Origin of the sequence: Agrobacterium sp. CMT1 (assembly GCF_037203725.1) — a bacterium.
Classification (GTDB): domain Bacteria; phylum Pseudomonadota; class Alphaproteobacteria; order Rhizobiales; family Rhizobiaceae; genus Agrobacterium; species Agrobacterium pusense.
This window is the reverse complement of sequence record NZ_JBBCAR010000007.1, coordinates 687,294-744,538: the sequence shown is the minus strand read 5'-3', so window position 1 is coordinate 744,538 and position 57,245 is coordinate 687,294. Positions and strand designations below refer to the sequence as shown.

Annotated in this window: 52 protein-coding genes and 1 pseudogene (2 of these 53 cut by a window edge); 26 read left to right on the top strand and 27 right to left on the bottom strand. The window is 60.1% G+C overall.

The genetic code is table 11. The annotated features are described in order from the left end of the window. The 4 genes from iolD to WA845_RS11970 form a co-directional block, all read left to right on the top strand. A protein-coding gene (gene iolD / locus WA845_RS11985; protein WP_112557292.1) for a 3D-(3,5/4)-trihydroxycyclohexane-1,2-dione acylhydrolase (decyclizing) crosses the window boundary here: on the top strand, positions 1-772 show its final stretch. Its footprint begins 1,055 nt before the window's first position; 772 of the gene's 1,827 nt are visible here — the last part of the coding sequence; its start codon lies off the left edge, out of view; it ends in the stop codon at positions 770-772. Position 773: 1 nt separating this feature from the next. Next, positions 774-1,682, top strand: coding sequence for a myo-inosose-2 dehydratase (gene iolE / locus WA845_RS11980; protein ID WP_107327625.1), 909 nt, complete (start codon positions 774-776; stop codon positions 1,680-1,682). A gap of 200 nt (positions 1,683-1,882) precedes the next feature. Then, positions 1,883-2,695, top strand: coding sequence for a 5-deoxy-glucuronate isomerase (gene iolB, locus WA845_RS11975; RefSeq protein ID WP_112557294.1), 813 nt, complete (start codon positions 1,883-1,885; stop codon positions 2,693-2,695). 213 nt (positions 2,696-2,908) lie between these two features. Beyond that, complete coding sequence (locus tag WA845_RS11970; RefSeq protein WP_112557316.1) at positions 2,909-4,036, top strand: Gfo/Idh/MocA family oxidoreductase; 1,128 nt, start codon at positions 2,909-2,911, stop codon at positions 4,034-4,036. Between the two features lie 237 nt (positions 4,037-4,273). On the opposite strand, the gene WA845_RS11965 is transcribed toward WA845_RS11970, so the two are convergent. The 3 genes from WA845_RS11965 to WA845_RS11955 all read right to left on the bottom strand — a co-directional run bounded on the left by WA845_RS11965 (position 4,274) and on the right by WA845_RS11955 (position 7,300). Further along, on the bottom strand, positions 4,274-5,236 hold the full coding sequence (locus WA845_RS11965; RefSeq protein ID WP_112557296.1) for a 2-hydroxyacid dehydrogenase: 963 nt from the start codon (positions 5,234-5,236) through the stop codon (positions 4,274-4,276). A 397-nt stretch (positions 5,237-5,633) separates the two neighbouring features. Next, positions 5,634-6,656 (bottom strand): LacI family DNA-binding transcriptional regulator, encoded by a 1,023-nt coding sequence (locus WA845_RS11960; RefSeq protein ID WP_003505469.1) that lies wholly within the window; start codon positions 6,654-6,656, stop codon positions 5,634-5,636. A gap of 134 nt (positions 6,657-6,790) precedes the next feature. After that, positions 6,791-7,300, bottom strand: coding sequence for a MarR family winged helix-turn-helix transcriptional regulator (locus tag WA845_RS11955; RefSeq protein WP_004445162.1), 510 nt, complete (start codon positions 7,298-7,300; stop codon positions 6,791-6,793). A 79-nt stretch (positions 7,301-7,379) separates the two neighbouring features. On the opposite strand from WA845_RS11955, the gene WA845_RS11950 reads away from it, so the two are divergent. The 3 genes from WA845_RS11950 (at position 7,380) to WA845_RS11940 (ending at position 10,910) form a co-directional block, all read left to right on the top strand. Next, a complete protein-coding gene (locus tag WA845_RS11950) occupies positions 7,380-8,180 on the top strand; it encodes a creatininase family protein (protein ID WP_112557297.1) in 801 nt (266 codons plus the stop codon). Between the two features lie 113 nt (positions 8,181-8,293). Continuing rightward, positions 8,294-9,439, top strand: a complete 1,146-nt coding sequence (locus WA845_RS11945) for a GTP-binding protein (protein WP_112557299.1) — start codon at positions 8,294-8,296, stop codon at positions 9,437-9,439. A 478-nt stretch (positions 9,440-9,917) separates the two neighbouring features. Then, positions 9,918-10,910 (top strand): WD40 repeat domain-containing protein, encoded by a 993-nt coding sequence (locus WA845_RS11940; RefSeq protein WP_112557301.1) that lies wholly within the window; start codon positions 9,918-9,920, stop codon positions 10,908-10,910. A 221-nt stretch (positions 10,911-11,131) separates the two neighbouring features. Here the strand turns inward: WA845_RS11940 and WA845_RS11935 are convergent, their stop codons facing one another. The 3 genes from WA845_RS11935 to WA845_RS11925 form a co-directional block, all read right to left on the bottom strand. Beyond that, positions 11,132-12,313, bottom strand: coding sequence for an MFS transporter (locus WA845_RS11935; RefSeq protein ID WP_112557303.1), 1,182 nt, complete (start codon positions 12,311-12,313; stop codon positions 11,132-11,134). Between the two features lie 290 nt (positions 12,314-12,603). Then, positions 12,604-13,251 carry an outer membrane protein gene (locus tag WA845_RS11930; protein WP_112557305.1) on the bottom strand — a complete coding sequence of 216 codons (648 nt, stop codon included), beginning with the start codon at positions 13,249-13,251 and terminating at the stop codon, positions 12,604-12,606. 518 nt (positions 13,252-13,769) lie between these two features. Next, positions 13,770-14,057, bottom strand: coding sequence for a hypothetical protein (locus WA845_RS11925; protein WP_004433441.1), 288 nt, complete (start codon positions 14,055-14,057; stop codon positions 13,770-13,772). Between the two features lie 271 nt (positions 14,058-14,328). Between WA845_RS11925 and WA845_RS11920 the strand changes: the two genes are divergently transcribed. The 3 genes from WA845_RS11920 to WA845_RS11910 all read left to right on the top strand — a co-directional run bounded on the left by WA845_RS11920 (position 14,329) and on the right by WA845_RS11910 (position 17,298). Then, a complete protein-coding gene (locus WA845_RS11920; protein WP_337322337.1) occupies positions 14,329-15,507 on the top strand; it encodes a hypothetical protein in 1,179 nt (392 codons plus the stop codon). Between the two features lie 106 nt (positions 15,508-15,613). Further along, positions 15,614-16,255: a DUF1007 family protein gene (locus tag WA845_RS11915; RefSeq protein WP_077986921.1), complete on the top strand. Its 642-nt coding sequence runs from the start codon at positions 15,614-15,616 to the stop codon at positions 16,253-16,255. Continuing rightward, positions 16,249-17,298, top strand: a complete 1,050-nt coding sequence (locus tag WA845_RS11910) for a nickel/cobalt transporter (protein ID WP_034496771.1) — start codon at positions 16,249-16,251, stop codon at positions 17,296-17,298. The genes WA845_RS11915 and WA845_RS11910 overlap by 7 nt, the downstream gene beginning before the upstream one ends. Here WA845_RS11910 and WA845_RS11905 read toward each other — a convergent pair. From WA845_RS11905 to WA845_RS11890, 4 genes are all read right to left on the bottom strand, one after another. Further along, entirely contained in the window at positions 17,289-17,537 is a 249-nt protein-coding gene (locus WA845_RS11905; RefSeq protein ID WP_004445178.1) for a hypothetical protein, read from the bottom strand. The two genes, WA845_RS11910 and WA845_RS11905, sit on opposite strands and share 10 nt — an antisense overlap. After that, on the bottom strand, positions 17,524-18,216 hold the full coding sequence (locus WA845_RS11900; RefSeq protein WP_107339561.1) for a GNAT family N-acetyltransferase: 693 nt from the start codon (positions 18,214-18,216) through the stop codon (positions 17,524-17,526). Before WA845_RS11900 ends, WA845_RS11905 begins: the two co-directional genes overlap by 14 nt. Before the next feature lie 318 nt (positions 18,217-18,534). Continuing rightward, the gene (locus tag WA845_RS11895) at positions 18,535-19,230 is read right to left on the bottom strand and encodes a tellurite resistance TerB family protein (protein WP_004445183.1); all 696 of its coding nucleotides are present in this window, start codon (positions 19,228-19,230) and stop codon (positions 18,535-18,537) included. Between the two features lie 108 nt (positions 19,231-19,338). Continuing rightward, positions 19,339-19,977, bottom strand: coding sequence for a 2-dehydro-3-deoxy-phosphogluconate aldolase (locus tag WA845_RS11890; RefSeq protein WP_006700245.1), 639 nt, complete (start codon positions 19,975-19,977; stop codon positions 19,339-19,341). Between the two features lie 171 nt (positions 19,978-20,148). Here WA845_RS11890 and WA845_RS11885 point away from each other — a divergent pair, with 171 nt between their 5' ends. The 3 genes from WA845_RS11885 (at position 20,149) to trhO (ending at position 22,765) form a co-directional block, all read left to right on the top strand. Then, positions 20,149-20,637 carry a CYTH domain-containing protein gene (locus WA845_RS11885; protein WP_006700246.1) on the top strand — a complete coding sequence of 163 codons (489 nt, stop codon included), beginning with the start codon at positions 20,149-20,151 and terminating at the stop codon, positions 20,635-20,637. Next, positions 20,621-21,529, top strand: coding sequence for a CHAD domain-containing protein (locus WA845_RS11880; RefSeq protein ID WP_337322336.1), 909 nt, complete (start codon positions 20,621-20,623; stop codon positions 21,527-21,529). Before WA845_RS11885 ends, WA845_RS11880 begins: the two co-directional genes overlap by 17 nt. A 291-nt stretch (positions 21,530-21,820) precedes the next feature. Continuing rightward, positions 21,821-22,765 carry an oxygen-dependent tRNA uridine(34) hydroxylase TrhO gene (trhO, locus tag WA845_RS11875; RefSeq protein ID WP_004445192.1) on the top strand — a complete coding sequence of 315 codons (945 nt, stop codon included), beginning with the start codon at positions 21,821-21,823 and terminating at the stop codon, positions 22,763-22,765. A gap of 102 nt (positions 22,766-22,867) precedes the next feature. On the opposite strand, the gene WA845_RS11870 is transcribed toward trhO, so the two are convergent. The 12 genes and pseudogenes from WA845_RS11870 to WA845_RS11815 all read right to left on the bottom strand — a co-directional run bounded on the left by WA845_RS11870 (position 22,868) and on the right by WA845_RS11815 (position 39,243). After that, the gene (locus WA845_RS11870) at positions 22,868-25,111 is read right to left on the bottom strand and encodes a bifunctional diguanylate cyclase/phosphodiesterase (RefSeq protein WP_034496788.1); all 2,244 of its coding nucleotides are present in this window, start codon (positions 25,109-25,111) and stop codon (positions 22,868-22,870) included. Between the two features lie 196 nt (positions 25,112-25,307). Next, positions 25,308-26,087 (bottom strand): MetQ/NlpA family ABC transporter substrate-binding protein, encoded by a 780-nt coding sequence (locus WA845_RS11865; protein WP_006699526.1) that lies wholly within the window; start codon positions 26,085-26,087, stop codon positions 25,308-25,310. Positions 26,088-26,120: 33 nt separating this feature from the next. Then, entirely contained in the window at positions 26,121-26,789 is a 669-nt protein-coding gene (locus tag WA845_RS11860; protein ID WP_006699527.1) for a methionine ABC transporter permease, read from the bottom strand. Further along, complete coding sequence (locus WA845_RS11855; protein ID WP_060942288.1) at positions 26,779-27,819, bottom strand: methionine ABC transporter ATP-binding protein; 1,041 nt, start codon at positions 27,817-27,819, stop codon at positions 26,779-26,781. Before WA845_RS11855 ends, WA845_RS11860 begins: the two co-directional genes overlap by 11 nt. A gap of 367 nt (positions 27,820-28,186) precedes the next feature. Further along, positions 28,187-28,816, bottom strand: coding sequence for an NAD(P)H-dependent oxidoreductase (locus WA845_RS11850; protein ID WP_004445205.1), 630 nt, complete (start codon positions 28,814-28,816; stop codon positions 28,187-28,189). A gap of 366 nt (positions 28,817-29,182) precedes the next feature. Further along, positions 29,183-30,562, bottom strand: coding sequence for a GH1 family beta-glucosidase (locus tag WA845_RS11845; RefSeq protein WP_112553870.1), 1,380 nt, complete (start codon positions 30,560-30,562; stop codon positions 29,183-29,185). Between the two features lie 707 nt (positions 30,563-31,269). Further along, positions 31,270-32,580: a xylose isomerase gene (gene xylA, locus WA845_RS11840; RefSeq protein ID WP_004445208.1), complete on the bottom strand. Its 1,311-nt coding sequence runs from the start codon at positions 32,578-32,580 to the stop codon at positions 31,270-31,272. A gap of 241 nt (positions 32,581-32,821) precedes the next feature. Then, positions 32,822-34,276, bottom strand: coding sequence for a xylulokinase (gene xylB, locus WA845_RS11835; RefSeq protein WP_112553836.1), 1,455 nt, complete (start codon positions 34,274-34,276; stop codon positions 32,822-32,824). Between the two features lie 103 nt (positions 34,277-34,379). Next, positions 34,380-35,402, bottom strand: coding sequence for a LacI family DNA-binding transcriptional regulator (locus WA845_RS11830; protein WP_045531595.1), 1,023 nt, complete (start codon positions 35,400-35,402; stop codon positions 34,380-34,382). Between the two features lie 116 nt (positions 35,403-35,518). Further along, a pseudogene (locus tag WA845_RS11825) lies at positions 35,519-36,169 on the bottom strand (pyridoxamine 5'-phosphate oxidase family protein). Between the two features lie 244 nt (positions 36,170-36,413). Then, a complete protein-coding gene (locus WA845_RS11820) occupies positions 36,414-37,997 on the bottom strand; it encodes a DHA2 family efflux MFS transporter permease subunit (RefSeq protein ID WP_004445211.1) in 1,584 nt (527 codons plus the stop codon). A gap of 34 nt (positions 37,998-38,031) precedes the next feature. Beyond that, positions 38,032-39,243: an HlyD family secretion protein gene (locus WA845_RS11815; protein ID WP_004445212.1), complete on the bottom strand. Its 1,212-nt coding sequence runs from the start codon at positions 39,241-39,243 to the stop codon at positions 38,032-38,034. A 163-nt stretch (positions 39,244-39,406) separates the two neighbouring features. Here WA845_RS11815 and WA845_RS11810 point away from each other — a divergent pair, with 163 nt between their 5' ends. The 6 genes from WA845_RS11810 (at position 39,407) to lysS (ending at position 46,947) form a co-directional block, all read left to right on the top strand. Then, positions 39,407-40,093, top strand: a complete 687-nt coding sequence (locus WA845_RS11810; protein WP_004445213.1) for a TetR/AcrR family transcriptional regulator — start codon at positions 39,407-39,409, stop codon at positions 40,091-40,093. Between the two features lie 193 nt (positions 40,094-40,286). Next, on the top strand, positions 40,287-41,045 hold the full coding sequence (locus tag WA845_RS11805; protein ID WP_072493045.1) for a TerC family protein: 759 nt from the start codon (positions 40,287-40,289) through the stop codon (positions 41,043-41,045). A gap of 178 nt (positions 41,046-41,223) precedes the next feature. After that, positions 41,224-41,511, top strand: a complete 288-nt coding sequence (locus tag WA845_RS11800; RefSeq protein ID WP_112553834.1) for a GIY-YIG nuclease family protein — start codon at positions 41,224-41,226, stop codon at positions 41,509-41,511. A gap of 243 nt (positions 41,512-41,754) precedes the next feature. Beyond that, positions 41,755-43,527 (top strand): SLC13 family permease, encoded by a 1,773-nt coding sequence (locus tag WA845_RS11795; protein WP_112553832.1) that lies wholly within the window; start codon positions 41,755-41,757, stop codon positions 43,525-43,527. A 213-nt stretch (positions 43,528-43,740) separates the two neighbouring features. After that, positions 43,741-45,198: a glutamate--tRNA ligase gene (gltX, locus tag WA845_RS11790; RefSeq protein WP_022562751.1), complete on the top strand. Its 1,458-nt coding sequence runs from the start codon at positions 43,741-43,743 to the stop codon at positions 45,196-45,198. Positions 45,199-45,447: 249 nt separating this feature from the next. Beyond that, positions 45,448-46,947: a lysine--tRNA ligase gene (lysS, locus tag WA845_RS11785; RefSeq protein ID WP_004445220.1), complete on the top strand. Its 1,500-nt coding sequence runs from the start codon at positions 45,448-45,450 to the stop codon at positions 46,945-46,947. Between the two features lie 44 nt (positions 46,948-46,991). On the opposite strand, the gene WA845_RS11780 is transcribed toward lysS, so the two are convergent. After that, positions 46,992-47,696, bottom strand: coding sequence for a hypothetical protein (locus tag WA845_RS11780; protein WP_107339548.1), 705 nt, complete (start codon positions 47,694-47,696; stop codon positions 46,992-46,994). 47 nt (positions 47,697-47,743) lie between these two features. Continuing rightward, the gene (locus tag WA845_RS11775; RefSeq protein ID WP_337322335.1) at positions 47,744-48,670 is read right to left on the bottom strand and encodes a hypothetical protein; all 927 of its coding nucleotides are present in this window, start codon (positions 48,668-48,670) and stop codon (positions 47,744-47,746) included. 284 nt (positions 48,671-48,954) lie between these two features. On the opposite strand from WA845_RS11775, the gene WA845_RS11770 reads away from it, so the two are divergent. The 5 genes from WA845_RS11770 to WA845_RS11750 all read left to right on the top strand — a co-directional run bounded on the left by WA845_RS11770 (position 48,955) and on the right by WA845_RS11750 (position 52,724). Then, positions 48,955-49,845 carry a metal ABC transporter substrate-binding protein gene (locus WA845_RS11770; protein ID WP_112553828.1) on the top strand — a complete coding sequence of 297 codons (891 nt, stop codon included), beginning with the start codon at positions 48,955-48,957 and terminating at the stop codon, positions 49,843-49,845. Beyond that, positions 49,842-50,738: a manganese/iron ABC transporter ATP-binding protein gene (locus WA845_RS11765; RefSeq protein WP_162719135.1), complete on the top strand. Its 897-nt coding sequence runs from the start codon at positions 49,842-49,844 to the stop codon at positions 50,736-50,738. The genes WA845_RS11770 and WA845_RS11765 overlap by 4 nt, the downstream gene beginning before the upstream one ends. Continuing rightward, positions 50,731-51,591, top strand: a complete 861-nt coding sequence (locus tag WA845_RS11760; RefSeq protein WP_006699540.1) for a metal ABC transporter permease — start codon at positions 50,731-50,733, stop codon at positions 51,589-51,591. The genes WA845_RS11765 and WA845_RS11760 overlap by 8 nt, the downstream gene beginning before the upstream one ends. Then, a complete protein-coding gene (locus tag WA845_RS11755; RefSeq protein ID WP_112553824.1) occupies positions 51,588-52,442 on the top strand; it encodes a metal ABC transporter permease in 855 nt (284 codons plus the stop codon). Before WA845_RS11760 ends, WA845_RS11755 begins: the two co-directional genes overlap by 4 nt. Positions 52,443-52,550: 108 nt before the next feature. Continuing rightward, positions 52,551-52,724, top strand: coding sequence for a DUF1328 domain-containing protein (locus WA845_RS11750; protein WP_003499086.1), 174 nt, complete (start codon positions 52,551-52,553; stop codon positions 52,722-52,724). 56 nt (positions 52,725-52,780) lie between these two features. Here WA845_RS11750 and WA845_RS11745 read toward each other — a convergent pair whose 3' ends face one another. After that, positions 52,781-53,512 carry an SDR family oxidoreductase gene (locus WA845_RS11745; RefSeq protein WP_004445231.1) on the bottom strand — a complete coding sequence of 244 codons (732 nt, stop codon included), beginning with the start codon at positions 53,510-53,512 and terminating at the stop codon, positions 52,781-52,783. Between the two features lie 205 nt (positions 53,513-53,717). Between WA845_RS11745 and WA845_RS11740 the strand changes: the two genes are divergently transcribed. Further along, complete coding sequence (locus WA845_RS11740) at positions 53,718-54,485, top strand: IclR family transcriptional regulator (RefSeq protein WP_006699543.1); 768 nt, start codon at positions 53,718-53,720, stop codon at positions 54,483-54,485. A gap of 103 nt (positions 54,486-54,588) precedes the next feature. Here WA845_RS11740 and tal read toward each other — a convergent pair whose 3' ends face one another. Then, positions 54,589-55,554, bottom strand: coding sequence for a transaldolase (gene tal, locus WA845_RS11735; protein ID WP_004445235.1), 966 nt, complete (start codon positions 55,552-55,554; stop codon positions 54,589-54,591). Between the two features lie 205 nt (positions 55,555-55,759). Between tal and WA845_RS11730 the strand changes: the two genes are divergently transcribed. Continuing rightward, the gene (locus tag WA845_RS11730; protein ID WP_034497564.1) at positions 55,760-56,734 is read left to right on the top strand and encodes a sugar-binding transcriptional regulator; all 975 of its coding nucleotides are present in this window, start codon (positions 55,760-55,762) and stop codon (positions 56,732-56,734) included. A gap of 82 nt (positions 56,735-56,816) precedes the next feature. Here the strand turns inward: WA845_RS11730 and WA845_RS11725 are convergent, their stop codons facing one another. Then, positions 56,817-57,245 carry the end of a methylated-DNA--[protein]-cysteine S-methyltransferase gene (locus WA845_RS11725; RefSeq protein WP_034496818.1) on the bottom strand. Its footprint extends 444 nt past the window's final position, so the window shows 429 of its 873 coding nt (coding positions 445-873); its start codon lies beyond the right edge, outside the window — the gene reads right to left on this strand; its stop codon occupies positions 56,817-56,819.

Below are 57,245 nucleotides of genomic sequence, written 5' to 3'. Positions count from 1 at the left end.
AGCCCTCGGCGCTCACCGTTTTGCAGCACCGGATGCGGGCCTCAAGGCAGCATGGTTCGAAAAGGCCGATGCCGATACGGCGGCGCCGGGCGAAGAGCACGCAAACAGCCTGCCGACCGACATGCAGGTCATCGGTGCTGTCCAGCGCCAGTCGCGCGACAATACCGTCGTCATGTGCGCGGCCGGCACCATGCCGGGCGAGTTGCACCAGCTCTGGAAATCCAAGCTGCCGCTTTCCTATCACATGGAATACGGCTTCTCCTGCATGGGTTACGAGGTCGCCGGCGGTCTCGGCATCAAGATGGCGGAACCGGACCGGGACGTGATCGTCATGGTCGGCGATGGCTCTTACATGATGATGAATTCCGAGCTTGCGACATCGGTCGCCATGGGCGTGAAGATCACGCTCGTCATTACCGACAACAGGGGTTACGGCTGTATCAACCGCCTGCAGATGGAAACCGGCGGCGCGGAGTTCAACAACCTCTACGCCCATACCAACGTCAATCCGATCGCCATCGACTTCGTCGCCCATGCCGGCTCGATGGGGGCGGATGCACGCAAGGTTTCCACCATCGCTGAACTGGAAGAAGCCCTCGCGGCGGCCCGTGCATCCAGCCGCACGACCGTCATTGTCATCGATACCGACCCCTATCCGACCCCGCGAGCCGGTGGCCACTGGTGGGATGTCGCGGTGCCTGAAGTCTCAGACCGCGGCGAAATCGGCGCGGCCCGCGTCCGTTATGAAAACCATGTCAAGGAAAGACAGTAAGATGATCCGTTACGGCACCAACCCCATCGCCTGGTCCAATGACGACGACCGCACGCTGGGCGCCCATATCAGCCTTGAACAATGCCTTGATGAAACCGCCAAGATCGGCTTCGACGGCATCGAAAAGGGTCACAAATTCCCGACCGACCCGGAAGGCCTGAAGGGCGTGCTTTCGCCACGCGGCCTCTCCTTCGTCTCGGGCTGGCATTCGCTGAACCTTCTGACCGACGATATCGAATCCGAAAAGAAGGCGATGCAGCCGGCGCTTGACCTTCTGAAGGCCATGGGCTCGAAGGTCATCATCGTCTGCGAGACCTCCAACGCCATCCACGGCGCAGACGACACGGCGCTGGTCGACCGTCCGCGCCTTGCGGCCGAGGACTGGGCTAAATTCGGCGCGGGCGTGGAAGCGCTGGCCGCCTTTGCCGCAGAACAGGGCGTCACCCTCGTTTATCACCACCACATGGGCACGGTAGTCGAGAGCGAAGACGAGATCGACCTTCTGATGAAGCACACCGGTCCAAAGACCCATCTGCTGCTCGATACCGGCCATTGCCTGTTCGGCGGCGGCGACCCTGTTCGCGTTGCGCAGAAATATATGGGCCGCGTTGGCCATATCCATGCCAAGAACGTGCGCCCGGTCATTGCCGATCAGGTCCGCAATGAGCGGCTTTCCTTCCTCGAAGGCGTTCGCCGCGGCGTATTCACCGTACCCGGTGATAGCGAAGGCGGCGTGAATTTTCCGCCGGTGCTGAAGGTGGCGGCCGAGCATGGTTACAGCGGCTGGCTGGTGATTGAGGCCGAGCAGGATCCTGACGTTCGCAACCCGTTCGAATATCAGAGCCTTGGGCTGAAATCGCTGAAGGCGTTTGCGCGGGAAGTGGGGCTGGATAAGGCTGAGGCTGCTTGAGCTGAGCCAAGGAGACCTATCCCACCTACCCGTCATACCGGCCTTGAGCCGGTATCCAGCCAGCCCAAGTCATTGGGCTGAAAAGTCTTCACGCCGCGCAGACGCGCGTCAGCTGGATTCCGGCTCAAGGCCGGAATGACGGGTGGGCGCGAAACTACCGAACGACATGTTTGTGCTACACACGAAAAAGGAACGACACCATGACCTCACTTCTGCGCAAGCCGGTCGCGACAAGCGGCAAGGTGCACGATATCACGCCCCAAAGCGCGGATTGGGGTTATGTCGGTTTCGGCCTTTACCGACTGAAGCCGGGCGAGACGGCAGCGGAAAGCACCGGCGACACGGAAGTCATTCTCGTGCTGGTCGAAGGCAAGGCGACGATTTCCGCTGGCGGCAAGGATTTCGGTGAACTCGGTGACCGCATGAATGTGTTCGAGCGCAAGCCGCCGCATTGCGTTTATGTTCCGGTCGGTTCCGAATGGTCGCTGACGGCCACAACGGATTGCACCGTCGGCGTCTGCACTGCTCCCGGCGAAAAAGGCAGCCGCAAGGCGCAGCAGATCGGACCTGACGGCGTGCAGCTGACGGAACGCGGCAAGGGCGCCAACACGCGATACATCTTCCCCATCGCCATGGAAGAACGCGACGTCGCCGACAGCCTGCTGGTAACGGAAGTCTTCACACCCTCGGGCAACTGGTCTTCCTATCCGCCGCACCGGCATGACGAGGATAACTACCCCGACATGACCTATCTCGAAGAAACCTATTATCATCGCCTCAACCCGGCGCAGGGTTTCGGTTTTCAGCGCGTCTTCACCGAAGACGGTTCGCTTGATGAGACCATGGCGGTATCCGATGGGGATGTCGTGCTGGTGCCAAAGGGCCACCACCCCTGCGGCGCGCCCTATGGTTACGAGATGTATTATCTGAACGTGATGGCGGGGCCGATGCGCAAATGGCGCTTCAAGAACCACCCGGATCATGACTGGATTTTCAAGCGCGATAATCCGTAAGGCGCCAACTTCCCTCATTCCTGTGCTTGTCACAGGAATCCAGCCGACGCGCGTCTGCGCGGCGGGGAAAGCTTTCCCAGCCCAAGGACTTGGGCTGACTGGATCCCTGTGACAAGCACAGGGATGAGGGCGCTGGGACTTGGATTCATACGCCGCATTTTAAAGAACGCTCAATGCATTGATTCTATTACAAAATCTTCGGAGGAGAACACCATGACCGCTCTTGGCGTGGGCCTTATCGGCACCGGTTACATGGGCAAATGCCACGCGCTGGCGTGGAACAACGTCACGAGCGTCTTCGGCGATGTGGAACGCCCCCGCCTCGTGACGCTGGCGGAAGTCAACCCTGAGCTTGCCGCGAAGAAAGCCGCAGAGTTCGGTTTTGCCCGCTCGACAGGCAACTGGCGCGACCTGCTTTCCGATCCCGAGATAGATGTCATCTCCGTCACCACGCCCAACGCCTTCCACCCGGAAATGGCGATTGCCGCGCTTGAGGCCGGCAAGCATGTCTGGTGTGAAAAGCCGATGGCGCCCGCCTTTGCTGACGCGGTGAAGATGCGTGATGCCGCCCGCCGGTCCGGCAAGGCGGCGGCGATGGGTTACAACTACATCCAGAACCCCGTCATCCGCCACATCCGCCGCCTGATCGACGAAGGTGCGATCGGCAGGGTCTATCATGTACGTGCCGAAATGGACGAGGACTTCATGGCCGATGCCACCCAGCCCTTCTACTGGAAGAGCGAGGCGTCCTCCGGTTACGGCGCGCTGGACGATTTCGCCGTGCACCCCTTGTCACTGCTCTTCGCCCTGTTCGGCCACGCACAAAGCGCCATTACCGACATGGTCAAACCTTACGAGACCCGTCCGCTTGCCGGCGGCGGCGAACGCGCGGTTGAGACGCATGATCTCGCGAGCGTTCTCCTGAAACTTGAAAGCGGCATTTCCGCCGTGCTCATCGCCAACCGTTCCGCCTGGGGCCGCAAGGGGCGCATCGCCATCCAGATTTATGGCTCTACCGGCTCGATCCTGTTCGATCAGGAACGGATGAACGAGTTTCAGCTCTACACCACGGATGGACGCCCGGAAGAGCAAGGTTTCAGGACTATCCTCACCGCCCCTCACCACAAGCCCTACGACCGCTTCATCCCCGCCCCCGGCCACGGCCTCGGCTTCAATGACCTGAAGGTCATCGAATGCCGGGAGCTGATCGCGGCGATCGAAGGGAAAAAGGCGCATATCATCGACTTCGAGGAGGGGCTGAAGATCGAGCGCAGCATTCACGCCATGGCACGGTCTTTTACCGAAGGGCGATGGGTGACGGCGGAGGAAATTGCGGAGTAGGACGGCGTGCACGCACGAGGCCGACCGCCGTCGTCACAAACTTCTCTTCCGTCATGCCGGACTAGATCCGGCATCCAGCCACGGCGCGTCTGCGCCGTGAGAAACAAGTCTTTTGCGATCAAAGACTTTATCGCGCTGGACCCCGGATCAAGTCCGGGGTGACGGTGCGCGGGATTTGCGAGGGGGCAAAGCCATTCGCCCCACCAGAGGATATTGGTCAAGGCTTGCCAACAGGCCTCAACCCTTGACCGGCGTCTCCGGCACCGGCGTCAGCACCTTGCCATCCCGGAACCAGCCGAGAATATTGTCGGCCACCAGATCGGCCATCGCATTGCGCGTCGGGATGGACGCAGAAGCGACATGCGGCAACAGGGAAACGTTTGGCAGCGACAGGAAGGCCTCCGGCACTTTCGGTTCGGCATAAAACACGTCGAGACCGGCAGCACCCAGCGCACCGCTTTTGAGCGCCTCAAGAAGCGCGTCCTCATCGACGCTGGAGCCACGACCGACATTGATGAAAACGCCCTCAGGCCCGAGCGCGGTCAGGATGTCGGCATTGATCGCCTTGTGCGTCTCCGGCGTGCCCGGCACGATGCAGATCAGCGTATCGACGGCCTCAGCCATCTCCTTCAGCGAAGCGTAATAGGTGTAGGAGAGTTCGTCGCGCTTGCTACGGGTGTAATAGCCGATCTCCACCTTGAAAGGCTCCAGCCGCTTGGCGATTTCCTGGCCGATGCGGCCCATTCCGAACAGGCCAACCTTGCGGCCGCGCAGCGAAAACGGCGACAGCGCGAACGGGCCTTCGCCGACCCACTTGCCAGCCCGCAGCCAGGTTTCGGCCTGATAGAGACGCCGCACGGTATTGATCAACAGCGCAATCGTTGTATCGGCCACTTCGTCATTCAGCACATCAGGCGTGTTCGTCACCACGATGCCACGCGTGGCGGCGTGTTTGGCATCAACGCCATCGTAACCTACGCCGAAATTGGCGATGATCTCGAGCTTCGGCAGCGCGTCGATCCATTTGGCGTTGACGGCGCCGGAAACGGCAATGGCATTGATGCGCTCCGCCGCGCCGTCAGGCAGAACCGGCTCTGCGCCGGCGGGTGCCGTGACAATCTCGACCTTGCCTTCGAGGCGTTCGAGAACGCGCGGATTGATCTTGCCGGGAACGAGAACGACGGCCTTTTTGTCAGACATAAGCGGATATTCCTCCTGATAACATTCCAATAGCCGGAGAGGGTTGCGGGCAAACTATCCGCCATCCTGCTCCATCGGACCGCGATCTTTTCAAACAACGGCTGCCGTGAAAAGGCCAATAAGCGGAAGCTATGGGGGCAGAGCGACGTTTCATGCCGATTTTTTTAAGCGCCCGGCAGCATCATGCAGCCTTTGCTGCGGCACTTGCAAGGTTGTCATGCCGGAGTTGATCCGGCATCCAGCCAGCCCAAGTCATTGGGCTGAATGACTGTTTTTCACCGCATAGACACGCGGCGGCCGGGATTCCGGCTCAAGGCCGGAATGACGGAGGGAGGAAACACCGTAGACGGCGAGGAGCACGTAACCTCCCGTATCCAGGCCTGCGAGGGCGATACGCTCACACCCGCGGCCGCACCGGCCCGGTCGATTGCCGGATACGCATTTCCGGCTTGATGAGGTGAATGCCGTCAGGTTCATGGCTGCCCGCCAGCCTGTCCAGCAGTGCGCGGGCCGCCAGGCGCCCGACCTCGGCCTGGCCGTTGGAAACGGTGGTCAGCGCCGGGGTGGCGATGGCCGCTTCCTCCAGGTCGTCGTAGCCCGTTACCGAGATATCGACACCCGGCACCAGACCGGCGCGGGAAATACCGTTCATGAGACCGATGGCGACGAGATCGTTCCAGCACACGGCGGCGGTCGGCTTCTGCGGCAGCGACAGGAAATGCACCGCCGCCTCGAAACCACCCTGCTTGGAGCGCGGGCCGGGAATGCGCAGGTTCGGATCGACCTCGATGCCGGCCTTGCGCAGCGCATTGACGTAACCCTGATAACGGTCACGGCCCGTGGAAGTCTGGTCCGTGCCGCCAACCATGGCGATGGTGCGGTGGCCGAGGCTGATCAGATGGTTGGTGGCGAGCGAAATGCCATAGCTGTCATCGCCGCGATAGGTCGGCATATCAACGCCATCCATGGAACGGGCCACCAGAATGGCAGGCATGCCGTTCTCTTCGGCGAGCGTCATGTCCTCGATCGGCGTACCGATGGCCGGCGACATGATGATGCCGTCGGAGCCGAGCTGCAGCAGCGTCTCGATGAAGGTGCGCTGCTTTTCAACCGAATCATAATGGTTGGACAGGATGAAGGTCTGGCGGCTGCGGTCCAGCTCGCTTTCAATGGCCTTCAGGATTTCGCCATAGAAGGGGTTCATCACGTCATGGAACACGACACCAACAATGCCGGAGCGCGAGGTGCGCAGGCTGGCGGCGCGGCGGTTGTAGATGTAGCCCAGCGCCCGCGCCTGTTCCTTGATCTTGTCCCGCGTATCGGCGGCGACCAGCGGACTGTCGCGCAATGCAAGGGAAATGGTGGCGGTTGAAAGGCCGAGACTTTCGGCGATGGTAGACAGTTTGACCTTTTGGGCCACGGCATTCCTCCCCAAACGCGTGTCAATGACGGATGGCTCCGTTTAAATCGCAATTAAACAATTTAAACAAAATCCGCAACCCGTTTAAGGAATAACCGCAAAACAGATGGTTCTTTTAAAAATTTCAGCAAAAATTATTGAAGATTGGCGTCTATGGCTTTCAAGAGTTTAACAATGTTGCGAATATCCTTGGCCGAAAGGCCTTCGACAGCTTTCGCGCCACAATTGGCGATGGAAACGTTGATGTGCTCGACGCTTTTCAGGCCCGCTTCGGTCAGCTTCACCAGCGTCACACGGCCGTCCCCGTCGTCACCGCTGCGTTCCACGAAACCCTGGGCTTCCATGCGGCCAATGGTGCGCGTCATGGTCGGCGCCTTGACACCCAGCTTCTGGGCGATTTGCCCCGGCGTCAGGCTGCCTTCCTGCGCCAGCGCCAGGATGACGCCGTCCTGTCCGGCATAAAGCCCGCTTTCGGCGAGGCTGTGGCTGAGCGCGGTACGCATGGAGCGGGCGGCTTGGGTTATCGATTGCGCCAACTCCTCCGGGTTGAAGTTTTCATCCCTCTTTTTGGCGTCCTTGACCTTCTTGCCGCCCTTATCCTTCTTGGCGCTTTTGTCCTTGTTCCCGGATTTGTCCTTGCTCATACGCGAGTGCCTTTTACCCTGTGGCGGAACCGATATATGTTGCTGGAAATCCTTACCGAATGCTCGCGCGGACTGCCAGATGCCAAACTCATACACGCATTATCACGACGAAAACGTAACAGACCCTCATCTTCACGCAACAGGCGCAATTTCCGTGCTGCCGCTCGGCGCGCATGAACAGCATGGCCCCCACCTGCCCTTCGAGACCGATACTCTGATTGCTGAAGGCATCGTCGCCCGCCTTGCCGCCGCCTTGCCCGGTCATCTGCCCGTCTCCTTCCTGCCAGCGGAGCCGGTCGGATATTCCATCGAACACATGAATGTGCCGGGCACGAAGACGCTGCGATACGATGAGGCCATCGAGCGCTGGCTCGGCATCGCCGAGTTGGAACATAAAAGAGGGGTGCGCAAATTCGTGATGCTGAACGCCCATGGCGGCAATTCACCACTGATGACCATCGTCGCCACCGAGGCCCGCGCCCGTTTCGGCATGCTGGCGGTCGCCACGAGCTGGACCCGTTTCGGTGTGCCGGAAGATATCGTGAAGCCGGAGGACAAGGCGGTTGATATTCACGGCGGCGATATCGAGACATCCGTCATGCTGGCACTTCACCCCGAATGCGTGGCAATGGAAAAGGCCGCGAATTTCCCCTCCCGCCAGAGCGATTTCGCCAGCCGCTTCAAACACCTGCGCGCCTATGGCCCACACGCATTCGGCTGGCTGATGAGCGACCTCAACCCTGATGGCGTTGCCGGAAACGCCGCCGCCGCGACAGCGGAAAAGGGCGAAAGGCTGATTTCCCACGCCGTAAAAGGCCTTGTCGAACTGCTTGAAGATATCCACGCTTTTGACATAACGTTATTTCATAACAAAATTTGAGTGAGATGGCCGGATTCGGCCAAAATCTCTTTGAACTGCCGGAGCGTCGCGCCTATATGGACGACGACACATCTTCCTGAGGCCATCGGGCCTCTCTCCACGCGGGGTTTTCCATGACCGAAACAGCAACAGCCAAGCCCATTCCAGTCACCGTCCTGACGGGTTATCTCGGCGCCGGCAAGACGACGCTTCTCAACCGCATTCTCTCCGAGAACCACGGCAAGAAATACGCTGTCATCGTCAATGAATTCGGCGAGATCGGCATCGACAACGATCTGATCGTCGAATCCGACGAGGAAATCTACGAAATGAACAATGGCTGCGTGTGCTGCACGGTGCGTGGTGACCTCATCCGCGTCGTGGAAGGTCTGATGCGCCGCCCCGGCCGCTTCGACGGTATCATCGTTGAGACGACGGGCCTTGCCGATCCGGTGCCCGTCGCCCAGACTTTCTTCATGGATGACGACGTGCGCGCCAAGACCGAGCTTGATGCGGTCGTCGCCCTCGTTGATGCCAAGCACCTGCCACTGCGCCTGAAGGACAGCCGCGAGGCCGAAGACCAGATCGCATTTGCCGATGTCGTTGTCGTCAACAAGACCGATCTCGTTTCGCCGGAGGAAGTTGCCCGCATCGAGGATATCGTGCGCGCCATTAATCCTTCCGCCCGCATCTACAAGACCACCCGTTCCGGCGTCGATCTCGCCCGGGTTCTCGATCAGGGCGCCTTCAACCTGGAACGCGCGCTGGAAAACGACCCGCATTTCCTAGAGCACGGCCATGACGACCACGTCTGCGGCCCTGATTGCGATCATCATCATCACGATCACGATCACGACCATCATCATCATGACCATGACCACGGGCATCATCATCATGACCATGACCACGGGCATCATCACCACGATCATGACCATGGCCACGATCATCACCACCATGGCGCGGTCTCGCCGATCCATGACGTGACGGTCCAGTCAGTTTCGCTGCGCGGCGGCGAGATGAACCCCGAACGGTTCTTCCCGTGGATCCAGAAGGTCACCCAGACCGACGGCCCGAACATTCTGCGCCTCAAGGGCATCATTGCCTTCAAGGGCGATGCCGAGCGTTACGTGGTGCAGGGCGTGCACATGATCATCGAGGGCGATCACCAGCGTCCGTGGAAGGAAGATGAAAAGCGCGAAAGCCGCCTCGTCTTCATCGGCCGCGAGCTGGACCGCGAGAAGCTGGAAAAGAGTTTTAACGCCTGCCTCGCCACGGCTTGATCCTTATCCCTCCGTCACCCCGGTCCTGAGCCGGGGTACGGCTGCGTTCGTCATCCGCCCGACGCGCGTTCTTCGACACCGTACACGGCAGTTGAAATCATTGACGCTCCGGTGCTCCGGGCCCCCTCTGTCCTGCCGGACATCTCCCCCTCAAGGGGGGAGATCGGCAAGACGCTATCTCGCCACTTCATTCTCAAACATTGAGAGGGGCGGGATCTCGCCGCAGGTCGATCTCCCCCCTTGAGGGGGAGATGTCCGGCAGGACAGAGGGGGGTGAGCCCGGAGCGCCGGAATCTCAATCATTTTCAACCGCTGTGCAGGGATGATTCCCCTACCGCAAAGAATTCTATCTCCTTGATTTCGCGAATCGTCCGAACGTAAAAGCGGTTCCGCTTTTGCCGGAAATGCTCTAGAACCATGCCAGCCGGCGGGAATGACGCCCCGCCAATCAGACACAGATACGAAAGACCAATACCCCATGCCGACTGTTGCCCCGCTTGATATCGAAGGCCACGTGGTCTCGACCCATTTTCTCGGCGACATTCCCCTGTTTGCCACCGCCGCCGGCACCATTCACCGGCTCGATGGCGGCGAGAAGGTGACTGAGGCGCATGACGGGCTCTTGACCTGCATTCGTGACCCCTACAGCGCCACGCTGCTTTCCGGCGGCGAAGACGGGCGTGTGCTGCGCATCGGCCATGATGGCAGCCTCAGCGAAATTGCCAACGTGCCGCGCAAATGGGTGGGCGTCGTTGCCGGCGGGCCACAGAAGGCGGTTGCTTATGGTGTCGGCAAATCCAGCTTCGTGCGGCTGCCGGACGGTACGGTCAAGGAATTCAAGGAAGAGCGCACGGTGGAGGCGATCGCGTTTGCGCCCAAGGGCCTGCGCATTGCCGTTGCCCGTTATAACGGCGTGACATTGCATTGGGTCGCCACAGCAGGCGACCCGGTCGATCTCGAATGGAAGGGCGCGCATACCGGCATCACCTTCTCGCCCGACGGCAAGTTCCTCGTCACCACCATGCAGGAAAATGCCCTGCACGGCTGGAAGATGGAAGCCACCAAGGGCGGCATGGAGGCCCGCCATATGCGCATGACGGGTTATCCCGCCAAGGTCAAATCCGTTTCCTGGTCGGCAAAGGGCAAATGGCTCGCCTCATCGGGCGCACCGGCCGCCATCGTCTGGCCCTTCTCCGGCAAGGATGGTCCGATGGGCAAGGCCCCGGAGGAACTCGGCACCCGCGCCAACATCATGGTCACCAATGTCGCCTTCCACCCCGTGGAAGATGTGCTCGCCATCGGGTTCATCGACGGCATGATCCTCGGCGTGCGCCTCGCGGACGGCAAGGAAGCCCTGCTGCGTCGTCCCGGCAAGGGTGCGATCACATCCATGGACTGGAGCGCCACCGGCAAGCTGCTCGCCTTCGCTTCAGAAGCGGGTGATTGCGGGATTATCGACATTTCGGCTTGAGGGCTGGCCGCCCGCGAGGCGGCCGCTTATCCCACGGCCAATCTCGCGCCCTCATCCTGTGCTTGTCACAGGAATCCAGCCAGCCCAAGTCCCTGGGCTGAAAGGAGCCTCCCGTCGCGCAGACGCGCGTCGACCGGAATCCTGTGACAGGCACAGGAACGAGGGTCGTCCGCAATGTCGCCGCCAAGCCTTTGTGCAGGATTGCTGCCCCCGGCAATACGCTACTCTCCCACCTGCCGCCGCGTGAGGAACAAGAGCAGCAAAGCCGCGCCCGCACCGACCGAGGCGAGCCGGATCGAGGCCCCGAAGCTGGCATATTGCGATACGAACCCCATTAGCGGCACCGCAAACAGCGCAGCGAGAAAAATCGAGTTCATATAGAGCGCCGTTGCCCGCGCCGTGCGTCCACGGGCAAAGCCCTGCACGAAGGTCAGACAGGTGCCGGCGAAAAGGCCGTAATAGGCACCCTCCATCGCAGCCCCCACCAGCATTGCGGGCAGGGTCGTGACCGAAGCGATGATGTTGAAGGCGATTATCGCCGTTATCGCCGCGCCGCTCAGCAGCAGCCGCGCGCTGATCCGGCGCATGATGCGCGGCGCAAGAAGAATAAGCAGAACTTCCATGGCGCATTTGACGCTGAGCGACAGGCCCGGCGCATAGTCCGGCAACCCCACTTCACGCACCAGAAACACCGGCAATGCCGAAGCGCAGAGCGCATGGGCGAAAGACATGCAGAAACTGGCCGCGGCGGCGAGAAGCAGCGGCATATTGCGCCGTGTGTCGCCCTCGCCCTGCGGCCGCCGTTCCATCGGGCTTGTCTGGTTCAACGGCACGACGACGAGCGCAAGACCGCCCCAGATGACGGCCATCAGCATGGCATTCACGAATACCGCCTTCGCGCCCGCAAGGTCGAAGATCAGATAGGCGGCGGCGGGGACCAGCATCCATGCCAGCGACACCATCGTCCGCAGGAAGGCATTATAGGCGGCCGTGTCCAGCCCCTTCACCCGGCCATGATACCGGCCGTAACTGAAAATGAGCGTGCTTGCGGCGTTGGAAAGCCCAATGCCGGTCGCCGTTACGGCCACCAGCAGCGCCATATGCCCAAAGCTTGCCGCCGCGGCCGCGACAAGAGCGCCGCACACCGAAAGCAACAAAAGCGGCCTCACCCGCATTCCGGCATCAACGCGCTCACCATAAACACGGCTTGCGACAATCGAAGCCAGCGCCGCCGTCACACTGTAAAATCCGACGGTGGCCGGCGGATGACCAAGCACCTGAATGATGTAGAAGCCGATAAATGGCACAACGGCGGCATTGGTGCTGCCGGCAATGAAGACCAGCAACGCGATCATATAGGCCTGGCGATCAAAAGCGCCCGGCAAAGTGCTTTTTTGTTGCATGGGAATCGTCTGAAGGCTGGCAAGCGGGGGTGGCACCCACCATCACATCAAAACGCTCCGCTGTTCAAGCCTGCACGCAACACTGGATGCCGTTTCGTCGCTGGAAGAAGACGAGACCTCTTCTCTCCACTCAGGATTTCTATCGCCTACGGGCTGGACCTGCTTCAGCGGAAAGCAAGTGTCGTTCGATTAAGGGCCCTGCCCGGGGATGTTCTCGCCACCGGGCAGGTTATGGATTGATACTGCTTGACTGTCGCCCGATGCGTTCCGCCGGTACGAATAACCGCCAATCAGAACTTCACGCCGAGACCGACGTTAACGACGTGGTCGCTGAGCTTTCCATCGGCAGAGAGGTTCTGGATAGTGTAGGTCTTCTTGCCGAAATCGTTGTAGCGATATTCGAGACGGCCGAATATGTTGTCGGTGAAGGCGTAATCGATACCCGCACCAATCGTCCAGCCATTCAGCGTCTCGCTCGTGTTGCCGAAAGGCGTCTTGATCTTGCTGTTTGTGGCGGTGTAACCGCCGGCGGTGTAGATCAGGGTGCGGTCGACGGCATAGCCGGCGCGCAGACGTGCCGAGCCGTTCAAGCCCGAGGAAACCTTGCTGAGCTCGATCGTCTTTTTGCCCCAGGCGTAACCGAGGTCGCCCTCGACACCGAGAACGACTGACGGCGCCACTTCTGCATTGTAACCGGCAAAGCCCGCGAAGCGACCGCCATCAAAACTATGCTTTTCGGTGTCACCGTCTTCCGTGGCTTTCAAACGGTTCCAGCCATAGCCACCGGAAACACCGGCGTAAAAACCATCCCAGGAAAAGGCAGGCGCAGCGTCGCTGACAGCAGGCGCCGCCGGAATGTCGCTAACGGCATCAGCAGCAATGGCTGCGCCGGAAAGAACGCCAAGTGCGGCGAAGACGAGAAATGATTGTTTCAACATAAATTGCTCCTTCAAAACTGCCCTACCCGCCACGAAGCGGGCCTCGAACATACCCGCCGCCGAAATCACGGTCACGACGACGGGTCGGGGACACGTTCTAATTGAAGCATCCAAACGTTAAAAGCAAGTAACAATGACGCCAAAGCGAGAGAATAATAAAGTATATTGTACATTTTTACATTATTATTTCATGTTTTATTTTAAGTAAAATTAGACAGTCTAAATATAAATATGCCGAATGCACGCATCTTTCTGAGGCACTTCAAGGATCGGCGAGCGCGACGACGCAGCTGGATCATCCTCCAAAAAAAGGGAGCCCGAGGGCCCCCTTTCAGTCATGCGATGCGCCGTTTGTTCTTGCCGGAAATGCCATGCGTCAAACACACGCAACTCGAGGTGCATCGCCGGCTTACGCGCTTCGCGCATCGTCTGCGTCGAAAATCCCTGATGATCTTCGAGCTGTCCCGTCAGAGCGGGATGGCGAAAGACAATGGTTTCGCCATCCCTTTCTTCATTCCTTAGTGCCGGCGCTTCTTGCCGCCGTCATTCTTGTTGTCGATGACATCGACGGACGTCTTGTTGCCATTCAGCACGCCGTTCAGGATGCCGGTCTTGTTGCCATTCAAAATCCCGTTATTGGACAGGATGCCACTGACACCGAGATCGATGCTCGGCGAAACCACGACAAGGGCGCCGCCCTTGTTGCTGTTGCCGGACAGGATGCCACCCAGAAGACCGCCCGCATTGGCCTGACCAACGGAAGCGACAGTAAGAATAGCGGCTACACAAGCGAACTTTGCAATCATTTCTCTCTCCTCTTTTGTTTGATCACGCCATCTGGCGTAACTGAACTGTATATTTAGAGGATTCTAATTCAAGCAAAGGCTAATATTACAATAAACGATTAACACTAATACTGGCGATTTTAATCAAATACTACATATCTCGCCTCCGCCCTTTCGCTCCTTTTCCTAACAGTATCGGCAGGCACCTTTGGCGGAGACAGTAAAACCGGGCAGGAAACTTTATTAACCATCCAAATATAAGATATTGCTTAATTAGCGACCGGAGATGCAAATGCGGCTGGGGGGATATATCGCGCTTGTTCTCGGGCTTGCCTGCGCCTGCCGCGGGTGGGCGGGAGAAAAGGCCGATGAGCACACTATCACCTACAAATCCGGCATCTCCTATGACAGCAATTATTTCGCCGACACCAATCGCTTGAGCGCCATTTCGCTGCGCGCCGGCTTCGGGCTCACGGGCAAGATCGCGCTTGAAGGGGCGGAACTGCGTTACTCGCTCGAGCAGGAAGAGGTTCGCCTTCCCCGTTACCGTTTTGCCAATGAGCATAACACCATCGCGTCGCTGGGTGTGACCAGACGCTTTTCCGAAAAGCTGGAATGGGCTCTTGAGTTGCGCGGCACCCGCAGCGATGCCGGCGATATTTTCCTGCACCTGCCGGAAGAAAATATCGGATACAGGCAGCTGGATCACAAGCTTGAAGCCTCCTCCCAGCTTGGCATCGTCGCCCTTGGCGGCAAGAACAAGCTGACGGCCAGCCTTGCCAGCCTGATGAAAGGCGAGGCGCGTTTCCGCCCGGCCTATTTCATCCCCACGCGTCTGGAGGCCAATGAGGCGCTCCTGTCGCTGAAGGCGGAACATGAACGGCCACTCGCCGGCGGTGAGGCTGGCATCACGATCGCCTATGACCGCATTCTCGTGCCGGAAGGGCAGCAGGAAAAATATGAGCGGTTTCCGGCCCAAACGCTGCGCGGCTCGCTTGCTTACGGCTACAGGTTCTCGAACCGTCTCGCGGTGCTTGCCGAAGCTGGGCTGACCTCCATTTCCGGAGACGAGATCAGCGACAAGGTGAAACGCACCCGGCCCTATCTCCGGGCGGAAGCCGAGCTGAAGGCCACGGACAGCATCGCCTTCGGCGTGGGCTTCTCGCAGGATTACGCCCTGTTCGATCCCGACGACCCGATCGCCGAATTTCACCGTCGCTGGCAGTTCGTCGTGAAAAGCAGGCTGGCCGAGAAGGTCGGCCTGGACCTCGCGCTGCAGCAGGTCCACAAGGACTGGATCTATTACAATTACGATACCAGCGAGCGCCGGCTGGTCGCCACCCTCTCTTTCGATACCGGCAAGAACAGCAAGCTGGAGGTGGAGTTCAACCGCCTGCTGCATGACGAGCGCGATACCGACCTTGCCTATGATGGCTCGAGCGTCACCTCGCGTTTCAGCGGCACCTTCTGAACTCCGTCTCAACCTTCGCGAAGGTTCGGACGCATCGGGTCGAAATTCGGTCCCAATTTCTGCTAGAGTCAGACCTTCCAGATTCGACGGCAGGACAGACCGGATAATGTACAGACGATTTTTGCTTCTCGCGGCCGGCCTCGCCTGCATCCCCGTCGCCGCCTCCTCCCATCCGCATATCTTTGCCGAAGCCCGGATGGAAATCGTCGAGGGACCGAACCGGACCATCCAGGAAGTGCGCAACATCTGGCGTTTCGACGAGATGTTCTCAGCAAGCGTTGTGATGGATTACGACAAGAACAGCGATCTGAAACTCGACAAGGACGAGCTGGCCGAAATCGGCAATACCGTGCTGGAATCGCTGGCCGAATATTCCTACTACACCTTCATCACCGCTGACGGGAAACCGGTGGAGTTCGGTAAACCCGACGCCATTCATGTGGATTACAAGGACCAGCAGATTCTGATGTTCTTTTCCGTGAAACCGCTCAAACCTCTGGCGGTGAAGGGCAGGCTCAGCTTTGGCGCGTGGGATCCGACGATGTATACGGCGATCGATTTCGCCAAGGACGGCGATATCGCCACCGAGGGCAAGGATTTGAAGGCCTGCAAGCAGCATGTGGTGCGCCCTGATCCGGACGAGGTGATCTCCCAGAACCAGAATACGCTCACCGATGCCTTTTTCAACGATCCCACCGGTACAGACATGACCAAGCTCTTTGCCACGCGGCTGGAGGTCACATGCTGAGCCGCCGGGTCGGCCTGCTTGCCGTCGTCATCGGCTTCATTGCCGTGGCCGGCGCGGCCCATGCGCAATCGCCGCTCGGCATAGGCTCGGCCGAACCGTCCTTTTCCGTCGGCGGGCCTTTCGCCCCGTTGATGCAGTGGATCAACGTGCACCAGCAGATGTTCTACCGGGCGCTGACCGGCGCGCTGAAGGCGATGCGCGAGGACAGCTGGGCGCTCGGTTCGCTGATCGGCCTCTCCTTTGCTTATGGCGTGTTCCATGCGGCCGGCCCCGGCCACGGCAAGGCGGTCATCTCCTCCTACATGATCGCCAATGAAACGCAGCTGAGACGTGGCATCGTCATCTCCTTCGTCTCGGCGCTCATTCAGGGCGCTGTCGCGATCGGCCTTGTCGGCGCGGCCTGGCTGGTGCTGCGCGGCACCTCAATTACCATGACGAAAGCGACACAGGCGATGGAAATCGCCAGTTTCGCCATGGTCGCCCTGTTCGGCGCATGGCTCCTGGTGCGAAAACTCTGGTCGCTGCGAATCCGGCGCGAGCCGGCCACCGTTTTCGCTGTGGCGGGTGAGGCACCGGCGGCAAGAACCACCGGCATGGGCACGGGGCTGCGGTTTCAGGGCAAACCGGTTTTTGCCGATCACGCCCATGACGGCTTGGGCGATCTCTGCACCGCCTGCGGCAAATCCCATGCGCCCGATCCGATGCTGCTGAGGGCAAAGAACTTCAGTCTTCACGAGGCATGGTCAGCCATCATCGCTGTGGGGCTCAGGCCCTGCTCGGGCGCGATCATCGTCATGAGCTTCGCGCTTTTGAACGGGCTTTATCTTGGCGGTGTGCTCTCCGTCCTTGCGATGTCGCTCGGCACCGCCATCACGGTCTCGGTCCTCGCCATCATGGCCGTCTCCGCCAAGGGTCTGGCCGTGCGTTTCGCCGGCCCCGGCAGCCGCAGGGCGGCCGGTATCAGCCACGCGATCGAAATCGCCGGTGCGCTCTTCGTCTTGCTGATGGGCCTGATGCTGCTCGGCGCGTCGCTTCAGTTCTGATCGTTATGGCGTCGCTGGTAACGCGCCCGCAGCCAAAACAGCAGGAAAAAACAGAGCACCGCCACCGTGCCGAAGGCGGCCGCCAGCCAGGGCGAATAATCGCCGAGCCACAACATGATTTTAGGCATGATGAAGAATATCAGCCCGAAGCCGAGGATGATGAGCACCGCGGCAATGGCAGGCGACCAATCCTTTCTGGCGGTTGGCGTCTCGGGCTTTGGCTTTTCAGGCGTTGGCATGGGCAAGCTCCGCGCGAATATCCTCAAGCTTGCGCTTCTGCGTGCCGTCAGCTGTAAAATTGTCCGGTGAAAGCCAGGCCTCGAAGGCCCTGCCGATCAGTGGCCATTCGGCGTCGATCATGGAAAACCACGCCGTATCGCGATTTTGCCCCTTCGAGATCATATGCTGGCGGAAGACGCCTTCGAAGGTGAAGCCATAACGCTTCGCCGTCGTCTTGGAGGGCTCGTTTTCGTTGTGGCATTTCCACTCGTAACGGCGATACCCCAGATCCTCGAACACATGCTTTGCCATAAGGTAATGCGCCTCGGTGGCAAGCGGGGAACGTTTCATCTTCGCCCCATGGGCGACGGAGCCGACTTCTACCACGCCATTGGCGGGATCGGGCCGCATGTAGCTCGCCATGCCGACGATTTCGCCCGTTGTGTTTTCGACGAAGACCAGCGTCACCCAGTTAAGCTTTTCACCAGCGCCAACAAGCCAGTCGCCAAAGGCATCCGCATCGGGAAAGGCGCTCTGCGGGAAATATCTGAGCAGCGCATTGGTGCCCTCGCCGCCAAGCGCAGCCCAGAGTTTCTCCAGATGTTTGTCGCGATCGAACGGTTCCGCCGTTACATAACGGCCCTTCAGCACCACCGGCTGCGGCGCCGGGCATCCCTTGAATTCACTCAGATCGCGCATTCTCTTCCCCATTTGCTGGGAGAAGGATTAGGGCAAGCCGGGCGGGATGACAACAGTGGATGTGGGGGTGGGATGCGGTGATCTCGGCGGGGCGCTTATCGTCCTCGGTGGGCGTGGCTCATCCCCCTCTGCCCTGCCGGGCATCTCCCCCTCAGGGGGGGAGATCAGCGGGAGGCCCTACCGCCGCTTCAATCGCTAACGTCGAAAGAGGTCAGATGTAGCCGCGTGTCGATCTCCCCCCTTGAGGGGGAGATGCCCGGCAGGGCAGAGGGGGTGAGCCACACGCTCAAACCTTCATGCCCAAGTCCAAACGCCAACCTACACCTTCGCCGCCACCACCGTCGCCTCGATGTGATCCACCAGCGCATCCGGCAACCCAAGCCGCCCGGCAAGAAGATCGAGATACCCCCGCTCCGCCCGCGTATCGGCCTCGATGGCAAGCCGCGAGGCGGTATAAAGCTCCACCTTCTGCTCTTCCGTACGGGCAGCGGCCACCAGCGCGTCGATGTCGAGCGGATCGGCCAGTTCCTTTTCGAGGAAACGCTCGGCTTCGCTATCGAGGCCGGAAACCTGCACCTTGTCCATGATATTGGCGCGCTCTTTCTCATCGATATGCCCATCGGCCTTGGCAGCCGCGATCATGGCCTGGATGAGCTTCAGCGCGAAATCATTGGAAAGCGCCGGCGACTGCGGATGGAAAGCGGAATCGGCGGGCGGAGCGAGAAGTTCCGGCTCTGGTTTCGGCGCGGCTTCCGGCGCCTGTCCTGACTTGTAATTCTTGTAGGCGAGGTAACCGAGGCCAGCGATGGCGGCGACACCGCCGATGGTGGCGACGTTGCCGGCGAGCTTGCGGCCGGTTTTGGTGCCCAGGATTGCGGCGGCGAGAGCACCGGCCTTGAGGGGATTGTTCTTGGCGATATCGGCGGCCTGCCCGGCTCTGTCACGGACGCTTCCCGAAAGGCCCGGCACCTGCGAGCCGAGGAATTGTTCAAGAAGCTTCTTGGCGTCGAACATCAAAATCTCCTGTAGAGGTCAAATCTACAGGGGAGATAGGAAGCCGTGGGCCGATTATAAATGTCAAACCCGCTCACGCCTTCGTGAACGGGTTTGACGGGAGACAAATCAGCCGCGCAGCGCAGCAGCTTCGGCGGCAAGCTTGGTGATGCCCGCCCAGTCACCCGTCGCCACCAGTTCGCGTGGGGCAACCCAGGAGCCGCCGACGCAGACGACGTTCGGCAGGGAGAGATAGTCGTTGGCGTTCTTGAGCGATACGCTGCCGGTCGGGCAGAAGACGGTGCCGGCCAGCGGCGAAGACAGCGCCTTGAGGTAAGGTGCGCCGCCAGCCTGTTCGGCCGGGAAGAACTTCAGCACCTTGTAACCCTCGTCGCGCAGCGCCATGACTTCGCTGGCAGTGGCGGCGCCCGGAAGCAGCGGCACCCTGGAGCTGCGCGCGGCTTCCAGCACGCTCTTGTTGATGCCTGGGCTGACGATGAAGGTGGAACCGGCTTCGGCAGCCGCCTCGAAATCCTTCGCATTGAGAATGGTGCCGGCGCCGACATTGGCGCCTTCCACTTCCGCCGCAACAGCACGGATGGCGTCCAGCGCGGCCGGCGTGCGCATGGTGATCTCGATTGCCTTCAGACCGCCAGCGACCAAAGCACGCGCAAGCGGCACGGCGGAGGCGGCGTCATCCACGATCAGCACCGGCACGACCGGCTGAAGTTTCAGGATGGAGAGAAGTTTTTCGGAGTCCTGGGCCAAGATGAGCCTCCTTGCGCGATTGAAACGATTGAAATCCCGTTTACCGATTAGCCTGCCCCGGCTTTGATGTCGAGGCATGGCAAGGCCATTTTTTGCCCTGATACTTCAATCAATTCGCTTCTTCATCACGCTGTCTTGCGATAGTCTGGCGCACCAGTTTGCGGAGACAGCATGGCCAAGGAAATCGAACGGAAGTTTCTTGTTGCAGGCGGTGAATGGCGCGATGAGGTAACGCATAGCATGGCTTTCCGGCAGGCCTATGTCGCCTCCATGGAAAATCGTTCGGTCAGGGTGAGGATCGTCGACGGGCGTGACGCGACACTCACCATCAAGATCGGCGCAAGCGCCCTCGTCCGCGACGAATATGAATATCCCATCCCGCTGGAAGATGCCGAGGAACTGATGGCCAGCGCGCCCGGCGTGGTGATCGAGAAGACGCGGCACACGGTTGATCACGGCGGCTTCACCTGGGAGATCGATGTTTTCGAAGGCCGATATAAGGGGCTTATCGTGGCGGAAGTGGAGATGGATGACGAAAATGCCGATCCGGATCTTCCTGCCTGGCTCGGCAGGGAGGTAACGGGCGACAGGCGCTTTTCCAACCAGTCCCTCGCCACGGACGACCAGAGCGGAGACCTGTCGGATGCCTTTCAGAATTGATCCGAAAAAGCCCTTTGACGATGAAATCCGCCGCGCCGGCCTGGAATTGATCGAAGACACGGTCACCATCCTCCGTGACCGTCCGTCCGGCCCGCACGAGGCCGTGCACGATGCGCGCAAGCGCTTCAAGCGGCTGCGAGCCCTCTACCGCCTCATCCGAAAGGCGGCGCCGGATTTCAGCCGAGAGGAAAATGCCCGCTTCCGGGATATTGCCCGTTCGCTCGCCTTCGCCCGTGATGCGACGGCATTGGTGGAAACGGCGGAATATCTGGAGGCTTTCGCGCTCTCCGATACACAGGGTGAGGCGCTGCGGTCCATCACGGCGATGCTGCGCGCGCGTCGGGATCATGCGGTGAAATACGAGGCCGCTCTCGACGAGGCGATTTCTGCGGCCATCACCGGCTGCGAGGCGGGACGTGAACGGCTGAAGACGCTATCGCTGCCGGATGAGCTCAAGGACAGCGCCCGGCTACTGAGGACAAGCTGGGCGCGGCAGAGGAAACGGGCGCGACAGGCGCTGGCCGATTGCCACGAGCGGGCCGATGTCGAGCATTTTCATGAGTTGCGCAAGGCCGGCCAGACCTACTGGATGCATCTTGGTCTGATGAGGCGTATCTGGCCATCCGCCATGCGCGCCAAGCGCGCCGATACCAAGCGACTGGTCGACATTCTCGGCCACGAACACGATCTCTCGGTTCTCGCCGCCGTGGCCGACCGCGAGCCCCACCGCTTTGGCAACGGCGAACGGCTGGCGCTGCTGCTCGACGCCATCATCGAAAGGCAGCAGGCGCTGCGTGCCGAAGGCCTTGAACTGGCAGATGAGGTCTTTTCCGAATCTGCCCGCACGGAAAGCCGCATCGTCGGCCTGCTGTGGCGGCAGGCGGCGAAGTAGGCCAAACGCCACTTTCGGCGCTCGCTCACCTCCGTCATTCCGGCCTTGAGCCGGAATCCAGCCAGCCCAAGTCCTTGGGCTGAAAAGACTTGTCCCGCCGCGCAGACGCGCGTCGGCTGGATTCCGGCTCAAGGCCGGAATGACGGAGGCGGCATTGCGACATCCCGTTGCCTGCACACGGCAGCAGGAATGACAGGAAGCCCACAAATCCTCCCGATTGACGATTTTCAAAATACCCGAACCCACCGATAAATATTGCTTTGCGGCCGCCGTCGCTGTATTTCACCGGCCATGACCGACACGACCATTCTCCCCCGCCCGGAAGTCTCTGGCGATTTCCTTGTGGCCGCGCTTTATCATTTCGCCCGCCTGCCGCGGTTCGAGAGCCTGCGTGAGCCATTGTTCGAGCTCTGCCAGAAGAACGGCGTCAAGGGCACGCTGCTGCTGGCCGCCGAGGGCATCAACGGCACGATCGCCGGCCCGGATGCAGGCGTTCACGCCGTGCTTTCCTTCCTGCGCGCACAGCCGGAATTTTCCGCATTGGAGCACAAGGAAAGCCGCGCCTCGCACATGCCTTTCGTGCGGCTGAAGGTGAAGCTCAAGAAAGAGATCGTCACGATGGGCGTGCCTGATATCGATCCGAACCGGATCGTCGGCACCTATGTCGACCCGCGCGATTGGAACGAATTGATCTCCGACCCGGACACGATCGTCATCGATACCCGCAACGATTACGAAACCGCCATCGGCGTCTTCAAGGGTGCAGTCGATCCGAAGACGAAAACCTTCCGCGAGTTTCCGGACTGGGTGAAGAACAATCCCGGCCTGCACAACAAGCCGAAGATCGCCATGTATTGCACCGGCGGTATCCGCTGCGAAAAGGCCACGGCCTTCATGAAGGAGCAGGGCTTCGACGAGGTCTATCACCTCAAGGGCGGCATCCTGAAGTATCTGGAAGAAGTGCCGGAAGAAGAAAGCCTGTGGGAGGGCGCCTGCTTCGTTTTCGACGAGCGTGTGTCGGTGGTGCATGGCCTGGCCGAAGGAGACCACCAGCTGTGCCACGCCTGCCGCAACCCGATCACCCCGGAAGTGCGCCTGTCACCCAAGTTCGAGGAAGGCGTCTCCTGCCCGAGCTGCTACGATGAGCGCAGCGAAGAAGACCGCCAGCGCTTCCGCGACCGGCAACAGCAGATCGACCTGGCAAAGAAGCGCGGCGAGCGGCATCTTGGGCGGTAAGCCCAGGTAGCTACAGGACTGTATCTAAATTTGGATAGAGCGGCGCCGCGTGTTTCTTCTCCCCGCCGGGGAGAAGAAACGAGAAGCGGCACGTCGAGAACCTCACGCCCCCGCCCGCAGCGCAAAGAGCGGCGCATCCTGTCCGTCCAGCATGGCGGTGATCTCTTCCGCCGCGACCGGTTTTGAGAACAGGTAACCCTGCAATTCGTCGCAGCCGCACAGATGCAGTATGGCCGCCTGCTCTTCCGTTTCCACGCCTTCGGCCGTGACCGGAATGTCGAGGGATTTCGCCAGCGCCACGGTCGCCTGCAGCATTTCCAGCGAGCGGCCGCCCTTGTCGAGCGCCATGATGAGCGAACGGTCGATCTTCATCCTGTCGAAGCCGAAGCGACGCAGATAGCCGACGCTGGCAAAGCCGGCGCCGAAATCGTCGAGCGCGATATGCAGGCCGAGCTGTTTCAGCTTGTCTATCGCCGCACTTGCCCGCTCCGGGTGCTGGATGAAATAACCTTCCGTCATTTCCAGCCGCAGCCTTTCCGGCGGCGTCTTCGTTGCATCCAGAATATCCGCGACATGGCCGGAAAAGGCCGGATTGCGGAACTGCACGGGTGAAATATTGACCGACAGTTTGATGGACGGCCATTGCTGTGCTGTCTCGCAGGCCTTGCGCAGCACCAGCAGGCCGAGCCGGTCGATGAGACCGCTCGTCTCGGCAGCGGCGATGAATATGTCGGGCGGGACGAAGCCATATCCCGGCCTCTGCCAGCGGGCCAGCGCTTCCACCCCGGTAATGCAGCGCGTGGCGGCGCTGACGACCGGCTGATAAACCACCTGTATCTCGTCGTTCAAAATGGCGGAGCGAAGATCGGCCTCGAGCTGCAGTTTTTCCTCGCGCAGCGCATCCATTTTCAATTCGTAGGACACGTAACGACCGCGGCCGTTTTCCTTGGCCTGATACATGGCCATATCCGCGCGGCGCAGCAATTCCTCACCATTGATGTCCCCCGCCCGCGAGATCGACGTGCCGATGCTGCAGCCTATACTTGCCACACGCTCGCCTATGCTGAAGGGTTCGGTGAAGAGTTCCAGCAGTGACATACAGAGCTTGCGGCCTTCCACCCACACGTCGTCGCCCTGAATGGCGATGGCGAATTCGTCGCCGCCGAGCCGCGCCAGAACCGCGCCTTCCGGCACCAGCACCCTGAGCGCCGCCGCCACGCCCTTGATGAGCCGGTCACCCGCCGCGTGGCCGTAGGAATCGTTGATTTCCTTGAAACCGTCGAGATCGAGATAAAGCAGCTTGATATCCGTCTTGTCGTGGCTTGCCCTGGCGACCATGCGGTCCAGCCTCGCGAAGAGACCGGCGCGATTATTGAGGCCGCTCAGCCGATCGCGCAGAGCCTCTTCCCGCGCCGCCGCCTCATCCGCCTTCAGACGATCGAGCGTGGCCGAACCGATGATGAGCAGCACCAGAAAGAACGTGCCGGCGATACCGAGCGCGGTAAAGACGACCGGCCGCGCCTCATGAAAACTGACATCTCCGGGCAGGTGCGACCGCCAGACGAGCCGTGCCAGCACCTGCCCCAGCGGATTGACGATATCCACGTGGTTGGCGGCCGTTCCCTCGCCATATTGCAGCTCCAGGCCCTCGATCACGTAGTTGCGGGCGAGTTTGTGCACCGTCGCCTGGGTGAGATGACGGGCAAAAACCAGATAGCGCCGCTCCGCACCGACCGGCGGCAGCGCTCCCGATTTGAGCCGCACCAGCGCAACACCGGCAGCGGCGATACCATCCCCGGTTTTGACGAAACCCGTGACCTGCGAGGTGACGCCGGGACGCATGGACCGCACCCGTTCGATCATTTCCGGAAGGCCGGCGGCGAAATAGGTGCCGGGCACCCATTTCGCCGGCTTGCCATTCTGATAAGCCATACGGACCTTGTCATCCTCGTCGATGATAACGGCAGTATCGAAAAGATCGTTATTGGCCGTCATGTCGCCGTAATTGCTGGCCACCCAGTCGAAGCGATCAGGAGCATAGACATATTCGGCGGCATCGTCCCAGGCGGCGTAATCGTTGAGCGTCGCACCAAGCTGTTCGCGAAAAGTGACGAGAGCTCCCGCCGTCGTCTCGCGTGAACGGGCACTGTCGAGCAGATTGGCCTTTTCCCGGACCTGACTGAGAGCGGAGAGGACGAGCGCCGTAACGATGAGAAGCACCAGCGCGAAGGTGGACAGCACAACGCCGACGGCGGTTCTGCGCCCGACCGGCAAATAGTCCCCAATGTTGCGCGGCGCAATCCGCATAAAATCCCCTTCGAAAGCATCATCTTGCGAAGGAAACATTCAAAAGCCGTTAAGCCGCGCCGTAACACCGACCCAAAAAACAACGGGTACAAAACGACAGTCCGACCGAAAATCTGAAAAATCCTTTCTGGAAAGAACGGAGGTTTTTCAGGAAAAGTGGATTTGCGCCCGTCCGTAAAACAAAAAACCTCCCCCGCGAGCGGGAGAGGTCATCATTTTCATCGTGATGGAGCGATTACCAGGACGGGATAACCGTGCCGTTATACTTCTCCAGAATGAAGGCCTTCACTTCCGGGCTGTGGTAGGATTCCACCAGAGTCTTCACCCAGGGCTTGTCCTTGTCCTGCGTGCGAACGGCGATGACGTTCGCGTAAGGGGACTTTTCGCTTTCGATGGCGATGGAGTCCTTCTTCGGGTTCAGGCCGGCTGCCGTGGCATAGTTGGTGTTGATGACCGAAGCGTCGGTATCGTCAAGCGAGCGCGGCAGCTGTGCGGCGTCGAGTTCGACGATCTGGATGTTCTTCGGGTTTTCGGTGATGTCGGCAGGCGTTACCTTGAGGCCAGCTTCTTCCTTGACCTTGATCAGGCCCTTGGAGGCAAGAACCAGAAGGGCGCGGCCGCCATTGGTGGGATCGTTCGGAATACCGACCGTCGCGCCATCCTTCAGCTCGTCAAGGCTCTTCACCTTCTTCGAATAAACGCCCATCGGGGTGGTGATGGTGGTGCCGACGCTGACGAGATCGAACTTGCGGTCAGCGATCTGGTTGTCGAGGTACGGCTGGTGCTGGAACGAGTTGGCCTGCAGCTCGCCGTCGTTCAGCGCCTGGTTCGGCACGACATAATCGGAGAACTCGACGATATCGATATCGAGGCCCTTGGCGGCCGCGATCTTCTTCACCTGTTCCATGATCTGCGCGTGTTCGGCGGGGGTGACGCCGATCTTGATCGTCTCGGCCAGCGCCTGACCGGCGGTGAAGAGAGCGGCGAGCGATGCCGCGAGAATAAGTTTCTTCATAGGTGTCTCCTTGGGTTGTTATTATGAACGCAGTTAATTCTTCCGTGTACGCTTGTCGAAGCTGCGCGCCAGCCGGTCGCCGGCGCTCTGCACCAGCTGCACCAGCACGATCAGCACCAGAACCACGGCCAGCATCACGTCTGGCATAAAGCGCTGGTAACCGTAGCGGATGCCGAGATCGCCCAGCCCGCCGCCGCCAACCGCGCCCACCATGGCCGAATAACCGATGAGGCTGACCAGCGTGAGCGTGAGCGCCAGCGTGATGCCGGGCTTGGCCTCAGCCAGCAGAACCTTGGTGACGATCTGCAGCGGGGTCGCGCCCATGGCGCGGGCGGCCTCGATCAGACCCTTGTCCACCTCGCGGATCGCCGCTTCCACCAGCCTTGCGATGAAAGGCACGGTCGCGACCGTCAGCGGTACGATGGCGGCACTGGTGCCGATCGACGTGCCCGCCACGAGACGGGTGAAGGGGATGATCGCCACGACAAGAATGATGAAGGGCGTGGAGCGCGCCGCATTCACGATGAGGCCGAGGATGCGGTTGGTCATGGGCGCGGGAAACAGTTCGCCCTTGCCGCTGGTGGCGAGGAAAACGCCCATCGGCACGCCGATGATGGACCCAACGATGCCGGAAACAGCAACCATGTGAAGGGTTTGCAACAGCCCTTTCAGCAGAAGGTTGAAGATCATATCAGGCGACATAACCGAGCACCTCCGTGTGAAGACCGGTTTCAGCATAAAAGCGATCGGCGCGCGCCGTAACCTCAGCCGAGGCCGGATAGGAGACGACAAGCGAACCGAAGGGCTCGCCGGAAATTTCCTCGATGGTGCCGGCGAGGATGTTCACATCGGGGCCGATTTCGGCGACGAGACGGGCCGTCAGCGGCTGGAAGGCCGTTTCGCCGAAGAACACCAGACGCACCAGAACACGATCGCCTTCCGCTGCCTGCGGCTTGAGACCAGAGGTAACCCAGTGCGGCAGCTTCACGCCGACAGAGGACGACAGCAGGCTGCGGGTGGTCTCGTGTTTCGGCGCCGTGAAGATATCGAAGGTGGTGCCTTGCTCAACGATCAGTCCCCTGTCGATGACGGCCACCTGCGACGCGATGGTCTTTACCACCTCCATCTCATGGGTGATGAGCAGCACGGTCAGACCGAGTTCGGCATTGATGCGCTTCAGCAGTTCGAGAATGGATTGTGTCGTTTCCGGATCGAGCGCAGACGTTGCTTCGTCGGACAGCAGCAGCTTCGGCTGGGTGGCGAGCGCACGGGCAATGCCGACACGCTGCTTCTGGCCGCCGGAAAGTTCCGCCGGATAACGCTTTGCCTTATCGGACAGGCCAACAAGATCGAGCAGCGGCGCAACCCGGGTCTCGATATCCTTCTTGCCCATGCCTGATATTTCGAGCGGCAGCGCCACATTGTCGAACGCTGTGCGCGAGGACAGGAGATTGAAGTGCTGGAAGATCATGCCGACGGAACGACGCAGCGTGCGCAGGCTCTTTTCATCGAGCGCCGCAACATCGACGCCATCGACGATCACACGACCGGTCGAAGGCTTTTCAAGGCCGTTGGCGAGGCGGATGAGCGTGGACTTGCCGGCACCGGAGCGACCGATGATGCCGGTGATTGAGCCTTTCGGCACGGCGTAATCGATACCGGCTAGGGCTGCGAAGCCGGGCTTGCCGCCCGTGCCGCCAAAGGTCTTGGTCACGCCTTCGAACGTGACCATCGGCTCCTTTGCCGCCCCTTCAGGGACCGCCTGTTCTTGGCGCGCGGGCGAGGCCGCACTGGATGGAAAACTCATTGTGAACTCTGGGAATGCGTGACGGATCGGGTCTCAAAAAATCCTGTTGCGGTGCTGAACCGCTCTCTTCATGCAGCCTTCGGGCACATTCGATGACAGCTGATTTTCCGGGTCATTTCGTCAGGCTTTCACTCAGAAATGCCGGGGATCGGCAATTCGATGGCGCATACTTGCCCGCACACGCCACCTTTTAACAGGGATGTTTTTTCAATTATCTGAAAAGAGAGGAAAAATCTACCGCAAAGCCGCGTGTGCAGCCCTGCGGCAGTCAAGATTTTGCGATTACCTTGAATCAGACGCGGCTGACGAATTCTTCGGCGGGACGGCGCACCTTCTTCAGGTTCACCAGCCAGTCGCCTTCCGGCTGGCGATAACCGAGCGGCAGGATGGTGACGGAGCGCAGGCCCTTCTCACGCAGGCCAAGGATTTCATCGAGCTTGGCAGGATCGAAACCTTCCATCGGAGTGGAATCCACACCCTCAAAGGCGGCCTGCGCCACAGCCATGCCGAACCCGATATAGGCCTGACGGGCGGCGTGCTCGAAATTCACCTGCTGATCGCGCTGCGGATAGGTGTTAAGCAGCATCTGGCGATAGGCTTCCCAGCCTTCATTCTTGATGCCGCGCTCTTCATTGACCAGATCGAACATATGGTTGATCCGCTCTTCGGTGTAATTATCCCACGCCGCAAAGACCAGCAGATGCGAGCCTTCGGTCACCTGCGCCTGGTTCCAGGCAATCTCGCGGATTTTGGCGCGCACTTCCGGATCGGTGACGACGATGACTTCAAAGGGCTGAAGACCGCTGGAGGTGGGCGCCAGCCGCGCTGCCTCGACAATGCGCTCGACCTTGTCTTCGGACACCGTCTTTGAAGGGTCCATTTTCTTGGTGGCATAACGCCAGTTAAGTTTTTCGATAAGCATGTTCGTTTTCCCTGGGAGGACCAGCCCGCCCTGCCCCTTGACGGCAGGATGGGCGCTACGCTTCGTAGCCCGTCTCACATAGGAGCCGGGACGGCAGGCGCAAGCAGGCACCGTGGGGTAACCGACAAAAAAGTTTGGAAAACTGATAATAAGGGGAGAGAACTTTATTGCGGACAGGCTTCGTGCCCTCGCCCGTCAGGAGTCGACGTTGAATTTTACGCATCAGCCGGCCTCCCCACCCTCATTCCTGTGCTTGTCACAGGAATTTAGCCCACACGCGTCCGCGTGGCGGAGAGACTCCCCTCAGCCCAAGGACTTGGGCTGGCTAGATCCCTGTGACAAGCACAGGGATGAGGGGAAAAAACCTCACCCCTTGGCAACCCCATGGTTCCCCTTCGGGAAACCCGAAGCCAGCGCGCTGTACCACTTGCCGCTATTCTTCACCGTCCGCACCTGGGTCTCATAATCCACATGCACGAGCCCGAAACGCATGCGGTAACCCTCGGCCCATTCGAAATTATCCATCAGGCTCCAGGCGAAATAACCGCGCATCGGGTAACCGTCACGGATGAGATCGGCGACGATGCCGAGGTGTTCGGCGTAATAATCGAGACGCGGCTGGTCATTCACCTCGCCGTTTTCGACGCCCATATTATAGCAGGCGCCGTTTTCGGTGATGTAGCACTCCGGCAGATCGTAACGCTTGTAGAGCGTCTCAACCAACGACTTCAGCGCCGGAGCGTAAACCTCCCAGCCGATATCGGTCTTCACATCGCTGACCGCCGGTGCGGGCATAGTCGCGGGGAATTCCGCGCCCGGTGTCGCGTCGTCGGCAACGCGCATCGGCGTGTAATAATTCAGGCCCCACCAGTCGAGCTTCTGGCTGATGATGCCGAGGTCTTCCGCCTCCACGACGGGCATACGATCACCCAGCGCCTCCATCATCTCGGCGGGATATTCGCCTTTGAAGACCGGGTCAAAGAACGCGCCATTGTGGAACTGGAAGGCCCGCTCGGCCGCCTTCAGATCAGCCTCGCCATCGGAAGCGGGAATGACGGAATGGGCGTTCAATACCAGCCCCACCGGCACTTTCGGCGCGACGTGGCGGGAAGCTTCCACGCCGAAACCATGGGCGAGGTTGATATGGTGCATGGCGGCAAGGGCCGCCTCCATGTTGCGCTCGCCCGGCGCGTGAATGCCGTAGAGATGGCTGAGCCACACCGCGCACCAGGGCTCGTTGAAGGTCGCGACTGAATCCAGCCGGTCGCCGAGGCGGGCCATGACGGTCTTGGCGTAACGCTGGAAGGCATGTGCCGTGGAGCGGGAAGCCCAGCCGCCATCCCCCATCAGGGTCAGCGGCAGATCCCAATGGTACAGCGTCGCATAGGTCTTGATCCCGCGCGCCTTGCAGCCATCAACGAGGCGGTCGTAAAAATCCAGACCCTTCTCGTTGATCGGCCCGAAACCATCGGGAATGATGCGCGGCCAGGCGATCGAGAAACGATAGGCCTCCACCCCCATCTCCTTGATGAGATCGAGGTCTTCCTCCCAGCGATTGTAATGATCGCAGGCGATATCGCCATTGTGACGCCCAAAGACATGGCCCGGCATATTGCAGAAGGCATCCCAGATGGAGGGCTTGCGGCCATCCGCCTTGGTGGAACCTTCGATCTGGAACGAGGCAGTTGCGACGCCAAACAGGAAATCGCCGGGGAAACGGGCTGCGAGCGTTTTGGGATCGGTCATCGGAGAGTCCATCGGATGTGAAAAGATCAGCAGCGGTTTAGACCATGTCGCCTGCGAGGTACAGTCGGGCTCGGCGGAATCTACAACGTTTCAGGATGCGCGGTGAACAGGCCCAAAGCGCTTTGCATGCGCAAACGTCACCGCAGCGCGTAAGCGGCGGCATGGGAGGCAGGCCCGGTGAATGCGTGTGAAATGGGTAGTGGTGGAAGTATTTGCATGCACCGGGCCGCATTATGGAGACCATAATCACGGCCTCTCGCTTACAGCCTTTTCACGACATCTATCCGATCAGCCCTTCCCGCCTCTGGCCGTGCGGGACGCCTCTCCGAAACACGGTCTACCAGAACCATGCTTGTCGATGCCGGCAACCGGTTCGCAAAAGGCGCCGCGCGTATCGCCCTTCCGTTCCGGTTGCGGGAGGAATGATGCAGCCAACGGAGGCAATGGGGATGGGAGAGGAAGAATTTTTTCGGAAGTGACTGAAAAGGATGGAGGGGTGGCGCAGAGTTGTCCGCTTCTTCTGGAGCAGAACTGAGAGCGGGGCCCCTTATCCAGCCCTTTGGGCTCCTCCGGCGGAGAGAAGAAATGTGCCGAGCCCGCCGCGTTTGGCAAGGAGCGTGAAGCTTGTTCTTCTCCCCGCCGGGGCGAAGTGCCGGAGCGCAGCGGGGCGATGAGGGGGCAACGTTGCCGTCACCCCCTCCATCACGTCAAACGTAACGATTGACCACGTTTTCGAGATATTCCTGACGACCCGATTTTGGCTCAGGATTGATATCCTCGCGCTCGACCAATGCCGCAATCTCGTCGAGCTTCAGCTCGCCGCGCAGCATCTTCTGGGCTTCCGGCGAATCCCACTTGGCGTAGCGCTCCTTGAGTGGCTTCGACAATGCGCCGTCCTCGATCATCTTCGCCGCCGCCTTGAGGCCACGGGCGCAGCAATCCATGCCACCGATATGGCCGATCAGCAGGTCCTGCGGATCGAGCGACTGGCGACGCAGCTTGGAATCGAAGTTGGTACCGCCATTCTTGAAACCGCCGCCGGCGAGCACATGGTAATAGGCCAGCGCCATTTCCGGCACGTTGTTGGGGAACTGGTCCGTATCCCAGCCGGACTGGTAATCGTTGCGGTTCATGTCGATGGAGCCGAAAATGCCGAACGCGTTGGCCATGGCAAGCTCGTGCTCGAAAGAGTGGCCGGCGAGGATGGCGTGGCCCTGCTCGATATTGACCTTCACTTCCTTGTCGAGACCGTTCTTCTGCAGGAAGGCATAAACGGTGGCGACGTCATAGTCGTACTGGTGCTTGGTCGGCTCCTGCGGCTTCGGCTCGATCAGGATCGTGCCTTCAAAACCGATCTTGTATTTGTATTCCACCACCAGATTGAGGAAGCGGCCAAGCTGGTCGAGCTCGCGCGACAGATCGGTGTTGAGCAGGGTTTCGTAACCTTCGCGGCCGCCCCACAGAACGTAGTTCGCGCCGCCGAGCTTCTTGGTGGCGTCCATGCAGGTCTTCACCGTTGCGGCGGAGAAGGCGAAGACGTCAGGATCGGGATTGGTCGCGGCACCGGACATGAAGCGGCGGTTGGAGAAGAGGTTGGCCGTGCCCCACAGCAGCTTCACGCCTGTATCGGCCTGCTTCTGCGCGAAATAATCGACGATCTCGTTGAGGTTTTTCGTGTTTTCCGCGAAGTTCTTGCCTTCCGGCCGTACGTCGGCATCGTGGAAGCAGTAGAACGGCGAACCGAGCAGCGAGAAGAATTCGAACGCCACGTCGGCCTTCAGTTTCGCGGCCTGCATGCTGTCTTCAAACCATGGACGCTCGAACGTCTGGCCGCCAAAGGGGTCACCGCCCGGCCAGGTGAAGGTGTGCCAGTAGGCCACCGCAAAACGCAGATGATCTTCCATGCGCTTGCCCGCGACGATTTCATCAGGGTTGTAGTGGCGGAAGGCCAGCGGATTGGTGCTGTCGGGGCCTTCATATTTGATCTTCGCGATATCGCCGAAGAAGCCTGTGCTCATTGGGTGGTTCCTCCTTGGTGGGTCTAGATGGTGTTCTGAAATTTCAGGGTTGGCGTTTGCCGCTCAACCCCCTCTGTCCTGCCGGACATCTCCCCCTCAAGGGGGGAGATCGACTCGTGGTTAGGTGTCCACCTCTTGCGAGGCTGGAGATGAAGCGAAGGGTCCGCCGCTTGCCGATCTCCCCCCTTGAGGGGGAGATGCCCGGCAGGGCAGAGGGGGGTGAAGCCCCACACGCCGTGTCTCAATGCGATAGCGCCCTAATCGCCGGATAAACCGCGTGATACCGCCGGTAAGCCTCCTCATAGGCACCGGCCAGATCAGCCACCGGCTCAATCGTCCGCGCCGTCTCCGGCTGCGAGCACACCGCCACCGGATCAGCTCCGGTCGCGGCAATCAGGCCGAGACGCGCGGCACCGAAGGCCGCACCGAAATCGCCCTCGGCGGGAATATCCACTGGCACACCAAGCGACGTAGCAATCGACGCCAGCCAATAGGCCGAACGCGAGCCGCCGCCGATGGCGGTGACACGAGAGATCGAGGTGCCGGCGGATTTCAGGGCTTCGAGATTGTCTCTGATCGCGAAGGTCACGCCCTCAAGCACGGCCTGCGTCAGCGCCTTGCGGTCGCTCTCATGCGAAAGGCCGATGAAGGAGCCGCGGATGGCAGCATCATTGTGCGGTGTGCGCTCGCCGGAAAGGTAGGGAGCGAAAGTGACGCCAGTCGGTGCAAGCAGCGTGTCGCCGAGTTCGCCGGTCAGATCGGCGGCAGATTGGCCTGTCAGCCGCGAATACCAGTTCAGTGCATCCGTGGCGGAGAGAATGACGCCCATCTGGTGCCAGGTATTGGGCAACGCGTGGCAGAAAGCATGAACTGCGCTTTCCGGCTTCGGCAGATAAGAGGCATTGGCGGCAAAAAGCACGCCAGAGGTTCCGAGCGACACGAAGGCATGACCTTCCTTCACCGTGCCCATGCCGCAGGCCGAGGCGGCATTGTCGCCCGCTCCGCCGGCAACCACGGCCCGGCCGGAAATGCCCCATTCGGAGGCAAGCTCGGCGCGCAGAACGCCCGCCTCATCCGTGCCTTCCACCAGAGACGGCATGTGTTTTTCATTGAGCCCGGTGACGGCGAGAAGTTCGGATGACCATTTGCGCGCGCCGGTATCGAGCCAGGAGGTGCCGGCGGAATCGGACATTTCCGAGATATATTCACCGGTCAGCCACAGCCGCAGATAATCCTTCGGCAGCAATACCTTGGCGACTTTTGCGAAGACTTCAGGTTCGTTCTTTGCCACCCAGGCGAGCTTCGGCGCGGTGAAGCCGGGGAAGACGATATTGCCGGTTATCTTGCGGAAGCGCGGATCAGCGTCGAGTGCGGCTGCTTCGGCATGGGAGCGGGTGTCATTCCAGAGAATGCAGGGGCGCAGCACCTTGCCATCGGCATCGACAAGTGTGGCGCCGTGCATCTGGCCGGAAAGGCCGATGCCCTTCACCGCGGCAAGCTCTTTCGGAAATTTCTGCTTCAGGCCGGCCACTGCGGTTTTCGTCGCGGCAATCCAGTCCGCCGGGTCCTGTTCAGACCAGCCATGATGCGGGCGCGAGACATCCAGCGAGCCGTTGGCCGAGCCGATGATTTTCTGATCGCCGTCCATCAGCAGGGCTTTGACGCCTGAAGTGCCAAGATCGAGACCGAGATACATGTATTTCTCCATTCCGGCGCGCCATGCGCCAAAGTTCATGCGGTTTTTTAAAGCCGCCGCCAGAGGGAAAACCGGCGGCCACTTTTCCTTCGGAAGAGTTTCTTCAGGGAAGATTGTCCCTGAGGAAGATGTCGATACGAATACGTTCCTGCGCGGCGATGACGGGCAGGCCATCGGCGCGCGCCTTCAGGACGCGGATGGCGCTGCGCACCTCGTGACCCGCGTCCTGGTTGAGCACGGCATCCAGCAGCCCTTGCCGCAGCGCATTGGCGGTGGTTTCGGTGAGCTCATGGGCGATGACCGAAAGCGGTCTTTCGTCATCTACCGCTCCAAGCGCGCGGATGAGACCTCGATTACCGGCACCGAGACTGTAAATGCCGGCGAGGGTTGCATTGCCGAGCGCCTCGCGCACCAGCGCCTCGACGGTCACCGGATCGTCCCTGCCCTCCAGCACCGGCAGCAGCCGCGCCTGGGGAAACTCTGCCTCGATGACGGCGCGAAACCCTTCAAGACGCTCGCGATGGTCGCGCACCAGCATGGAGCCGGCCACAACGGCGACATCTCCGCCGCGCCCGGAAAGAAAACGTCCCATCAGGCTCGCCGCCGTGCGGCCGGCCGCGACGTTGTCCACGCCGGCATAATGGTCGCGCCTCGAACCCGAGAGGTCCGACACCAGCGTCACCGTGGCGATGCCGTCTTCCGCCAGCCGGTCGGCGGCCTCCGCCACATCCTCGGAATCGGTGGCGACGAAGGCCACCCCGGATGGTTTTTCCCGGCGCGCGACTTCCAGAGCCTCGGTCAGAGCCGCAGCATTAAACGGCGGCACCTCGATGACGCGGATCGCCGTCCGCTCCAGATGCGAGCGGCTGGCCGCAGCCCGCACCTCGGCGCGCAGCGTCGCCATGAAGGAATTGTCGTTGCCGGGCAGGATGAAGATCATCGAGTAATTGCGCCCCTTGGCCAGATTGGCGGCGGCGATGTCACGCACGTAACCCAGCTCGGCAATGGCGGCTTCCACCCGCGCCCGCGTCGCCGCATGCACGCCGGGGCGCATGTTCAGCACCCGGTCTATGGTGGCGAGGCTGACGCCCGCCCGCTCGGCGATATCGTGAACTGTCGGCTTCATGGCTCCTCCCGCCTCCTGCATATCCAGCTTTGCGGCCGCCGTAAATCGAAAAATGATGTACGTACCTCATAATTCATCAAATGGCTGCGGAATATCAATCCCGGCATTGGCTGAGGCTAATAGAGGGTCCGGCGGTAGTCCTGCTCCAGCTGCTCATCCATCTTCCGCAGGTCATCCCCATTTGTCGGAGTGCGCGACGTTTCATCCAAGATGATCTTGATAAGCGAGGGCATTTCCGACCGGGACTGGTGATGCGCGGGATCCCACAGGTGGGAGCGCCGGAACGCCTTGGCGCAATGCATGAAGACCTCATCCACCTTCAAGACGATGGCAAGTTTGGGGATACGATCCGCAACGCTCATCAGCTTCAGTAGTTCTGGATCGGTGCTCAGTGTCGCTCGCCCGTTCACCCGCAGGGTGTCGTCGAAACCGGGCACGATAAACAAGAGACCGACAATGGGGTTGGCGATGATATTGCTGAGCGTATCAAGGCGATTGTTGCCCGGCCGGTCCGGGATCGCCAGCGTGCGCGCGTCGAGAACCTTTCAAAGCCCGGCGGATCGCCGCGAGGGCTGACATCGGCCTTTCCCTCAAGGTTTTGGGTGCCAATGCAGAGAAAACGGCGAACGCCGAATGAATTCCTGCGCATGTTCGCCGAGCCTGTCCTGACACTTCTGTAGCGCGAGGGCATGTGTCGGCTCGAACAGGCCGCGAAGCGACTGCTCATCCGTGATTGCGAAGTCTGGATTGAGTTCCAAGGCCGCCATGATCTCCCCCTCTGAACCGCCCTGCCCAAGGGGCCACAATCCCGGTCAGCCGTCCTCCCGGCCCCGTTTTCGCTCCCCTTGCGCCTTTGAGGTACGTACCTCATAAATTGATATACATGGCTTGCCCGCTGCGATCAACAGTTGAAATCGGGCAATAGGCGAAATGGGGATTTTGGCCGGAGGTAAAAAAGGGGCCGTCATTTCCGACGGCCCCAGCTCTGCGGTGGATGGGAGGGGATTGTTATCAGTGCGCCGCGTCTGGTGGCGGCGCTGCCTTGGGTTTCTGGATCAGGATCGTCATGAAGATCAGGCTGGAAAACAGCAGCGTCAGCGCGAAGAACACATCGGCGAAGGCTAGAATCCATGCCTGCTGCGAGACCATGCCGACCATTTTCTTGACCGCGACGGATGCGCCATCGAGCCCGTAGGAATCATAGTTGGCGCCGACACTGTTCAGCCATTCCAGCGCCTTGGGGTTGGAATAGCTGATATGTTCGGCCAGACGCACATAATGGTCGTCCGTGCGCTGCGACAGCATTGTGTTGATGACGGCAAGACCAACGGCGCCGCCGAGGTTACGCGTGAGGTTGAACAGGCCGGAGGCGTTGCGGATACGGGCGGGCGGCAGGGTGCCGAGCGCGATGTTGTTGATCGGCACCATGCACATCATCAGGCCGAAACCGCGCAGGATCTGCGGGATCAGCAGCTCGTAGAAATCCCAGTCGGTCGTCACATGCGTCATGATCCAGGTGCCGCAGCCGAAGCTGATGAAGCCGATGGCCATCATCGCCCGCGGATCGAGCTTGGTGGAGACCTTGCCGGCAATCGGCGCGGTGAAGAACATCGCAAGGCCGGACACGAACATGGTTTCGCCGATCATCAGCGCGTCATATCCCCTCACCCGGCCGAGATAGAGCGGGTAGAGATAGGTCAACCCGTAAAGCCCGATGCCCATGACGAAGGAGAACAGCGAGCCGATGGAGAAGTTGCGGTCCGCAAAGGCGCGGATATCAACCACGGGGAACTCCACCTTGAAGGCGCGCCAGAAAAAGACGACCGCGCCGATAACCATGGCGACCGTTCCCATGACGATGTGCTCGTCGTTAAACCAGTCCTTGTTGTTACCCTCTTCCAGCACATATTCCAGCGAGCCGAGGAAGACGGCCATGGAGATCAGCCCCCACCAGTCGAACTTCTTCCACAGTGACTTTTCCGGCTTGTCGAAATCGATCAGGCTCCATGTCAGGATGGTGACGATGATGCCGGGGATGATGTTGACGAGGAACAGCCAGTGCCAGGAAAAGGCGTTGGAAAGATAACCGCCGACCGTCGGGCCGATGGTGGGCGCGAGCGTGGCGACGAGACCGATGATCGGTGAGACCACCGAGCGTTTGGACGGCGGGAAGATGGTAAAGGCGGCCGCAAAGACCGACGGGATCATGCCGCCGCCGATAAAGCCCTGGATCGCGCGGTAAACGATCATCTGGTCGATATTGGTGGCAGTGGCGCAAAGCGCGCTCGAGATGGTGAAGCCCGCAGCACAGGTGGCAAAGAGCACGCGCGTGGAGAGGATGCGCGCCAGCGTGCCCGACAGCGGGATCATAATGACTTCCGCGATCAGATAGGACGTCTGCACCCAGGCGATCTCATCCGAGCCGGCGCCGAGGCCGGCCTGGATTTCCGCAAGCGAGGCGGAAACGATCTGAATGTCGAGAATGGACATGAACATGCCGAAGACCATCGCGAAAAATGCGATGAGCCTGCGCCTGTCCATCGGAGGATCGGCGGGGATGGACGCCCCGCCCGTGCCGACAACCGTAGCCGCCATGATCTTGCCCTCAACGGTGCGTCAAAGACGCGCCTTACTTGGCCTGCGGATTAGCTTGCGCCGTTCTGGTGGTTTCCGGCGCCGTGCGGGTATCGACATCGACAACAACGCTGAGGCCCGCGCGCAGATTATGCTTTTCGAGGTCTTCCTTGGAGAAGACGATCCGAACCGGCACGCGCTGGATGACCTTGGTGAAATTGCCCGTCGCATTTTCCGGCGGCAGCATCGAGAAGACCGAGCCGGAACCCGGCGAGATCGACTGGACCGTGCCTTCGATCGTCGCGTCGTCAAAGGCGTCGACATGCACGCGCACCTTCGAACCGGGTACGACGCGGGCGAGCTGCGTTTCCTTGAAATTGGCGTCGATATAAAGCTCGTTCATCGGCACCAGCGAAGCCAGACGCTTGCCGACAGACACCAGATCGCCATTCTGTACCGCGAGATTGCCGATAACGCCGTCATAAGGCGCCTTCAGAACCGTGAAGGACAGATCGCGGGCCGCCTTGTCGCGGGACAGCTGCAGCGAACGGATGGTGCTTTCCGCCTCCTGACGCTGGGCGCGCAGGAGCTCCACATTGGCCTTGGCCGAGGCGATGGCGGCATCGCCGGCCACGACATTCGCCTTGGCCTGATCGAGCGCGACCTGCGCATTATCGGACGCGGCAACCGTGCCGACATCCTTTGCCTGCAGCTGGCTTGCGCGCTTCTGGGTGATTTCCGCACCACGAAGGGCTGCATCCAGCGCGCCCTTCTGGGCAACGGCCTGCTCGAGCGCCGCTTCGCCGCCGATGATCTGCGCATCGATACGCTTCAGAGACAGTTCCTCGGTGCGGATCTGCGCTTCGGCTTGGTCGAGCGCGATACGATAATCGCCGTCGTCAAGCGTCACCAGCGGGTCGCCCGCCTTGACTTCCTGGTTCTCGACCACGTTCACCCTGGCGACGTAACCGGAAACCTTCGGCGCGATGACCGCGATGTCACCTTCGATATAGGCGTCGTCCGTCGACACCAGGAAGCGACCATCGATCCACCAGTTGTAACCGTACCAGCCAGCACCGGCCAGCAGTGCAATAGCAATGACAGGCAGAAGCTTCGAGCGCTTCTTCTGCTTTGGTGCCGGCGCTGCCTGCGGCTGCTGGGAAGGCGCCTCCGCCGGCTTTGCGGGAGAGGTCTCGGCCTTGGCGGAGATATCCGCCTCTTCCGCATCGTTGACGGCGCGAACCGCATTATTCTTCTGGGCCGACATGAGAGAGCTTACCGTGATAGATTGAAGAAAGTTTTTCGAACTGAACCGTTCGGTTCGATTGACATAATCTCTTTCCTGACACATATCAAGTGTTATCGAACCGATTGGTTCGACGTTCGGTTAATTTTTTTTACGCCGTTGTGATGCTATGAGGGCGGTAGCGATGGCAGGTGAAGACAGGGATATGGAGACGGAAACGGAAACGGGCTGTCCGGGCAATGCCGCCGGGCGTTTTGCGGCGGGCGAAGACCCGGCCAAACGCGAGCAGATTCTGGCAGGTGCCTGGCGTGTGTTCAAGCGCAAGGGCTTCGATGCGGCCAGCATGAACGACATCACGCGTGAAGCGGGCGTTTCCAAGGGCACGATCTACGTCTATTTCTCCAACAAGGAGGATCTGTTCGTTGCGCTCGTCGATCACCATCGCAACGAATTCGCCACCTCCATGCGCCATATCCTTGAGGGCACCGAGGAGGTGCGCGAGGGGCTGGAGCAGTTCGGCAAGGCCTTTGCCAACAAGATGATCTGTTCGGACATGATTCCCGCCATGCGTTCGGTGCTCGGCGTCATCGATCGCATGCCAAAACTGGCGCAGCGCTTTTTCCTGTCGGCTCCGAACAACGTGCGCACCGTGCTCCTGGATTTCATCCAACATCAGGTCGAGATCGGCCATCTGAAAGTGGACGATCCTGAACTGGCCGCCCGGCAATATATCGAGCTTTCCACCGGCACCTTCTTCAAGCTGCGGCTGTTCGGCGAACTGGAAGGCCCGGTTCCCGACGAGGAACTGGACCGGGTTATCAGCAGCGCCATCAATGTATTCATGGCGGCTTACGGAACAGACAAGGCCTGAGACCATTCAGCAAGGGACGGCCTGACCGGCATCGGGCCGGCAAGGCAATGGCGTCCGATACGCGGTTTGCGCGAAATTTCGATGAAATCTTGCCAAACACAGGAGCTATCTCCTTGTTTCTCGCGTATTGCGCTATAAATTCCACCCACCGAATATATCGGCTGGCCTTGTTGCTGAAAGGAAAACATACCTGATGGAGTCCATTCTCCCTCTTCTGTCGGACCCCGCCGCCTGGGTGGCGCTCGTCACACTGATCGTCATGGAGGTCGTGCTTGGCATCGACAACCTGATCTTCATCTCCATTCTCACCAACAAGCTGCCGCCTGAACAGCGCGAAAAAGCCCGCAAGATCGGTATAGGCCTCGCGCTCGTCATGCGCCTTGGCCTGCTTGGTACCGTCGCCTGGATCGTGCAGCTCACCACACCGGTCTTCGAAGCCTTCGGCCACCCATTCTCGTGGAAGGACATGATCCTCATCGCCGGCGGTCTCTTCCTCGTCTGGAAGGCGACCAAGGAAATTCACCACAATGTCGACCCGGAAGACCACAAGGAAGACCTGGTGGGCGGCCCTGTGGGCATGAATTTCGGCGCCGCCATCGGCCAGATCCTGCTGCTCGACCTCGTCTTCTCGGTGGACAGCATCATCACCGCCGTCGGCATGACCCCTCACCTGCCGATCATGATCGTCGCCGTCATCGTGGCCGTGACAGTCATGCTGCTGGCCGCAACGCCGCTCGCCAATTTCATCGAGCGTAACCCCACCATCGTCATGCTGGCGCTCGCCTTCCTGATGATGATCGGCACGACACTGATCGCCGAAGGCATGGGCTTCCATGTTCCCAAGGGCTACGTCTATGCCGCCATGGCGTTCTCGGCACTGGTGGAACTGCTCAACATGCTGGCGCGCAATGCAAGGCGCAGGAAGAAGGCGGGTGCGGAAGAGGTGCATTGACCGCACTTCCTTCCGTCGTGCCGGACTTGATCCGGCATCCAGCCGATGCGCGTCTGCGCATCGTAAAGAGTCCCTTCAGCCCAAGGACTTGGGCTGGCTGGATACCGGATCAAGTCCGGTATGACGGAAATGATTTCTGCCTATTGCCAAAATAGTTGGCGCTGCGCATGCTTTTCTCATGCGCCAAGGTTACGTTTATATTCTTGCATCGAAAAGAAACGGAACGCTCTATACTGGCGTTACCAGCAATCTTTCTCAGCGACTATATGAGCATCAGAACAATCTGACACCCGGTTTCACAACCCGTTATGGCGTCAAGACTCTCGCTTGGTTCGAGACATACGATCTCGTCACGGACGCGATTGCTAGAGAAAAGAATATAAAAAACTGGCCACGCGCTTGGAAGATCAAGTTGATTGAAGATATCAATGCGGAATGGGACGATATCGCTCATTATCTTCTCTAACGAAACCTCACCTCCGTCATGCCGGACTTGATCCGGCATCCAGCCGACGCGTGTCTGCGCGTTGGAGAGAGTCCTTTCAGCCCAAAGACTTGGGCTGGCTGGATGCCGGATCAAGTCCGGCATGACGGAGGGGCGTGAATCCTCAGTTCACGCCAGGAACCGCCTCACCCCGGCTTGCGTTCTTCGATATCCTCATCGATAGGTGCGACTTCCGCCGCCTCTCCTTCGAAAGCATAAGCCAGCATGACGACAGACCAGATCCTCGCCTTCACCGTCATCGCCGGCATGATGGTGGCCTTCATCTGGGACAGGTTTCGTTATGACGTCGTCGCCTGCAGCGCGCTGCTGGTGGCTGTAGCACTCGGGGTCGTGCCTTTCGACAAGGCATTTTCCGGCTTTTCGGATGATATCGTCATCATCGTCGGCAGCGCACTGGTTGTCAGTTCGGCGGTGGCGCGTTCAGGCATCGTCGATATGACAATCAAGAAATATTTCCCCGAGATGCATTCAAAAGGCCTGCAGCTCGCCTTCCTGATGGTCGTCGTCGCCGTCATGTCGGCCTTCATCAAGAACATTGGCGCACTCGCCATCATGATGCCTGTCGCGTTCCAGTTCGCCCGCAAATCCGGAAGCCCGGTTTCCTATTACCTGATGCCCATGGCGTTTGCCGCCTTGCTGGGCGGGCTGATGACGCAGATTGGCACATCGCCGAACATCGTCGTCTCGCGCCTGCGTGAGGAGATGACCGGTGAGAGCTTCTCGATGTTCGATTTCACGCCCGTTGGGGCTGGCCTCACCGTCATCGGCATCATCTTCCTGACCTTCGGTTATCGGTTGCTTCCGGTGCGCAACCGGGAAAAGGCCTCTGTCGAGGATATTCTCGACCAGTCCGCCTATACCGCCGAAGCGACGCTGCCTGCAGACAATACCTTTGCGGACAAGCCGCTGCGCGAACTTCTCAAGCAGGCCGATGGCGATGTCATCGCCACCACCATCCTGCGCGGACCGCGGCGCATTTCCCCCTTTCCCGACGTGACGCTGAAGGCCGGAGACACGGTTCTGCTCGAAGGCAGCCCGGAAGGGCTCGACCGCATCGTCTCCCAGGCAAAGTTGCTGCTTTCCGGCAAGCCCCTGATGGAGAACGGCCAGAAAACCGCCGATCTCATTTCCATGGAGGCCGTCATCAGCAACGAATCCGTTCTGAACGGCATTTCGGCGCGGGAACTCGCGCTCTCCTATACGCGTGGCGTCAACCTGATCGCGGTGAGCCGGCGCGGCCAGCGTGTCAGCCAGCGGCTCTCGGAACTGACATTGCAGGCGGGTGACGTCATCCTTTTACAGGGCAGCCGCAAGAACCTGCCGCAGGTGCTGCAGGAATTTTCGCTGCTGCCGCTGGCGCAGCGGGAGATTCTGCTCGGCGTACAGCGCCGCGCGCTTTTGCCGGTCATCGTACTCGCCGCAGCCATGATCGCGGCCGGCAGCGGTCTGGTCCCGGTCTCGGTCGCCTTTTTCGCAGCCGCCTTCATGATGATCGTCGTCGGCGCCATTCCGCTGACCGAAGTCTACAAATCCGTCGATGGCCCGATCCTCGTCATGCTCGCCGCCCTCATTCCCGTCAGCGACTCGCTGCGCACCAGCGGCGCCAGCGAGTTGATCGCCGCCTGGCTCGGCAGCGCGGCTCAGGGCCTGCCGCCCTTTGCCGCGCTCGGCATGATCCTGCTCACCGCCATGGCGGTTACGCCCTTTCTCAACAATGCCGCAACGGTGCTGGTCATGGCACCGATTGCAGCGGGTTTTGCCACCACGCTGGGTTTCCGGCCGGAGGCCTTCCTGATGGCGGTGGCGATCGGCGCGGGCTGCGATTTCCTCACCCCCATCGGGCACCAGTGCAATACGCTGGTCATGGGTCCCGGCGGTTATCGTTTCAGCGACTACCCGCGGCTTGGCCTGCCGCTATCGATCATGATCGTCCTCGCCAGCATTCCCATGCTGCTTTACGTCTGGCCGGTCAACTGAAGCCAGCCGGCAGGACCGGCCGACCTCTGGAGACTCCATATTTCCTTGACGCCTGCGGCAGAATATGGCCTAAGCCCAAGCCGAACGGGAATATGAAAAAGGCACTTTCCTTTCGCCTTTCGACATGATGTCCTGCCGCATCCAAACGAAAACTCCGTGGTATCAGGGTGGAACCGCCCCGATGTCACCGCCACGTCACGACGAGTGAAATTCATGACCACTTCCGGCGTTCGCGTCCGCATCGCACCTTCCCCCACCGGCGAGCCGCATGTCGGCACCGCTTATATCGCGCTGTTCAACTATCTCTTCGCCAAGAAACACGGCGGCGAGTTCATCCTGCGCATCGAGGATACCGACGCCACCCGCTCGACCCTCGAATATGAGCAGAAGGTGCTGGAAGCCCTGCGCTGGACCGGCCTTACCTGGTCGGAAGGCCCCGATGTCGGCGGCCCTTACGGTCCGTATCGCCAGTCAGAGCGCAAGGCGATGTACTGGCCCTATGCCGAAGAACTTCTGGAAAAGGGCCATGCCTTCCGCTGTTTCTGCACGCCCGAGCGGCTGGAGCAGATGCGCGAAGCCCAGCGCGCCGCCGGCAAGCCGCCGAAATACGATGGTCACTGCCTCAACCTCAAGGCCGAGGAAGTGACCGCGCGCGTTGCCGCCGGTGAAGCGAACGTCGTGCGCATGAAAATCCCGACCGAAGGCTCGTGCGATTTCCATGACGGCGTTTATGGCGATGTCTCGATCCCGTGGGATTCCGTCGACATGCAGGTGCTGATCAAGGCCGACGGCATGCCGACCTATCACATGGCCAACGTCATCGACGACCATCTGATGAAGATCAGCCATGTGGCGCGCGGCGAAGAATGGCTGGCGTCTGTGCCCAAGCACATTCTGCTGTACCGTTATTTCGGCTGGCAGGAGCCGGTGTTCATGCATCTCTCACTGATGCGCAACGCCGACAAGTCCAAGCTTTCCAAGCGCAAGAACCCGACCTCGATCTCCTATTATTCCGCGCTCGGTTACCTGCCGGAAGCGCTGATGAACTTCCTCGGCCTGTTCTTCATCCAGATCGCAGAGGGCGAAGAACTTCTGACCATGGACGAGCTCGCCGCGAAGTTCGACCCGGAAGCGCTGTCCAAGGCCGGCGCCATTTTCGACATTCAGAAGCTGGATTGGCTGAACGGCCGCTGGCTGCGCGAAAAGCTTTCGCCGGAAGAGTTCATTGCCCGCACACTGGAATGGGCGATGGAGAATTCCCGCCTGACCGAGGGCCTGAAGCTTGCGCAGAGCCGCGTTTCCAAACTCGGCGAGCTGCCGAACCTTGCCGGCTTCCTGCTCGCAAGCGATGCTGGCCTGACGCCCGCTTCCTTTGCCGGGCTGAAGAGCAAGCCGGAAGAAATCCACGAAATCCTCACCACGGTTGCGGCAGACCTCGAAAAGATGCCCGACTGGAATGTGGAAGCCATCGAGGCCGAGCTGCGCGATGTGGCCGAACGCACCGGCAAGAAGCTGCGCGTCGTTACGCCGCCGCTTTTCGTCGCCATGTCCGGATCGTCGCGCTCGCTGCCGCTGTTTGACTCGATGGCGCTGCTTGGCCGCTCCGTCGTGCGCCAGCGCCTGAAGGCTGCGATCGCCGTTGTGGCCACGATGGTTGGCAGCGGAAGCTGATGATGACGTGCTGGCGGTGACGGCAGCATTTTAGAATACGCCCTTTGCCTGGGGCTCACCCCCCTCTGCCCTGCCGGGCATCTCCCCCTCAAGGGGGGAGATCGACAAGCGGCTGACACCTTGCCCATGGAACGGGCGGGCGCGGCATCTGATCTCCCCCCTTGTGGGGAGATGTCCGGCAGGACAGAGGGGGGTAACCCAGAGCGCCAAGGTTAACCGCAACGAACAAGCCCGCTAAAGGCGAACACGATGACCGACACCAAGACCGAAACCACCGCCCTCTCCTCCGACGCGACAGAAGTGCGCCGCCAGAAACTTGCGCTGCTGCGCGAGCAGATCGGCGACGTCTATCCGGCGCATTTCCACCGCACGATGAGCAATGCCGAGCTGGCGGAAAAATATGCCGATATCGAAGCCGACGTCGAGACCGGTGATACGGTGACGGTGGCGGGGCGCGTTTATTCCTCGCGCAATTCCGGCATGTTCATGGATATTCATGACGCCTCGGGCAAGGTGCAGATCTTCAGCCACAAGGATACGACGCCGGAAGCGGCGCGCAACCTGCTGCCGATGATCGATATCGGCGACATCATCGGCGTGACTGGCAAGGTGCGCCGCACCAAGCGCGGTGAGCTGACGATCAACGCCGAAGAAATCACCATGCTGACGAAGTCGCTGCTGCCAATGCCCGAGAAGTGGCACGGCGTCTCCGACATCGAGCTGCGTTACCGCAAGCGCCACCTCGACATTCTCTCCAACGAGGAATCCAAGCTGCGCTTCCTGCAGCGCTCGAAGATTCTCTCCGGCATTCGCCGCTTCATGGAGGCCGAAGGCTTCCTCGAAGTCGAAACGCCGATGCTGCAGACCGTCTATGGCGGCGCGACCGCCGATCCGTTCAAGACCTTCCACAACACGCTGAAGATGGACATGTATCTGCGCATCGCGCCGGAACTGTTCCTGAAGCGCACGCTGGTTTCGGGCCTGTCCGACAAGGTTTTTGAAATCAACCGCAACTTCCGCAACGAAGGCGTCTCCACACGGCACAATCCTGAATTCACCATGATGGAGTGCTACTGGGCCTATGCCGACTACGAGGACATCATGGGTCTCGTTGAGCGGCTGTTCGAGACGCTGGCGATCTCGCTCCACGGCACCACAGAGGTGGAATTCCAGGGCCAGACGATCTCGTTCAAGGGTCCGTTCAAGCGCGTGCCGATGCCTGATGCGGTGAAGGAAGCAACCGGTATCGACTTCCTCGCCATCAAGACCGACGAAGAAGCCCGAGCTGCCGCCAAGGCCGCCGGTTTTGCTGTCGAGAAGGACTGGACCTGGGGCGAATGCCTTGCCTTCATCTTCGAAGAGAAGGTGGAAGGCACGCTGATCCAGCCGAGCCACGTCACGCACTTTCCGAAGGACATCTCGCCCTTCGCCAAGGAAGTGCCGGGTGAACCGCGCCTCGTCGAGCGTTTCGAAAGCTATTGCAACGCTTGGGAAGTGGGTAACGCCTTCTCGGAACTCAACGATCCGGAAGAACAGCGCCGCCGCATGGTGGAGCAGCTGGAACAGGCGCATGCGCGTGGCGAAAAGGACAAGCAGCTGGACGACGAGTTCCTCGACGCCATCGACCAGGGCATGCCACCCGCCGGCGGCCTCGGCATCGGCGTCGACCGCCTGATCATGCTTTTGACCAACGCCCCGTCGATCCGCGACGTCATTCTCTTCCCGGCCCGCCGCAACAAGGCGGATTGATCTTATCCGGTATCAATCAAACCAGGGCGGTCTGTTGACCGCCCTTAAGAAGAGTGTTTGGAATTTTTCGTCGCCTCTAGCTCTCTATCGTTCGCCTCGATCCAACGCTCAAGCTTTTCGATTAGATCAGGCCATACGTGGTCATACTCGTGGTGGAACGTTTCCATACACAGTTCCATCGATCCCAGATGCCGGTTCCCAAATATCTCCATCCAGCGATTGGAGAAATGTATTTCGAACTCATCATGGTCAATCTTTGAGTAGCCCGTACAGAGACCTTCATAGCTTGGGTGAGCGCTTTCAGAAAGATCCGCATATAGCGACATTATTCCGGGGTAACACTTATCGCACTTATTCAGAACCGTGACGATATTAAGCGAGTAAGGTAAATCAACGTTATTGCGCGACCCAAGTAACAAAACGGCGGTTTTGTCTCCGAACGTGTGAAAGTCTAACTTCCTTTCGAGAACATCCTGCATGAGTTGGTTTAGATAAATCATGGTCGCGAGGGTCTCAAACCCACTCCGCAACAAGATGCGTGCACCTAGCCCATTTCCAGTCCTGTGCAACTCGTATGACTGTGTCATCAGGTCGCTTAACCGCCAGAAGATAGCTTCTCTAAGCATCCATATACGGAAAGCAGCTTTCCATTTGTAAACAAGCGAGTTGCGAGAGAGCAATCCCCCTACGGGAATATTTGAGGAAAGCGATGCCTTCCAGTTAATGAGGTTCTGCTCGATTGCATTCATGATCTTTGACCACCGCTGTTAACACTATCCGCAGCAGCGAATCGGAACTAGTGTCCCGACTTCCCGGCACCCGGCTCTTCCGCCACCGCAGTCTCACCAGCCGCCTTCTCTTCAGCCGCCTGCGCGGTGGTCGAGCCTTTTCCGAAGATCAGTGACTTCAGATAGGACAGGCTGAAGATGCTGCTGCCCTCGGCTTCCGGTGTCGAGGTCAGAAGCTCGTCGGTGACGGTTTCACCATGCGCTTCGGGAGACGGAGTTTCGTCATGTGCTTCCGGAGCAGTTTCGCCATGGCCGGGCTCCGTTGGCACAGCGTCATGTTCGCCGCTGGCCCCGCCCTTGCTTTCGCCGTGACCTTTGGCGGACTTGCCCTCGTGGCCGCCCGCTTCCGGCTCCGCAACCGGCGTCGCACAATCGGCGAAGTCGCTGAGGCTGGCAGCCATGGCTTCGGTATCTTCAAGCGGCAGATCGATGCGCAGACCGTAAAACTGGCCGCTGCCATTTGCTGCGCCGTCATAATAGAAGGCTGAATAACGGCGGGCCTCGGCGCCCTCGGGAATTTTCGCCGGATCCGGAATGAAGACCACCTGTGCGGCAATGGCCCGGCCGCGCATTTCCGAACGCAGCTGCGGGCCGTTCCTGTCAAGTACGGAGACCTGAACCAGATCGGGCTTCTGTTTGTCGTAAACCGCTTTGGCGACGCGCAGGGCGGTTTTCAACCGCTCCGTGCCGTCTCCGCCTTCGGTGCGAATGAACTTGCGTACCCATAGCGAGCCGTTCTTGCGGATATTCACTGTCTGGACTGCGTCGCAGGAAAGCCCGTTGGTGGAGGCATAGGATGGGCCAAGCAGCCGCTCGCTGCCGATGAACACGGCAGCGGAACCGGTCGCGCCTGCCAAAAGCAGGATCCCGCCTCCAATCATAACGAGCTTGCGCGAAAACCGCATTCGTCCGAATACAGCTTTCACCCGCAACATCCTGACATCAAGTACCCCGCCTCTCGCCCTCACCCCGGAAACGTGGCTCGAAGGATGAGGAACACACGCGGGATAAGCTTCGGACCACGCTGTCCGAGCCTTCCGATAGTGCCGCTTTCTCATTGAAAAAAGTTTAATCCCGCAGGCAAGATACCCGCAAAAGCGCATCATTTTCGGACATTTCAGAAATCTCAATATTTGCGAATGATTTGCAATAGCGTTGACAAAGGTGATTTTATAACAGATGGTATTGCGAATTAGTCGCAACAAAATCTGGTGAGCACGTGAACGTCCAAAAATTCCGCCACGCCATTTTCGCTTTCTCGCTTTTTCTTCCGGGCGTCGCCCTTGCCCAGGAAAAACCTGTTGTCGTGACCACCTTCACCATCATCGCCGATATGGCGCGCAACGTAGCGGGTGACGCGGCCGAGGTGGAAAGCATCACCAAGCCCGGCGCGGAAATCCACAATTACCAGCCGACGCCCCGCGACATTCTGAAGGCCCGCAAGGCCGATCTGGTGCTGCGCAACGGACTCAATCTGGAATTGTGGTTCGAGAAATTCCTGACTAACCTCTCCGGCGTGCCTGATGTGACGGTGAGCGATGGTGTGAAGCCGATGGCGATCAGCGGCGGCGCCTATCAGGGCAAGCCCAATCCGCACGCCTGGATGTCTCCCGATAACGCCTTGATCTACGTCGAAAATATTCGCAAGGGCCTGAGCGAGATCGACCCCGCCCACGCCGATGTCTACGCCGCCAATGCCAAGGCCTATTCGGACAGGATCAGGGCCACGGTGCAGCCGATCCTCAATGAACTTTCGGCCCTTCCGGAAAACAAGCGCTGGTTGGTGACGAGTGAAGGCGCCTTTTCTTATCTCGCCCGCGATTTCGGCCTGAAGGAATTGTTCCTCTGGCCGGTCAACGCCGACAGTCAGGGCACGCCCCAGCAGGTTCGGGGTGTGATCGACGCCATGCGCGAGCATAATATCCACGTCATCTTCAGCGAAAGCACCGTTTCCGCCGATCCCGCCCAGCAGGTGGCCAAGGAAACCGGTGCGGCCTATGGCGGCATTCTCTATGTGGATTCGCTGAGCGAGGCTGATGGGCCCGTCCCGACTTACCTGGACCTGCTGCGTGTGACGAGCGAAACAATCGCCAAGGGACTGTCTTCATGAGAATGGGGAGTAGAAAATCAGGCGGTGGCCTGACGGTTCAAAATGCGACAGTGACCTATCGCAACGGCCACACCGCATTAAGAGATGCCAGCTTCTCCATTCCTCGCGGAACGATCACGGCACTTGTCGGCGTCAACGGCGCCGGCAAGTCCACGATTTTCAAGGCGATCATGGGTTTCGTTCCTTTGGCCACCGGTTCCGTCTCGATCTTCGATCTGCCGGTGAAGGAGGCGCTGAAGAAAAACCTCGTCGCTTACGTGCCGCAGGCGGAAGAGGTGGACTGGAGCTTTCCGGTGCTGGTGGAGGACGTGGTGATGATGGGCCGTTATGGCCACATGAATTTCCTGCGCATCCCCTCGAAGCGCGATCACCAGATGGTGGAAGAGGCGCTGAAACGCGTCAACATGCTCGATTATCGCAAGCGCCAGATCGGCGAACTCTCCGGCGGGCAGAAGAAGCGAGTGTTTCTGGCCCGCGCGCTGGCGCAGGAAGGGCAGGTGATCCTGCTGGACGAACCTTTTACCGGTGTCGACGTGACGACGGAGGAGCAGATCGTCGCGCTTTTGAAGGCGCTGCGCGACGAGGGCCGCGTCATGCTGGTCTCCACCCACAATCTTGGCAGCGTTCCGGAATTCTGCGACCGCGCCGTCTTCGTCAAGGGTACGGTTCTGGCGTCGGGCAAAACAAGCGACACCTTTACAGAGGAAAACCTGCAAAGGGCTTTCGGCGGCAGCCTGCGCCACTTCGTTCTCGGCGGGGCAGAGTTGCATAGCGACGCCGATCCGCGCCGCCTGAAGGTCATAACCGATGACGAGCGGCCCTTCGTGATCTACGGCAAAAATGGCCAGGACAGGGGCGATTCTGAGGCTCCGAAAGAGAAAGCCGATGATTGAGACCCTTCTTGAGCCTTTCACCTATGGTTACATGTTGAACGCCATCTGGGTCAGCGCACTGGTGGGCGGTGTCTGCGGCTTTCTCTCGGCCTATCTGATGCTGAAGGGCTGGTCATTGATCGGCGATGCGCTTTCCCATGCCATCGTTCCCGGGGTTGCCGGAGCCTATATGCTGGGCCTGCCCTTTTCGCTCGGCGCGTTTCTCTCCGGCGGGTTGGCGGCCGGGTCCATGCTGTTTCTGAACCAGAAGACACGGCTCAAGGAAGATGCGATTATCGGCCTGATCTTCACCTCGTTCTTCGGGCTTGGGCTGTTCATGGTGTCGCTCTCGCCGACCTCGGTGAATATCCAGACCATCGTGCTCGGCAATATCCTCGCCATCACTGCTGAAGACACCATCCAACTGGCTTTGATCGGCGGTATCAGCCTCCTTGTGCTTTCGCTGAAATGGCGCGACTTCATGGTGGTGTTCTTCGATGAGAACCACGCCCGCACCGTGGGGCTGAAACCGGAAGTGCTGAAGGTGATCTTCTTCACCCTGCTGGCCGCCTCCACGGTTGCCGCCCTACAGACTGTCGGCGCTTTCCTCGTCGTCGCCATGGTGGTGACGCCGGGCGCTACTGCCTATCTCCTGACCGACCGTTTCGAGCGGCTGATCCTGATGAGCCTCATCATCGGCGCGGCCACCAGCTTCATCGGCGCCTATCTCAGCTATTTTCTCGACGGCGCGACCGGCGGCGTCATCGTGGTGCTACAGACGGCGATCTTCCTTGCCGCCTTCGTCTTTGCACCCAAACACGGCCTGCTCGCCTCGCGCGCCAAGGCGCGCAGGGCGCTGGAGGAAACTCCATGAGTGAATATCTCGAACTGGCCATACTGCCGTTTCAGCTGCCTTTCATGCAATATGCCTTCCTGATCACGCTGATGATCGCGGTGCCCATGGCAATGCTCTCCTGTTTTCTGGTGCTGAAGGGCTGGTCGCTGATGGGGGACGCCGTTTCCCATGCCGTGCTGCCTGGCGTGGTGGTGGCCTATATCGTTGGCATCCCGCTTTCCATCGGAGCCTTCATCGCGGGCATGATATGTGCCCTCGGCACCGGTTTCATCAAGGAAAACAGCCGCATCAAGGAGGATACGGTGCTCGGCATCGTCTTTTCCGGCATGTTCGGGCTGGGACTGGTGCTTTACGTGAAGGTGCAGAGCGACGTACATCTCGACCATATCCTCTTCGGCGACATGCTCGGCATCGCGCCCTTGGACATGCTGGAGACGGGCGTGATCGCGCTTTTCGCCACTCTGTTTCTCGGCATCCTGCGCAAGGATCTGCTGGTCAACGCCTTCGATGCGCAACATGCAAGAGCCATCGGGCTGCCCGTGCGTGTGCTGCATTATGGCCTGCTGATGGTGCTGTCGCTCACCGTAGTCGGCGCGCTGAAGGCGGTTGGCATCATTCTCTCCGTCGCCATGCTCGTCGCACCGGGCGCAATCGCCTTCCTGCTGACCCGGCGTTTTTCCGCCATGCTGCTGGTGGCCATTGCGGTTGCGGTCGCCTCGTCGCTTGCGGGCATATGGCTGAGTTTCCTGATCGACAGCGCTCCCGCCCCCACGATCGTGCTCTTCATGAGCGTCACCTTCGTCGCGACATTCGTCCGCACCATCGGGAAAACCCGCCGTACCGACACGGCCCGTGAGACGGCAATATAAAAGAACGATTTTTACGGGCGCGTGGAACATTTTCTCCTTTTGCGCGTCATTTTATCGAGCCTGTCGCGGGGCGGCGGCTCGGGAAAATTTCGCAAAAGGGGAAGCGCCATGCTTAAATGGGCTCTTATTTTCTTTGTCATTTCTTTGATCGCGGGCGTGTTCGGCTTTACCGGCATTTCGGCAGCCGCAGCCGGCGTGGCGCGCATTCTGTTCTTCATCGCCGTGGTGATCTTCCTGGTCTTCCTCGTGCTTGCGCTGATGGCCGGAAGCGCCGTCGTCTGAATGAAAAAGGCGACCGGTTGTCACGCCGGTCGCCCTCCTCTCTCCCTTAAAATCCGTCAGCCCGTCCAGCCGCCATCAATGACATGGATCTGGCCGGTGGTGAAACCTGCTTCGTCTGACGCGAGGTAGGTGACGAGCGCTGCGATCTCTTCCGGCGTGGCGATGCGGCCCATAGGCTGGCGCGCGATGAAATCTGCAAGAGCCTGTTCGTAATTGCCGGTGGCGCGCAGACGATCGTGCAGCGAAGGGCTATCCACCGTTCCGGGGCAGATGGCGTTGCAACGAATGCCCTTTGTCACGAAATCCGCCGCAATCGCCTTGGTCAGGCCCACAACGGCGGCCTTGGAAGCGGTGTAGGCAAACCGGTTTGGCACTCCCTTTACGCTGGAAGCAACCGAGGACATGTTGACGATCGCGCCCTTGCCCTTCTCCAGCATGCCGGGCAGGAAAGCGCGGCAGGTACGGTACATGGCCTTTGCGTTGAGGTCGAAGGAGAAATCCCAGTCCTTCTCCTCACACTCGAGGATGGTGCCGGAATGAACAAAACCGGCGCAGTTGAACAGCACATCCGCATGGCCGATATCGGCGGCAAAATCTTTTACGCCATCGCCGTCGAGCACGTTCAGAACCCGCGTCTCTGCCCCCTTGAGCGTAGAAAGCGCCTGCTCATTGATATCGGTGGCGATGACGCGCGCCCCGAGCGACACGAACCGCTCTGCCGCCGCCCGCCCGATACCCTGACCGGCCGCGGTGATCACCACTGTCCGGCCGTTAAAATCCTGCACCATGAATAGCCTCCCGCTAAGGCACGCCCGCCTGCCGGGGCCGAGCCGTTGAATTTCAGTCATCTCAAATATGGATCGACAATTCATATGTAAACGCGGTATTCATATGGCGTCAAGCAAACTTGCGTGGACGGACGGTATAGGGCAAGCCTATTTTCAGGCCCAGCCCGGCGCCGGCGACCATACACACCATCATCATCGAGGCCAGATGACTGACGACGACAGCGAAAGATATCGCGCTCCCGCCCTCGACAAGGGCCTGGACATTCTCGAACTTCTGGCCCGCACCGATGGCGGGCTGACACAGATCGAGATCGCCAAGTCCATCGGAAAGAGCCCCAACGAGCTTTACCGCATGCTGGACCGGCTGGTACGCCGGGGTTATGTCCAGCGGCTTGACGGCGATCGATTCTCTTTGACGCTGAAAATGTTCGGGCTGGCGCATTTCCATGCGCCGATCCGCCGGCTGGTTTCCTTCGCAGCCCCTGTCATGCGCGATTTTTCGGCGAGTGCGGAGCAGGCCTGCCATCTGGCGGTCCATGATCGCGGCAGCGTTGTGGTCATTGCCCAACAGGAATCATCCACCTACTGGGCCATGTCCATGCGTGTCGGCGCGCAGATGAGCCTGTTCCACACCGGCTCGGGCCACGTGCTTCTGGCCTTCCAGACAGAAGCACAGCGCCAGATCATGATAACCGAACAGGTGCGCGGCAGCGGCGAGACCATACCGCCGGGTCTTGCCGATCGGCTGGCAGAGGTGCGCAAGAACGGCTTCGAATCGATGGACAGCCTCCAGACCGCCGGTGTCCGCAATATTTCCGCTCCGGTGCTGACGCTCGATGGCACCGCGCTGGCCGTGATCACCTGCCCCTATATTACCCCTCTTGGCGGCAAGGCGCCCACACGCGAGGCCTGCGAGGTGTTGATCCGCGAGGCAGCAAAACGTATCTCCGAGATCGTGACGGGCACCATCTGAGCACAAAAAAACGCGACCGGCAGGGACCCGATCGCGTTTCAGTTGACTGGAGATTTATGTCTCGTAAACGTCGGGGGAACGTGGATGGTTCCCCCTTTTTTCGTCAGGCGGCGGCGGCCGTCAGTTCCTTGCGCACCATTTCGCGCAGCGTCACCAGATCCTTGGCGAAGAGGCGGATACCTTCCGAGAGCTTCTCGGTGGCCATTGCGTCTTCGTTCAGCGCCCAGCGGAATGCCTTCTCGTCCAGCGACTGCAGCGGCTCGGCCTTGACGTTGTCTGCCGAAAGCTTGCGCTCCAGCTTGCCGGTATCCTTGTCCAGCTCTTCCAGCAGCGCCGGGCTGATCGTCAGGCGGTCGCAACCGGCAAGCGCTTCGATTTCGCCGACGTTGCGGAAGGACGCGCCCATGACGACGGTGCTGATGCCATTGGCCTTGTAGTAGTTGTAGATGCTGCGCACGGAAACGACGCCCGGATCGGTCTCGGCGGTGTAGTTTTCGCCGGTCGACTTCTTGTACCAGTCAAGGATACGGCCGACGAAGGGCGAAATGAGGAAGACCTTGGCTTCGGCGCAGGCAATCGCCTGAGCCTGCGAGAAAAGGAGCGTCAGGTTGCAGTCGATGCCTTCGGACTGCAGCACTTCGGCAGCCTTGATGCCTTCCCAGGTGGAAGCAAGCTTGATGAGGATGCGTTCACGCTCGATGCCGCGCTCCTTGTAGGCGGCAATGATGTGGCGGGCCTTCGTGATGGAGGCTTCGGTATCGAATGAAAGGTCGGCATCGACTTCGGTCGATACGCGGCCCGGCACGAGGCCGGCAAGCGCTGCCCCCACGGAGATGGCCAGACGATCGGCAACGGCGGCAACAACGGCGTCGGACTGGCCGCCCTGCTTCTTGCCCCAGGCGACGGCTTCTTTGACCGCATCGGCAAATGCCGGCGTGCCAAGCGCCTTCAGAACGATGGTCGGGTTGGTGGTGCAATCCACCGGCTTCAGGCGGGCAACCGCCTCGATATCGCCGGTGTCGGCAACGACCGTGGTGATGGCGCGAAGTTGTTCGAGTTTGGATGTCATATCGAATGATCCTTCATGATCTCTTGAAAACTTGCTCAGCCGTCATTTCGTTCCCGCACCATGGGTGCGCCCAAGGCCGAAATCGCGGTTTCGTCGGCTTCGACTATCGCAAGCGGCACGGTCTAAAGTCAAGACATTTGCGCATCGCAATTGACATAAGTTTCATGCCTGCGATACTCGGCGAACACAATGAATGGCGGAAACCGTGGCAAAACTGAGAAGAGAAACCCATACGGCCTATTCGGAAGCGGCTTCGCTGCGGCTGCGGGCGGCATGGCTCTATTATAATCAGGGCATGACGCAGAAGGACGTCGCCGAAAAACTGGGTATCAGCCGCTCCACCGTCATCCGCCTGCTGGACGAAGCGATGAAGCGCTCCGAAGTGCAGATATGGATCAATGAGGGTATCGAAGATTTCGTCTCGCTGGCTGGCCAGCTTGAGGCGGCTTACGGGCTGGACGAGGCCGTGATCATCCCCTCTCCAGACAAAGCCAGTGCGGAAGGCACCGCCAAGGCCGTCGGGCTGGCGCTCGGGCAATTCCTCTCCGAAGCGGTGCCGAATGGCGCCACCATCGGCGTCGGCTGGGGTCGCACCATGACCGCCTCGCTTTCCAGCTTCCGCCCGCCGCGCCGGGAGAACTGCAAGGTCGTTTCGCTGCTCGGCGGTATCGTCGCCGTGCACCAGACCAATCCGCTCGATTACACCTGGCGGCTGGCGAGCGCGCTCGGCGCGGAATGTTACATGTTTCTCGCACCGCTGCTGGTGGATTCGGTTGAGACCAAACGGGCGCTGATCGAAAAATGCGGGCTTGCAACGCTGTACGATCTCGCCGAAACGCTCGATCTTGCCATCGTCTCCTGCGGCGATATCGGCCCGCACTCCACATCTTTGTCGGAAGGTTTCATCTCCAGGGAGACGCTGCGCGAACTCATTGACGCCGGCTGCGTCTGCGACACCATGTTCAACTTCATCGATGCCGAGGGCCGCTCCGTCGATCATCCCATCAACCAGCGCGCCATGGCGATCGATCTCGATACGCTGCGCAAGGCCAAACACATCGTGCTTGCCTCCGGCGGCGCCCACCGCGCCATCGCCATCCGCGCCACGATCAAGCGGATCGGCTGCAATACGCTGATAACGGACGAGGCGGCGGCGCGGGCGTTGATGGAGCTGGTTTAGGCGTTGTCAGGCAGCGTTGTCAGGCAGCCTACTCAGACACCCCTCATTCCTGTGACAAGCACAGGGATGAGGGAGACCAGCCTCACACCTTTCCCGTTTCCCAACCCAGCATCGCCCGCTTGCGAGTGAGGCCCCAATGGTAACCCGTTAGAGCCCCGCTTTTGCCGACAGCGCGATGGCAGGGAACGACGAAGGACACCGGGTTTGCCCCCACTGCGGCACCCACGGCGCGGGAGGCGGTGGGCTGGCCGATATCACAGGCGATGTGCGAATAGGTGACCGCCCGGCCCATCGGGATTTTGAGGAGGCTTTCCCATACCCGCACCTGAAAATCCGTGCCGAGCAGCACAACACGCAGCGGCCTGTCCGCCGACCACATGGACGGATCGAAGATACGGGCGGCATAAGGCGCGGTCGCTTCGCGATCCTCGACATAATCCGCATTCGGCCAGCGGCCGGCCATGTCCTCAAAACAGGCCCTCTCCTCACCCGGATCGGCAAAAGCGCAGCC

Excerpts from the sequence above, each read along its gene's own strand:
- iolE (WP_107327625.1), top strand. The coding sequence starts at position 774 with ATGATCCGTTACGGCACCAACCCCATCGCCTGGTCCAATGACGACGAC.
- iolB (WP_112557294.1), top strand. The coding sequence starts at position 1,883 with ATGACCTCACTTCTGCGCAAGCCGGTCGCGACAAGCGGCAAGGTGCAC.
- WA845_RS11970 (WP_112557316.1), top strand. The coding sequence starts at position 2,909 with ATGACCGCTCTTGGCGTGGGCCTTATCGGCACCGGTTACATGGGCAAA.
- WA845_RS11965 (WP_112557296.1), bottom strand. The coding sequence starts at position 5,236 with ATGTCTGACAAAAAGGCCGTCGTTCTCGTTCCCGGCAAGATCAATCCG.
- WA845_RS11955 (WP_004445162.1), bottom strand. The coding sequence starts at position 7,300 with ATGAGCAAGGACAAATCCGGGAACAAGGACAAAAGCGCCAAGAAGGAT.
- WA845_RS11950 (WP_112557297.1), top strand. The coding sequence starts at position 7,380 with ATGCCAAACTCATACACGCATTATCACGACGAAAACGTAACAGACCCT.
- WA845_RS11945 (WP_112557299.1), top strand. The coding sequence starts at position 8,294 with ATGACCGAAACAGCAACAGCCAAGCCCATTCCAGTCACCGTCCTGACG.
- WA845_RS11940 (WP_112557301.1), top strand. The coding sequence starts at position 9,918 with ATGCCGACTGTTGCCCCGCTTGATATCGAAGGCCACGTGGTCTCGACC.
- WA845_RS11935 (WP_112557303.1), bottom strand. The coding sequence starts at position 12,313 with ATGCAACAAAAAAGCACTTTGCCGGGCGCTTTTGATCGCCAGGCCTAT.
- WA845_RS11930 (WP_112557305.1), bottom strand. The coding sequence starts at position 13,251 with ATGTTGAAACAATCATTTCTCGTCTTCGCCGCACTTGGCGTTCTTTCC.
- WA845_RS11925 (WP_004433441.1), bottom strand. The coding sequence starts at position 14,057 with ATGATTGCAAAGTTCGCTTGTGTAGCCGCTATTCTTACTGTCGCTTCC.
- WA845_RS11920 (WP_337322337.1), top strand. The coding sequence starts at position 14,329 with ATGCGGCTGGGGGGATATATCGCGCTTGTTCTCGGGCTTGCCTGCGCC.
- WA845_RS11915 (WP_077986921.1), top strand. The coding sequence starts at position 15,614 with ATGTACAGACGATTTTTGCTTCTCGCGGCCGGCCTCGCCTGCATCCCC.
- WA845_RS11910 (WP_034496771.1), top strand. The coding sequence starts at position 16,249 with ATGCTGAGCCGCCGGGTCGGCCTGCTTGCCGTCGTCATCGGCTTCATT.
- WA845_RS11905 (WP_004445178.1), bottom strand. The coding sequence starts at position 17,537 with ATGCCAACGCCTGAAAAGCCAAAGCCCGAGACGCCAACCGCCAGAAAG.
- WA845_RS11900 (WP_107339561.1), bottom strand. The coding sequence starts at position 18,216 with ATGCGCGATCTGAGTGAATTCAAGGGATGCCCGGCGCCGCAGCCGGTG.
- WA845_RS11895 (WP_004445183.1), bottom strand. The coding sequence starts at position 19,230 with ATGTTCGACGCCAAGAAGCTTCTTGAACAATTCCTCGGCTCGCAGGTG.
- WA845_RS11885 (WP_006700246.1), top strand. The coding sequence starts at position 20,149 with ATGGCCAAGGAAATCGAACGGAAGTTTCTTGTTGCAGGCGGTGAATGG.
- WA845_RS11880 (WP_337322336.1), top strand. The coding sequence starts at position 20,621 with ATGCCTTTCAGAATTGATCCGAAAAAGCCCTTTGACGATGAAATCCGC.
- trhO (WP_004445192.1), top strand. The coding sequence starts at position 21,821 with ATGACCGACACGACCATTCTCCCCCGCCCGGAAGTCTCTGGCGATTTC.
- WA845_RS11870 (WP_034496788.1), bottom strand. The coding sequence starts at position 25,111 with ATGTTTCCTTCGCAAGATGATGCTTTCGAAGGGGATTTTATGCGGATT.
- WA845_RS11865 (WP_006699526.1), bottom strand. The coding sequence starts at position 26,087 with ATGAAGAAACTTATTCTCGCGGCATCGCTCGCCGCTCTCTTCACCGCC.
- WA845_RS11860 (WP_006699527.1), bottom strand. The coding sequence starts at position 26,789 with ATGTCGCCTGATATGATCTTCAACCTTCTGCTGAAAGGGCTGTTGCAA.
- WA845_RS11855 (WP_060942288.1), bottom strand. The coding sequence starts at position 27,819 with ATGGTCACGTTCGAAGGCGTGACCAAGACCTTTGGCGGCACGGGCGGC.
- WA845_RS11850 (WP_004445205.1), bottom strand. The coding sequence starts at position 28,816 with ATGCTTATCGAAAAACTTAACTGGCGTTATGCCACCAAGAAAATGGAC.
- WA845_RS11845 (WP_112553870.1), bottom strand. The coding sequence starts at position 30,562 with ATGACCGATCCCAAAACGCTCGCAGCCCGTTTCCCCGGCGATTTCCTG.
- xylA (WP_004445208.1), bottom strand. The coding sequence starts at position 32,580 with ATGAGCACAGGCTTCTTCGGCGATATCGCGAAGATCAAATATGAAGGC.
- xylB (WP_112553836.1), bottom strand. The coding sequence starts at position 34,276 with ATGTATCTCGGTCTCGATCTTGGCACTTCAGGCGTCAAAGCCCTGCTG.
- WA845_RS11830 (WP_045531595.1), bottom strand. The coding sequence starts at position 35,402 with ATGAAGCCGACAGTTCACGATATCGCCGAGCGGGCGGGCGTCAGCCTC.
- WA845_RS11820 (WP_004445211.1), bottom strand. The coding sequence starts at position 37,997 with ATGGCGGCTACGGTTGTCGGCACGGGCGGGGCGTCCATCCCCGCCGAT.
- WA845_RS11815 (WP_004445212.1), bottom strand. The coding sequence starts at position 39,243 with ATGTCGGCCCAGAAGAATAATGCGGTTCGCGCCGTCAACGATGCGGAA.
- WA845_RS11810 (WP_004445213.1), top strand. The coding sequence starts at position 39,407 with ATGGCAGGTGAAGACAGGGATATGGAGACGGAAACGGAAACGGGCTGT.
- WA845_RS11805 (WP_072493045.1), top strand. The coding sequence starts at position 40,287 with ATGGAGTCCATTCTCCCTCTTCTGTCGGACCCCGCCGCCTGGGTGGCG.
- WA845_RS11800 (WP_112553834.1), top strand. The coding sequence starts at position 41,224 with ATGCGCCAAGGTTACGTTTATATTCTTGCATCGAAAAGAAACGGAACG.
- WA845_RS11795 (WP_112553832.1), top strand. The coding sequence starts at position 41,755 with ATGACGACAGACCAGATCCTCGCCTTCACCGTCATCGCCGGCATGATG.
- gltX (WP_022562751.1), top strand. The coding sequence starts at position 43,741 with ATGACCACTTCCGGCGTTCGCGTCCGCATCGCACCTTCCCCCACCGGC.
- lysS (WP_004445220.1), top strand. The coding sequence starts at position 45,448 with ATGACCGACACCAAGACCGAAACCACCGCCCTCTCCTCCGACGCGACA.
- WA845_RS11780 (WP_107339548.1), bottom strand. The coding sequence starts at position 47,696 with ATGAATGCAATCGAGCAGAACCTCATTAACTGGAAGGCATCGCTTTCC.
- WA845_RS11775 (WP_337322335.1), bottom strand. The coding sequence starts at position 48,670 with ATGTTGCGGGTGAAAGCTGTATTCGGACGAATGCGGTTTTCGCGCAAG.
- WA845_RS11765 (WP_162719135.1), top strand. The coding sequence starts at position 49,842 with ATGAGAATGGGGAGTAGAAAATCAGGCGGTGGCCTGACGGTTCAAAAT.
- WA845_RS11760 (WP_006699540.1), top strand. The coding sequence starts at position 50,731 with ATGATTGAGACCCTTCTTGAGCCTTTCACCTATGGTTACATGTTGAAC.
- WA845_RS11755 (WP_112553824.1), top strand. The coding sequence starts at position 51,588 with ATGAGTGAATATCTCGAACTGGCCATACTGCCGTTTCAGCTGCCTTTC.
- WA845_RS11750 (WP_003499086.1), top strand. The coding sequence starts at position 52,551 with ATGCTTAAATGGGCTCTTATTTTCTTTGTCATTTCTTTGATCGCGGGC.
- WA845_RS11745 (WP_004445231.1), bottom strand. The coding sequence starts at position 53,512 with ATGGTGCAGGATTTTAACGGCCGGACAGTGGTGATCACCGCGGCCGGT.
- WA845_RS11740 (WP_006699543.1), top strand. The coding sequence starts at position 53,718 with ATGACTGACGACGACAGCGAAAGATATCGCGCTCCCGCCCTCGACAAG.
- tal (WP_004445235.1), bottom strand. The coding sequence starts at position 55,554 with ATGACATCCAAACTCGAACAACTTCGCGCCATCACCACGGTCGTTGCC.